Origin of the sequence: Mycobacterium ostraviense, assembly GCF_002705925.1 — a bacterium.
Classification (GTDB): Bacteria; Actinomycetota; Actinomycetes; order Mycobacteriales; family Mycobacteriaceae; genus Mycobacterium; species Mycobacterium ostraviense.
Map to the genome: position 1 here is coordinate 1,232,495 of NZ_NKRE01000001.1, position 56,301 is coordinate 1,288,795.

Genomic DNA, 56,301 nt, shown 5'->3' on the forward strand with positions numbered 1-56,301 from the left:
ACACCCTTGCCGTCGACGAATTGGCGCCGCACCAGATGGCCTGGTCCCTTCGGTGCGACCATTGCGACGGTGACGTCGGCGGGCGGCTTGATCAGGTTGAAGTGAATGTTGAGTCCGTGACCGAAGAACAACGCGTCACCGGGCTTCAAGTTGGGCTCGATGTCGCCTGCGAAGATCTCCGCCTGGGCGGTGTCAGGGGCCAACAGCATGATCACATCGGCCCACTTGGCAACCTCGGCCGGCGTGTTGACCTCTAGGCCCTGCTCTTCGACCTTGGCCCGCGACTTGGAGCCCTCCTTCAGTCCGACGCGCACTTGCACGCCAGAGTCGCGCAGGCTCAAAGAGTGCGCATGGCCTTGGCTGCCATAGCCAATGACGCCAACCTTGCGGCCCTGGATGATCGACAGGTCTGCGTCGTCGTCATAGAACATCTCTAATGCCACTGTTGCGTTTCTCCTTGTTGGTTACTTGACAGTGCCGATACACCGCGGGCCGCGGGACAACGACACCATTCCGGATTGGGCGATTTCGCGGATACCGAAGGGCTCCAATACTCGCAGCAGCGCCTCGAGCTTGCCGCGGTTACCGGTGGCCTCCACGGTCAATGATTCCGGAGATACGTCAATCACGTTGGCGCGGAAGAGGTTTACTGCTTCGATCACTTGGCTACGGGTACCGGCGTCGGCGCGGACCTTGATCAGCGCCAATTCCCGCGACACCGAATGATCGTCGTCCTGCTCGATGATCTTGATGACGTTGATGAGCTTGTTCAGCTGCTTGGTGACCTGTTCCAGTGGGGTCTCCTCGCAGGCGACCACGATGGTCATCCGCGACATGTCCTTCTGATCGGTCGCTCCCACCGCCAACGATTCAATGTTGAAACCGCGCCGGGAGAATAGCGCCGCGACGCGCGCCAGCACGCCGGGTTTGTCTTCGACCAGGACCGACAGCGTGTGCGTCTTAGGCGACCCGTTCACCATCAGGCGTGCCCTTCACTTTCGTCATCAAACAGGGGACGGATGCCGCGGGCGGCCTGAATCTCGTCGTTGCTGGTGCCGGCGGCCACCATCGGCCACACCTGCGCGTCGGCGCCGACGATGAAGTCGATCACCACCGGGCAGTCGTTGATCGCCCGAGCCTGGTTGATCACGTCGACAACGTCTTCCGCACGCTCGCAACGCAATCCGACGCAACCCAACGCCTCGGCCAGCTTGACGAAGTCGGGGATTCGGTGCGAGTGGGTGGCCAGGTCGGTCTGCGAGTAGCGCTCCTCGTAGAACAGGCTCTGCCACTGCCGCACCATGCCCAGGTTGCCGTTATTGATCAACGCCACCTTGATCGGTATGCCCTCGATCGCGCAGGTGGCCAGTTCCTGGTTGGTCATCTGGAAACAACCGTCGCCGTCGATCGCCCACACTTCGGTGTCGGGCAACGCGATCTTGGCTCCCATGGCAGCCGGAATGGCAAAGCCCATGGTGCCCAGCCCACCCGAGTTCAGCCAGGTCCGCGGCTTCTCGTACTTGATGAACTGCGCCGCCCACATTTGGTGCTGGCCGACGCCGGCGACATAGACGGCGTCCGGGCCGGCGATCTCGCCCAGCTTCTCGATCACGTACTCCGGACTGAGGCTGCCATCGCTTTGCGGACCGTAGCTCAGCGGATAGGTCTTTCGAACGCCTTCGAGATACGCCCACCAGTCGGTCAGCTCGAGGTCGCCGGGAATATCGTGGTGGCGCAGCATCGCGATGAGCTCGGCGATGACGGCCTTGACGCAGGCCACGATGGGGACATCGGCGTGCCGGTTCTTGCCGATCTCGGCCGGGTCGATGTCGGCGTGGATGACCTTGGCTTCCGGGGCGAAGGAGTCCAGCTTTCCGGTTACCCGGTCGTCGAAACGGGTGCCCAGCGCGATCAGCAAGTCACTACGCTGCAGTGCTGCCACGGCGGCCACCGTGCCGTGCATGCCGGGCATGCCCAGGTTCTGGCGATGGCTGTCGGGGAACGCTCCGCGAGCCATCAGTGTGGTGACCACCGGGATGCCGGTCAGTTCGGCCAGTTCGCGGAGCTGCTCGGTCGCCTCGCCGCGGATGACGCCGCCGCCGACGTACAGTACCGGCTTGCGCGCGACGGCGATCAGCTTGGCGGCAGCACGGATTTGGCGGTTGTGCGGTTTGGTGTTGGGCTTGTAGCCGGGCAGATCCATCCGCGGCGGCCAGCTGAACGTGCACTGGCCCTGTAGCACGTCCTTGGGGATGTCGACGAGCACTGCTCCGGGCCGACCAGATGCCGCGATGTGGAACGCCTCGGCGATCACCCGGGGAATTTCGTCGCCGGTGCGGACCAGGAAGTTGTGCTTGGTGATCGGCATCGTGATACCGGAGATGTCGGCCTCCTGGAAGGCGTCGGTGCCGATCAGCCCGCGGCCGACCTGGCCGGTGATGGCGACCACCGGTATCGAGTCCATCTGTGCGTCGGCCAGCGGCGTCACCAGGTTGGTCGCACCCGGGCCCGACGTCGCCATGCACACCCCCACCCGGCCGGTGGCGTGCGCGTAGCCGCTGGCGGCGTGGCCGGCTCCCTGCTCGTGGCGGACCAGCACGTGGCGCAGCTTCTGGGAGTCGAACAGCGGGTCGTACACCGGCAATACGGCGCCGCCCGGAATCCCGAAGATGACGTCGACGTCGAGCTCTTCCAGGGACCGGATGACCGCTTGCGCCCCGGTGAGTTGCTGCGGCGCAACATGTCTGGGTTGGGGCACCGACGGTTTGGCGCCGTTTTCCCCGCCTTGCGATGTCGGTGAGTGTGGCTTCGTTGGTGCGCTCACTGTCGTGTTAATCCTTTATTGCGGTGGCGGTCTCGTTGGTGGGCAAGAAAAAACCCCCGCCAGCTCAGCTGCTGCACGAGGGTTGCGCGTTGGTGCTCGATCGACCTAGTCAGGCACCAACGCGCCGACCAAGTACTACAAGCATTGTGGGGAGCATTCCGGGCTCTCCGGCGGTATCCATAGCGTCTGACGGTAGCCTTCGCACAGCTCAACCGTCAAATCCGGTGCCGTCACGGGGCCGCGCGTGTGGGTGGGACCGCGCGGCCGCGGCATGGCGCGCGCACGGTGGAATGATACGAGGGTGGTTACTGGCTCACCGGTGGTGATCAAGGTGTCACCGATCGCGCACCTGGCCGTGGGATTTGCGACCCTGGGACTGCTCATACCCGTGCTGGCGTGGCCGCCGAGCGCGCCGCTGCTGCTCATCCCGGTGCTGTTGTCGGCATTGATCGTCAGGCTGCGCACCGTCGCCGACGACGACGGGGTGACGGTAAGGACGCTGCTGGGTAGTAGGACGGTGCGCTGGGACGACATCGACGGCCTGCGGTTCCACCGGGGTTCGTGGGCGCGGGCCCGACTCAAGGACGGTACCGAGCTGCGATTGCCCGCGGTCACGTTCTCGACCCTGCCGCAATTGACCGAGGCCAGCTCGGGGCGGGTTCCCAACCCCTACCGGTAAGGACGCTCAGGCCAGCGGGTTCACCCCGTTGAGGAACACCCACACGGCGATCCCGGCGGCAATGCCGGCCAGTAACGCCACGAATGACCCGATGAAGGGGCGTTGTGCCCAGCCGCGGCCCGCGTCGAGGCCGTAGCGGCCGGGGCCACTCAAGATGACGGCAACAGCCATCACCACCAGCGAGATCTGGTATTCGTTCCCGTCGGGCAGGAAGTAGGTGAAGTGCGAATGCGGCCGGGCCGAGACCATCGCGAGCAAACCATTGATCAGGAAAGCCAGTGCGCCCGCCGCCGCTAGCGGTGTGAACAGGCCCAGCACCAACAGCACTCCGGCGACGATCTCGCCGCCGGCACCCACATAGGCGAGGATGTCGGCGTGCTGATAGCCGACGTCGGACAGTGAGTTCTTGAATCCGGTGACTCCGGAGCCACCCCACCAGCCGAAGAGTTTTTGCAGTCCGTGGGCTATCAGGACCGCGCCCAGGCCGACGCGCAACACCAGCAGACCCAGATGCTGCGTGCCGCGCCGGCCAGCGGCGCGTACTCGCTCGTCGTCCTCGTCGATGTCGATCGCGGGTGCTGACGGCATCGGCCGCACGGACGGTTGTGGCTGGGCGTATGGAAGTGGCTCCTGTGCCTCGATCAGGTGGTATCCCGAGTTGACGACACCGGAATTGGCGGGGTCATAGGGCGGGATGACGGTGGTGGTACCGGTATTTCCAAAGTCGCCCGAATAACTGCCGGGGCTCAAATCGTCTTCGGGGTCGACCAGGCTTGCCGAAACGGGGCGTCCTGCGGCGGGCCCGGGGGAACCATCCGGCCGCTGCCAATGTGAATCATTCGAACTGGTCACTCGTGCCAGGGTAAGGGCATTTAGTCCTGAATTTGGGATTTGAGCGGCGCTTTCGCCTGTTGAGTCGGCACTTCGTGCGCGGCGAGCCCCGCCGGAGGCCCCAAAACGGGCTCCGGCAGACCAACCATGGTTGATTGAGGCTGCGATGCGGCGGTGGCAGGTGGCGGCGGCGCCGCCAAAGTCCGTAGCCTGTCGGTCATGCGGATACGGCGGTCGGTTCGGTGCGCGCTCACCGCGTTGTGTGCGGTGATGCTGGTCGCGAGCGGCTGCGCGCGGTTCAACGATGCCCAGTCGCAGCCTTTCACCACGAATCCCGAACTTCGGCCTCAGCCCAGCTCGACACCTCCCCCGCCGCCGCCGCTGCCTCCCACGCCGTTCCCGAAGGCATGTCCGGCACCGGGCGTCATGCAGGGCTGTCTGGAGAGCACCAGCGGCCTGATCATGGGTATCGACAGCAAGACCGCCCTGGTCGCCGAGCGCATCACCGGCGCGGTCAAGGAAATCTCGATCAGCGCCGAGCCCAAGGTAAAGATGGTCATCCCGGTCGACCCGGCCGGTGACGGCGGCTTGATGGATATCGTGCTGTCGCCCACTTACTCGCAGGACCGGCTGATGTATGCCTACGTCAGCACGCCTAGCGACAACCGCGTCATCCGGATAGCCGACGGCGACGTCCCGAAGGACATCCTGACCGGCATTCCCAAAGGTGCTACCGGCAACACCGGGGCGCTGATTTTCACCAGTCCCACCACGCTCGTCGTCATGACCGGCGATGCGGGCAACCCGGCGATGGCCGCCGATCCCAATTCGTTGGCCGGCAAGGTCCTGCGCATCGAACAGCCCACGACCATCGGACAGGCGCCGCCGACGACGGCGCTGACCGGGATCGGCTCGGGTGGCGGCATGTGCATCGATCCCGTCGACGGCTCGCTCTATGTCGTCGATCGCACGCCCGGGGCCGACCGGCTACAGCGCATCACCAAGAAGTCGGAGGTCTCGACGGTGTGGACCTGGCCGGACAAGCCCGGCGTGGCCGGGTGTGCGGCCATGGACGGCACCGTGCTGGTCAACCTGATCAATACCAAGCTGACGGTCGCGGTCCGGCTCGCGCCGTCGACCGGCGCCGTGACCGGCGAACCCGACGTCGTCCGTAAGGACACCCACGCACATGCCTGGGCACTGCGGATGTCGCCGGACGGCAACGTCTGGGGTGCCACGGTCAACAAGACCGCCGGTGATGCGGAGAAGCTCGACGATGTGGTGTTTCCGTTGTTCCCGCAGGGCGGCGGATTCCCACGCAACAACGACGACAAGACTTAGTCCAGACCTAGCCCGGTTGCGGGCCGGGCCCCCGCGGCGCCCTGGTTGGGACGTGACCACAACTGTCGCATCAGTCACATCAGCCACGGAGCCTTTGAGGGTACCGGTACGCGTCGCGCCCGGCTATCAGCGAAAAATCCAAACCGCCGCAACGTGTCGCCCACAGCGGTCGTGGGGCTGCGCTCTGGTGCGGGGAGATGTAAGTCGGGTGCTGGTGCGGTTGGGTCGGTGGCTGGCGGCGTCGAGAGTGCGCTGGCGGCGTCGAGAGTGCGCTGGCGGCGTCGAGAGTGCGCTGGCGGCGTCGAGAGTGCCGTTCAGGGCGGCCGATCGTGGATATTCCCGCCCTACGGACACACTCAAAGCCGTCACAGCACACTCGATACGGCGGCATAACAGCCGACTCGATGCGCACGTGAGACATCCCCCGAACGCCTGCCATCACAAAAGGTTTGAGCGAAGGTGCGGTATCGGCGTGCCGAAAACAGAGCCAAGGTGTGCGCAACAGGACATCGTTGACAGCAGCATTCGTGGTCAGCCTCAATTTCCGATCAGGTGGGCACATTGCGCATCGCCCCACTCAGAGACTCATGTGGCCAATGTGATTAACGCGGCAGACGATGTCACCGAGGTGATGGGGCGATCAGCAGGTGATCAAGGCACGTCGAGGGTGAATCGCACGCCGTACCGGCGGGTCACCTCGGTGGGTCCGTAGAACCGCCCTGTCGGTTCCTCGTGGCCGGGGTCGAGGTCGTCGATGTCGGAGAGGTACAGCAGTTCTTCGGAGCACTCGGGAGCCCAGACGCTCACCGGCTCCAGCAGGTAGCACACGTGATCTCCGACATCGCTGCGGCTCACCGTCCTGCCGACGAACCACGCCACCGCGTCATCGAGAATCGGCATCCCGAAGGGACCGGCGCGCCATGGGCAGCGAGCGAATTTGTCGGTGTCGTCCGCCGTTTGGCTGGCGAACAGTTCGGCCAGGGCTCGATGGTGCTGGGCCAACAAATGCACCGCCACATGGTCAGATCGGCCGGCCACTTCGGCGGTGCGGTTACTCCTGGGCATGCCGATCATGAAACTCGGGGGCTGCACGCTCGTTTGCGTGGCGAAGCCGACCAGACAACCCGAAGGGTGACCATCGGCCTGAGTGGTCACCACGAAAACCGGAGAATCCAGCATCGTCATCAGGTCATCGAACGATACATCGATCACCTCAACATCATGAATCGCCGCGACGTCTTTCGACACCTTTCGTAGCGAACTCGTAGAGATCGGTCGGCGAACCGGCAGCCGGGCTAACCCTGACCGCAGGCCGCCAACACCAACTCGCGCACCCGGGCCGCGTCGGCCTGCCCGCGGGTGGCCTTCATCACCGCGCCGACGATCGCACCCGCCGCAGCCACCTTGCCGCCCCGAATCTTTTCGGCCACATCGGGATTGGCGGCCAGTGCCTCGTCGACCGCGGCCTGGGTCAGTGAGTCGTCGCGAACCAGTTCCAAGCCGCGGTCGGTCATCACCTGCTCGGGTTCGCCTTCTCCGGCCAGCACGCCTTCCACCACCTCGCGGGCGAGCTTGTTGGACAGCTTGCCGTCCTCGACCAACCGCACGATGGCCGCGACCTGGGCCGGCGTGATGGCCAGTTCGTCCAGCCCGATACCGGCCTCGTTGGCCTTCTGCACCAGGAAGTTCCCCCACCACGAGCGCGCCTCCTTGCTGGAGGCTCCGTGTTTGACGGTCTCGGCGACCAATTCGACCGCGCCGGCGTTCACCAGATCCCGCATCACCTCGTCGGAAATACCCCATTCCTGCTGAATCCGCTTGCGGCTCAACCACGGTAACTCAGGAATGGTGTAGCGCAGTTGCTCGACCAGCTCGCGGCTGGGCGCGACGGGCTCCAGATCGGGCTCGGGGAAATACCGATAGTCCTCTGCGGTCTCCTTGGTGCGGCCGGGGCTGGTGTAGCCGGCCTCGTGGAAGTGCCTGGTCTCTTGGGTGATCTGGCCGCCGGCCACCAAGATCGCCGCCTGACGCTGCATCTCGTAGCGCACCGCGACCTCGATGCTTTTGAGCGAGTTGACGTTCTTGGTTTCGGTTCGGGTGCCGAATTCGGTTGTACCCCTGGGCTTTAGCGACACATTGGCGTCGCAGCGCATCGACCCCTGGTCCATCCGCACATCGGATACATCCAACGCCCGCAACAAGTCTCGCAAAGCGGTCACATAGGCGCGGGCGACCTGCGGCGCACGCGCTCCGGCTCCCTCAATGGGTTTCGTCACGATCTCGATCAGCGGCACGCCGGCACGGTTGTAGTCGATGAGCGACGTCGTCGCCCCGTGGATGCGGCCCGTCTCGCTGCCGATGTGGGTCAGCTTGCCGGTGTCTTCCTCCATGTGAGCACGCTCGATCTCGACTCGCCAGGTGGTGCCGTCTTCCAGCGGCGCTTCGAGGTAACCGTCGATGGCGATCGGCTCGTCATACTGGGAGATCTGGTAATTCTTCGGCATGTCCGGGTAGAAGTAGTTTTTCCGGGCAAAGCGGCACCAGGGAACGATCTCGCAGTTCAGCGCCAAGCCGATGCGGATCGCCGACTCGACCGCGGCCCGGTTGAGCACGGGCAGCGAACCGGGCAGTCCCAGGCAGACCGGGCATACCTGGGTATTGGGCTCGGCGCCGAACGCCGTGGCGCAGCCGCAGAACATCTTGGTCGCGGTGGACAGCTCAACGTGAACTTCCAGTCCGAGAACCGGATCGAAGCGGGCGACGACGTCGTCGAAGCCCAGCAGGTCAGCCCCTGAAGCCCGGGCGGCAGCAGTCATGGGCTCGATCCTAGTGCCGACCGGGAGACCCCCCGACCCGGACATCTGCCACTACACCCGCTTTGAGACCCGCTTTGGGAACATGTCCGCCAACGTGGCCGCCAGCTCCAGGTACGCGCGCCGGCTTTCCTTGCCCAACCGGTCCAGACCTATTTCTTTGCCCGCATGGATGTGCCGATCGAACGGCAGGACCACCGTGGCCGCCACGTCGGCCGACAACTGCTCGAGCTCCTTACCGGCCAAGGTACTCGGCCTGCCCGGTTCGGTGTGGTTGAGCGCTAACACCGCCGTCGCGAGCAGCTGGTGATACCCATTGTTACGCAACCATTCCAGCGTGATTCTGGTCTTCCGTATCGCGTCGATCGAGGTGCTGGTAACGACCACCAGGGCCCGCGATTCCGGCAACACCGCTTCCATCGCGCTGGACTCGAGCGCCTTGACGCAGTCCACCAGTACCACCGAGTAATGCTTGCGCAGAATGGAAAACACTTTGACGACGTCGGTGCGCTCCACTCGCCAATTGCTCTTTGCATATTCGGGCAGGCCGAGCACTTCCAGCCCGCAGCTGTTCATATAGGTATGCGCCCGCACGTCCGGATATCTTGTGACCGAGTCGTCCATGAGCAGGTCCGCCATATTTAGCCGGCTACGGCGGCCATGCCGATCGGACAAATCGCCGCCGTCGATGTCGACCGCGACCACCCGGTCGTTGCGCACCTGCGCGAAAGTCGAGCCGAGCGCCTCGACCGCCGCGGTCTTGCCGACCCCACCTTTGAGGTTGAGCACCGCGATGGGAAACGCGCTGCCGACCGGGGCGCGGACGCGCTCGCGCAGCTCACGTTCGTATGCTGGGCCTTTGCCGGGGCCAAAGTCTCTGCGGCTGATGCGCCAGATCAGGTCTCGCCAGCTGAAGCCGCCCGTCTCGTCGGTGCGCTGTTCGTCGAGAACATCAAGTGCCATCCCACCCGGGACCCGTTCACGAGGAGGCGGCGGGGCGACCGGTGTCGCTGCGGGGGTCCGACCGGTCGACCACGGAGCAGCGGGGGCCGAACGGTAGGCAGGTGTATTGCGGCGGTTGACCCGCGGGACCGTGGTGGACGCCCAATCGGCCGGAGGGCGCCGGCAGGGCGGGGCGGTGTTGAGCGCCGATCGCGGTGCCGGTGGGGCGGCCTGAGGCAGGTCTCCGCGAGCGGGATCGCGGTTGCTCATACCCCACGGTATAACCCGGCTGATTTGCGCGAAAACCGCAAATGGGCAGGATTTCGGAAATGCAAGCAACAGTCAACAACAATTAGCCCGGCGTTCAGCCGGTGCTACCCGATGTTGGACGAACGTCGAGCAATCCGCACGAAACGTCGACGTCAGCCGAAGAACGCGGCGGCGTCGTCGTAGCGGCTCTGCGGCACCAGCTTGAGTTGGCGAACCGCGTCCGCCAGGGGAACACGGCCGATGTCTTGTCCGCGCAGCGACACCATCTGGCCGTACTCGCCGGCATGTGCGGCGTCGGCGGCGTTGACCCCGAACCGGGTGGCAAGAACCCGGTCGTAGGCCGTCGGTGTCCCACCTCGCTGGACATGGCCCAGCACGGTCACCCGGACATCCTTGTTGATCCGCTTCTCCACCTCGGCACCCAACTGCGCGGCCACCCCGGTGAAACGCTCATGGCCGAACTCGTCAATGCCGCCCTCGCGCAACTGGATGGAGCCGGCGACGGGTTTGGCGCCCTCGGCGACCACGCAGATGAAGTGCGAGTCGCCGCGCTGGAAGCGCTGTTTGACCAGCCGGCACACCTCCTCGACGTCGAAGGGCTGCTCGGGGATCAGCGTCATATGAGCGCCGGAGGCCAGACCCGAGTTCAGCGCGATCCAGCCGGCGTGACGGCCCATCACCTCCACCAGCATCACCCGCTGATGGGATTCGGCGGTGCTGTGCAGCCGGTCGATGGCTTCGGTCGCCACCGTCAACGCCGTGTCGTGCCCGAAAGTCACGTCGGTGCAGTCGATGTCGTTGTCGATGGTCTTCGGCACACCGACCACCGGAACGTTCTCCTCCGACAGCCAGTGTGCGGCGGTCAACGTGCCTTCCCCGCCGATCGGGATCAGCACGTCGATGCCGTTGTCGTCCAGGGTCTGCATGATCTGGTTCAGGCCGGCGCGCAGTTTGTCCGGGTGCACGCGCGCGGTGCCCAGCATCGTTCCGCCTTTGGCCAGCAGCCGGTCGTTGCGATCGTCGTTGCGCAACTGCATGCGCCGGTTCTCCAGCAACCCGCGCCACCCGTCCTGGAACCCGACCACCGACGAGCCGTACCGGGCATCGCAGGTGCGCACCACGGCCCGGATGACGGCGTTGAGGCCGGGGCAGTCGCCGCCTCCCGTGAGAAGTCCAATCCGCATGCCATCATCTTGCACCGCGGGCCCGGCCCGTGGCGCCGAGCAGTCGCAGAATCGCGCCAGAAGCGGGCGAACTGTGCGATTCCGCGTCTCCTCGCGCCTAGATGGCGCCTACACCGGCGAGGGCAGCGGGCCGCGGGCAGCCTCGTAGGCAGCCCCCACCCGGTACAGCCGGTCGTCGGCCAAGGCGGGCGCCATGATCTGCAGCCCGACCGGCAACCCGTCGTCCGGGGACAGCCCCGACGGCACCGACATGCCACAATGTCCCGCCAAATTCAGCGGCAATGTGCACAGGTCGAACAGGTACATCGCCAGCGGGTCGTCGACCTTCTCCCCCAACGGAAATGCGGTTGTCGGGGTCGCGGGCGAGACCAGCACGTCGACCGATCGGTAGGCCTCGTCGAGATCGCGGGCGATCAGCGTGCGCACCTTCTGGGCCTGGTTGTAGTAGGCGTCGTAGTAACCGGCCGACAACGCGTAGGTGCCGATCATGATGCGCCGCTTGACTTCCGGGCCGAAACCGGCCGCCCGGGTCATGGCCATCACCTCTTCGGCGCTGTGGCTGCCGTCGTCGCCGACCCGCAGCCCGTAGCGCATCGCGTCGAAGCGGGCCAGGTTGCTCGACACCTCCGACGGCAGGATCAGGTAGTAAGCGGCCAGCGCGTGGTCGAAATGCGGGCAGTCGACTTCGCTGACCTCGGCGCCCAAAGCGGTCAGCTGCTCGACCGCGGCCTGGAACGACGCCAGCACCCCCGGCTGGTAGCCCTCACCGCGGAGCTGCTTGACCACCCCGATGCGCACTCCGCTCAAGTCGCCTCTAGCCCCGGCCTTCGCGGCCCCGACCACGTCGGGCACCGCGGCATCGACGGAAGTGGAGTCGCGCGGGTCGTGGCCGGCGATCACCTGGTGCAGCAACGCGGTGTCCAGGACGGTGCGTGCGCAGGGGCCGCCCTGGTCCAGCGACGACGCGCAGGCCACCAGCCCGTAGCGCGACACCGTGCCGTAGGTGGGTTTGACACCGACGGTCGCGGTCAGTGCGGCCGGCTGCCGGATCGAGCCACCGGTGTCGGACCCGATGGCCAGCGGCGCCTGGAATGCGGCCAGCGCCGCCGCGCTGCCACCACCCGAGCCGCCGGGCACCCGGTCGACGTTCCACGGGTTGCGGGTCGGGCCGTAGGCGGAGTTCTCGGTCGAGCTGCCCATCGCGAACTCATCCATGTTGGTCTTGCCCAGGATCGGGATCCCGGCCGCGCGCAACCGCAGCGTCAAGGTGGCGTCATAGGGAGCCCGCCAGCCCTCCAGGATCTTCGAACCGCAGGTGGTGGGCATGTCGATGGTGGTGAAGACGTCCTTGAGCGCCAGCGGCACGCCGGCCAGCGGCGACGGCAACTGCTCGCCGGCGGCCACCTGCTTGTCAATGGCAGCGGCGGCGCTCAAAGCCTGGTCGGCGCCCACGTGGAGAAAGGCGTGGTAGCGGTCGTCGGTTGCCGCGATCTGGTCCAGGCAGGCCGAAGTGAGTTCGGTGGACGACAGCTCCTGGGCGGCGATCTTGGCGCCCAGTGTGGCGGCGTCGGATCGAATGAGTTCGCTCACTCGGTGTCCCCCAGGATCTGCGGGACGGCGAAGCGGCCGTCGACGGCCTCCGGCGCCGCGGCCAGCGCCTGCTCCTGCGTCAGGCACGGCGCGATCTCGTCGGCGCGCATCACGTTGACGTCCTTGAGTGGATTGTCGGTGGCTTCGACGCCGGTGACGTCGACGGCCTGGATCTGGCTGACGTGCGCCAAGATGGCGTCGAGTTGACCGGCGAAGTGGTCGAGCTCATGGTCGGTCAGCGCCAGACGGGCCAGGCGGGCCAGGTGGGCCACCTCGTCGCGGGAGATCTGGGACACGAGCGAAAAGCCTAACCGTGAACGCGCGGCGGGGGCCGGGTTGGTCCGGCGAGCGCGTCCCTGCCGACGTGCCGCGCGCGCGTCGCTGTGTAACAGTGTTGGCCGTGCCGTCGTATCTGTTGCGCATCGAGCTGGTCGACCGTCCAGGCAGCCTGGGGTCGCTGGCGGTTGCGCTCGGGTCGGTGGGTGCCGACATCTTGTCGCTGGACGTCGTCGAGCGCAGCGCGGGGTACGCGATCGACGACTTGGTGGTCGAGATGCCGCCGGGCGCGATGCCGGATCGGCTGATTACCGCCGCCGAGTCGTTGACCGGCGTCCGGGTCGACAGTCTGCGCCCACACACCGGGTTGCTGGAAGCGCACCGCGAGCTGGAGCTGCTCGACCACGTCGCCGCGGCGCGCGACAATGCGTCCCGACTGCAAGTGCTTGCCAACGAGGCGCCCAGGGTGCTGCGGGTGAGCTGGTGCACCGTGTTGCACAGCTCGCAGGGCGCATTGCGCCGGCTTGCCGGCAGCCCGGGCGCCCCGGAAACCCGGGCTGATTCGGCGCCGTGGCTGCCGATCGAGCGCGCCGCACCGCTCGACGGTGGCGCCGACTGGGTGCCGCAGGCCTGGCGTGACATGGACACGACGATGGTGGCCGCACCGTTGGGCGACCCGCACATGGCGGTGGTGCTGGGGCGGCCCGGCCCGGAATTTCGGCCCTCGGAGGTGGCCCGACTGGGCTATCTGGCTGGGATCGTGGCCACCATGCTGCGCTGACCGTTCACCGGCGGCTTGTCAGCCGCGAGGCACGGGGTGGCCTCGCCGGCTGGTAAGCGACCGGGCGATCCGCACGGTGGCCCATAGCCCGTAGCGAGCCGCACGCCGGGACACCAGACCGGATACGGGTGCCAGGACCACGTGGCGCATCCCCGCGTCGCCGAAGGCCCGCAGCTTGGCCGCCACCTGCCGCGGAGTTCCCCACAGCAACGGCCCCTCGGTCATCACGGCGTCCGGCACGGCGGCGATGGCATGCTCGATGGCCCGGCGACCGTGGCGGTCGGGCACGAAGTCGACCAACGTATCGAAATGCGCCCCGAGCGGGTGCACGGACCCGGCCTGCCGCCACACATCGGCGGGCGCAGCCAGCCCAAGCAACCGGACGGCCTTTGTGTCGAGCATCGCCCGCGCCTCCGCCTCGGTCGCGCCGATCACCGCGAAGCGATGCAGCGCCGGCGTGATCGAGTCTGCGTCTCGCCCGGCCTCGGCGGCCGCCGCCCGCACCGCCGCCAGCTTGGCCGCGTACTCCTGGGGCGAGACCACCGAGACGGGGTACCACCCGTCGCCGTAGTGTCCCGTCAGCCGTAGCATTCGCGGACCGTGCCCGCCGACCCAGATCTGCGGCACCCGGCCGCGCGGCGCCTCCAGGTCCATGGTCGCCCGGTCGAGCCGAAAATGCTTGCCGGAGAACGTGATAGGCCCTCGCGCCGACAGGCATAGGCGGATCACCTGCAGAGCCTCCTCCAGTCGGGTGACCGGCTCGGAGAAGTCGAGTCCGTACGGGTCGATATTCATGCGCTCGCCCGCGCCGATGCCCAAAATGGGGGCGCGCCTGGTGAGATGAGACAGCGTCAGCATCGCCTGGGCGATGAGAACGGGGTGACGCCGAATCGCCTCGGTCACCCCGACGCCCAAGCGCAGTCGCCCGGCTCGCGACGCGAGATAGCCCAGCAGAACCTGGTAGTCAAAAAACTCGTGTGGGCTCTGATCTTGCGCCGCAAGCCAGGTGAGGTCTTTGTTCCAGATGGCGCGGGGCACGCCGCTCTGGAAGTGGTCGATGAGCATCACCGACTCCAGCCGCGCCACCCGCGCCGCGAGCAACAACGCCCGAGCGCCGCTCAATGGCGGCTGCGTCCCGATCTGCAGGCCCACCGAGATCGCCGAGTTTGTCATGATCCCTTGCGCCTCAGGTCAACCCGTGCGCCGCTCACTCCGGTACAGCTTCGGGAGGGCCTTCGGCCAATAGCTTGCGAAAGCCGTCTTCGTCGAGGATGGGCACGCCGAGTTCGACGGCCTTGTCGTATTTCGATCCCGGCGAGTCACCGGCGACGACGAACGACGTCTTCTTCGACACCGAACCGGCAGCTTTGCCGCCGCGCGCGACGATCGCCTCCTTGGCCTCGTCGCGGGAAAAGCCGGTGAGCGAGCCGGTGACCACGACGGTCAACCCGGCCAGCGTGCGCGGCACGCTCTCGTCGCGCTCGTCGGCCATCCGCACCCCGGCAGCCCGCCACTTATCGACGATCTCGCGATGCCAGTCGACGGTAAACCATTCCGCGACCGCGGCGGCAATGGTTGGTCCCACGCCCTCGACGGCGGCCAACTGCTCGGCGGACGCCGCAGCGATCGCATCGAGCGTGCCGAATTCGGTGGCCAGCGCGCGAGCCGCCGTCGGCCCGACATGGCGGATCGACAGCGCCACCAGCACTCGCCACAGCGGTGCGGCCTTGGCCTTGTCGAGGTTGGCCAGCAGCCGTTTGCCGTTGGCCGACAACCCGCCGGCCTTGGTGCGGAACAGCTCGGTACGCAACAGATCATTTTCGGTCAGCGCGAACAGGTCGCCCTCGCTGGTGATCACGCCGGCCTGCAACAGCGCGACGGCCGCCTCGTAGCCCAGCACCTCGATATCCAGCGCACTGCGGCTGGCGACGTAAAACACCCGCTCCCGCAGTTGCGCCGGGCAACGCTGGGAGTTGGGGCAGCGGATGTCGGCGTCGCCCTCCTTCTCCGGGGCCAGCGCGGTGCCGCACTCGGGACATGTTGTGGGCATGACGAATTCGCGTTCGGACCCGTCGCGCAGGTCGACCACTGGTCCCAGCACCTCGGGGATCACGTCGCCGGCCTTGCGGATCACCACCGTGTCGCCGATCAGCACCCCCTTGCGTTTGACCTCCGAAGCGTTGTGCAACGTGGCCTGCGCGACCGTTGACCCGGCGACCTTCACCGGTGTCATGAACGCGAACGGCGTGACCCGCCCGGTGCGACCGACGTTGACGCGAATGTCGAGTAGCTTGGTCTGCGCCTCCTCGGGTGGGTACTTGTAAGCGATCGCCCAGCGCGGGGCCCGCGACGTGGCACCCAGCCTGCGCTGCAGCGCCACCTCGTCGACTTTGACCACCACGCCGTCGATTTCGTGGTCCACCTCGTGGCGGTGCTCACCCCAGTAGTCGATGCGCTCCTGTACTCCGGCCATGTCGTTGACCAGCGTGGTGTGCTCGGACACCGGCAACCCCCAGGCTTGCAGCGCCAGGTATGCCTGGTGCAGGGTGGCCGGGCGGAATCCTTCGGTGTGGCCCAGCCCGTGACAGATCATCCGCAGCCGCCGCCGGGCTGTGACGGCCGGGTCCTTCTGGCGCAGCGAGCCAGCCGCGCTGTTGCGGGGGTTGGCGAACGGCGCCTTGCCCTCCTCGACCAGGCTGGCGTTGAGCGCCTGGAAATCGGCGACCCGGAAGAACACCTCGCCGCGGACTTCGAGGACGTCGGGTATCGGGTAGTCGTCGCCGGCGCGCAGCCGTTCCGGGACGTCGTCGATGGTGCGGGCGTTCAGCGTGACGTCCTCGCCGGTGCGGCCGTCACCCCGGGTGGAGGCGCGGGTCAGGCGGCCTCCTTGGTAAACCAGCGACAGTGCCACCCCGTCGATCTTGAGCTCAGTGAGGTAGCTGGCAGCGTCACCGATTTCGGTGTGGATGCGGGCGGCCCAGGCGCCGAGTTCCTCGGGACTGAAAGCGTTGTCGAGGCTGAGCATTCTTTCCAGGTGGTCAACCGGCTCGAACTCCGTCGCAAAGCCGGCGCCGCCGACCAGCTGCGTGGGCGAATCGGGTGTGCGCAGCTCCGGATACTGTTCCTCGAGCGCTTCCAGCCGGCGTAGCAACTCGTCGAACTCGGCGTCGGTGATGATCGGCGCATCGCGTACGTAGTAGCGGAACTGGTGTTCGCGGACCTCCTCGGCCAGCTCCTGCCACTGATGCAACACCTCGGGCGGCGTGGTGTCGGCTTCGGACGAACTCACCCTGGCAGGCTAGCTGAGCACCCTGACAGTCGAGCGCGGGTCAGATGGCGTCCGGGTCCTCGGCGAACGCCTCGGCGACCTTGCGGGCCAGCTCGATGGCGGCGCGGGCCCAGCCAGGCGTCGCACCCGCCAGGCCGCAGGCCGGGCTGACGCCGATGCGCTCCGCCAGCAATGACCGACCGAAACCGAGCCGATCGGTGACCGCGACGACCTCGGCGGCGACTTCCTCGACCGCCGGCCGCCGCTCGGGTGCGGTGGCGGGGACGATGCCCAGCACCACGGTGCGGCCCGACTCGACGAAGGCCGCGACGCCGTCTAGGTCCGCTGCGCGCAGCGTGCCGGCATCCACCGACACCGCACTAATGGCGCTGCGCGCCAACAGCTCCCACGGCAGCTCCGGCGCGCAGCTGTGCACCATGACGTCCGCGCCGGCCGCTGCGGCGCAGGTGTCGAGCAACGCGCCGGCCACCGCCTCGTCGAGGGGGGCCACCGGGCTCAGTGCGGTCACGCCGGTCAGCCGGCCGCCCAGGGCCGCCGGCAATGACGGCTCGTCGAACTGCACCACCACCGGTGTGTCCAGCCGGCGGGCCAGCATCGCCCGGTGCGCGGCGACGCCTTCGGCCAGCGAAGCCGCCAGGTCACGTACCGCGCCCGGGTCGGTGATCGCCCGGTGGCCGTTGGCCAGCTCCAGCCCTGCACTCAGCGTGATCGGCCCGGGCGCCTGCACCTTGACCACGCGCCCGCCGCCCCGCAGACCGGCGGTCTCCCAGGCCTCTTCGAGGGCATCCATGTCCTCGTTGAGCATGCTGACCGCTCGGCGGGTCACCGCGCCCGGCCGGGCGACGACGCGGTAGCCGCGCGGCACGGTGTCCACTGCCAAATCAAGCAGCAGGGCGCCGGCCCGGCCGAGCATATCGGCGCCCACTCCCCTGGCGGGCAACTCGACGAGATGTGCCAGCGCATCGGCCAGCTCGCCGACGACGACCTCGGCGGCCGGCCGCGCCGCCGTGCCGGGCCAGGATCCAATGCCGGTGGCCCTTGCGAACGGCGGCGCGAAAGGCGGCGCGAAATCACTCACTTGTCAACCGTATTCGAGGGCTGTTTAGCGGCCGGGCGCACGGGTAGGTTGCAACCACAGAAGGGTGGCTGATGGCGAGACGGATCCGGCCGCTGCTGTGGTGCTGCGCGATGGCGCTGACGGCGGCGTGCACACGCGTGGTGGACGGTGAGGTGCTGCCCCCGTACGGCGCTTACCCGCTGGATGTGCTCAACGTCGACTCGGTGCTGTTGGACCAGTCGAGGATGCGCGCGATCACCGGCGCCGGTGACGACCTGACGATGGTGCCGTCGACGGACGGCAAACACCCGGTCGACATCGACGCCCTCGCAGACACTCTGCCCCGGGAATGCCGGTTCATCTATGCCGAGACGGCAATCTTCGGGCCCGACATCGCAGGGTTCCACAAGATCACCTTCCAGGACCCACCCGAAGGTGCCCTGATCTCCGAGGGCGCCGCGGTGTATCGGGCGCCCGACATCGCCCGGCATGCCTTCGAGTCGCTGGTGGCGGCCGTGGGAAGTTGCGCAACTAGTTCCAGCGGCTCGCTGCTGGTCAGCACATGGCATGTCGACGGCGACTCGCTGCACATCCGGCCCGGCGACTGTGGCCGCGACTACCGCGTGCTCTCGGTGGCCCTGCTGGAAGTCACCTTCTGCGGTTTCCCGGAATCGGTGCCCGACATCGTGATGACGAACATGGCCGCCAACGTGCCGCACTAAGTCACTGCGGGCTTGGGCAGGCCGACCCTGCCTGCGACGGTGGCGCTGCCGAGCACCTCGTCACCGCCGGGATCCGGCCGGTAGAGCACCACCGTCTGGCCGCGGGCCACCCCGCGCAGCGGCGCATGCAATCGCACCATCAACTCACCGCCAACCAATCGTGCTGTCGCACTTGCGGTTTCACCGTGAGCACGCACCTGCACCGCGCACTCGACCGGACCCGTCGGTGCGGCTCCGGCGGTGAACACCGGTGCTCGTCCGGTCAGCGCGTGCACGTCGAGATCGGACACGTCACCCACGCGAACAGTGGCGGTGTCGGCGTCGATGGCGGTGACGTAGCGTGGGCGGCCATCGGGACCGGGTCCCGGGATACCGAGGCCTTTGCGCTGGCCGATGGTGAACCCGTGCACACCGTCATGGGTGGCCAGCACGGCGCCGTCCGCATCGACGACGACGCCCCGGCGAACGCCGATGCGCGCACCGAGGAACGCCCGGGTGTCGCCGGAGGGAATGAAGCAGATGTCGTGGCTGTCGGGTTTGTCGGCAACCGCCAGGCCACGGCGGGCCGCCTCCGCCCGGATCTGCGACTTGGGAGTGTCCCCGATCGGGAACAGCGCATGACGCAGCTGCCGCGCGGTCAGTACGGCCAGCACGTAGGACTGGTCCTTGTCCCGGTCGACGGCGCGCCGCAGCCGCCCATCTGACAGCCGGGCATAGTGGCCGGTGGCCACCGCGTCGAAACCCAGCGCCAGCGCCCGGGTCAACAGTGCCGAGAACTTGATCCGCTGATTGCATCGGACGCAGGGGTTGGGTGTTTCGCCGCGAGCGTAGGACGACACGAAGTCGTCGATCACGTCTTCGCTGAACTTCTCGGCGAAATCCCAGACATAGAAGGGTATTCCGAGTACATCGGCGACCCGGCGCGCGTCCGAGGCGTCCTCCTTGGAGCAGCAGCCCCGCGATCCGGCGCGCAGCGTTCCAGGCGCCGTCGACAGCGCCAGGTGCACACCGACCACGTCGTGTCCGGCATCGACCATGCGGGCGGTGGCGACCGAAGAGTCGACGCCGCCGCTCATCGCGGCGAGAACTTTCACCACGAGGCTCCCGCGGCTGCCAGGGCGGCGCCGCGAGCGCGGGCCACCGCCGCGGGCAGCACCCGCAATGCCGCATCGACATCCGCGTCGACACTGGTGTGCCCCAAGGAAAGACGCAACGACCCGCGGGCGCTGGCAGGGTCGGCGCCCATCGCGATCAACACGTGCGACGGCTGGGCCACGCCGGCGGTGCAGGCCGAACCGGTCGAACACTCAATCCCGTTGGCGTCCAACAACATCAGCAACGCATCGCCCTCACAGCCGCGGAACGTGAAGTGCGCGTTGCCCGGAAGCCGCAACGGGTCGCGAGCACCGTTGAGACACACGTCGTCGATTTCGGCGAGCACCCCCTCGACCAGGCGGTCGCGCAGCAGCCGCAGCCGCGCGCCGTTGGCCTCCAGCCCGTCCACGGCGAGCTGCGCCGCGGTCGCCATTCCCACCGCACCGGCGACGTCGGGAGTACCGGAGCGGATATCGCGTTCCTGACCGCCGCCGTGCAGCAACGGCACACAGGTGACGTCGCGGCGCAGCAACAGCGCGCCGACGCCGGGCGGACCGCCGAACTTGTGCGCCGCCACACTCATCGCCGACAACGTGCTCGCGCCGAAGTCGACCGGTACCTGTCCCACCGCCTGAATCGCGTCACTGTGCATGGGCACGCCGAACTCGGCGGCGACGGCGGCCAGTTCGGCGGTCGGCATGATGGTGCCGACCTCGTTGTTGGCCCACATCACCGACACCAGCGCGACGTCGTCATGGCTCTGCAACGTCTCGCGCAGCGCGGTGGCCGAGACCGAGCCGTCGGCAGCGGTGGGCAGCCAGCTCACCTGCGCACCCTCGTGCTCGACGAGCCAGTCCACCGCGTCGAGTACGGCGTGGTGTTCCACCTGCGAGGTGACGATGCGCCGACGGCCGGGCTGCTCGTCACGGCGGGCCCAATAGATCCCCTTGACGGCCAGGTTGTCGCTCTCGGTACCGCCGGCGGTGAAGATCACCTCCGAGGGGCGGGCGCCGAGCTCGTCCGCGATCAGCTCCCGGGATTCCTCGATGCGCCGGCGCGCCGTGCGACCCGTGGTGTGCAGCGACGACGCGTTGCCGACGGTGCCGAGCGCGGCCGTCATCGCCTCGATGGCGGCGGGGTGCATCGGGGTGGTGGCGGCGTGATCCAGGTAGACCATGACTCGGCCCACGATACCGGCCGGGCCCGAAGACCCGGAATTTCTGGGCGGCCGGCAACGGTGGGGGCCGCGCACGGCGACCAGGACTGCGCGCACCCCTCAATCGGCGTCGGGCAGTCCGAGCAACCGGGCGGCGTTGCGCCAGAGCCACTGTTCGAGGGTGCTCGGATCCAACGGCAGTGCCCGCATTTCGTCGCAGAGTTGGCGATGCGGAAGGTTCAGCAGAAACGCGCCGGTGCCATAGAGCACCTTATGGCGGATCGTGTTCTGCCCGAATCGCATCAGGGCCTCCCAGCCGGCCCCCGGTGCGGCGAAGTACTTGGGCCGGTGCGCGGCGAGTTCGAGGTACACATTGGGATGTTTCCAGGCGATCAGGCATGCCTCGAGCACCCATGGGTAGCCGCCGTGGCTCATCACGATGGTCAGTTCCGGAAAGCGGCACGCGACATCGTCGATGTGTCGGGGATGCCCGAGGTCACTGGGCCGGGTCCGGGTCCAGTTGGCCGAAGTGTGGATGCTCAGCGGCACTCCGAGTTCGACACACTTGGCGTAGTACGGGAAGTATGCGGGGTCCGATGCCGGTCGACCGATCATGAAAGGCCGCAGGCTGAGTCCGCGAAATCCACGATCGGTGATCCAGTGCTCGAATTGGTCGAGAGCCGCGGCGCCGCCCATGATGTCGGCGCCGGCGAACGGGATGAACCGATCCGGGTGTCGGGCGGCGAGCGCGGCAACTGACTCGTTGTGCACGAACGTCACGCCGCAGGTGGAGCGTTCGTCGAAGCCGGTGATGAGACTCTGGCGGATGCCGGCGGCATCGAGCTGGGCACGGATGTCATCGTCGCTTCGCCGAAGCGATTCCGCGTAAGCGTTGAACTGCTCGGCGCTGACCGGCGTCTTGGTGAACACTTCGAGGTACCGGAGTTGCTCGGCCGGGAAGCCGGCACATAGGTCGTCGATGATCTCGGCAGCCGGCACGATCGGCGCCCACATGTCAATGACTTTGCCAGCCAACGTCTTCCCCTTCCGTGACAACAGTTGGGTGGCGAACGGTGCGCTTCGCCAAAACTTACCCCGTTGCCGCGGTTGTCGGCGTGTCATCGCAACCGGTTAAGGCGTTGCGCTCAAGGCCTCAAGCCACCAGCGCCGGCCGGTGCCCCGGGAGCTGCGCCCCCGCATGCACCGCATACCGGCACCGTGCGGCCAAGGTTCGGCGATCGGTACCCGGCAGTTGCAGGAACCCGACATGCACCCGGGTCACCGTGCGGCGCACGGCGAGCACCCGGCACACCGACCGTGCCAACGTGTCCTGGCCCACGTAGGCGGGAGTGGTCGACACGCTGCCGTCGACGCGGTAATACGTGAGCCACAGGGGCTGTACCGGGCGCGCGGCGTCGACGGCGGCCTGAAACATCGCCGGGTAGAAGCTCCCCGACGCCCGTCCACACCAGGTGGTGCCCTCGGGGAAGGCCACGACAGTCTGACCGGCGCGCAGCCTGCGGGCGACGGTGTCGACCACCTCGGGCAGCCGGCGTAGGCTGGCCCGCTCGATCGGGATGATCTTCAGCAGGCGGGCCAGCATCCCGATCGCGGGTCCGCTGAACATGTCGGCACGGGCGACGAACGACCCGGGCAACACCGCACCGATAGCGAAGACGTCCAGCCACGACATGTGATTGCTGACCACCAGAACGCCGCGCAGGTTGCGAATCGGGTTGCCCGACACGGTGATCCGGACGCCAAAACAGCGCAGCACCAACCGGCAGTAGGCGCGTTGCAGGTGGGTGCGACCGGGCAGCGGCACACCCAGCAGGGGCAGGCCCGGCGCCAACAGCAGCGCCAGTGTGAGGCGCAGCGCCACCCGCAGCCGCGCACAACCGGCGGTGTCGCCATGGCCCACGCAGCTGACATCGCATGATGCGCGAGGCAGCCAGCAGTGCCCGGCACTGTTCATCAGCGCGCCCCGCCGGCCATCCCGCCAGCCATCTCTGAGGCCACCGCCACCGACCGCAGTCGCTTCAGGTAACGGGTATCGGCGTGACGTTTGTCCAGCAGCACGCAGAAATCGCCGACTCCGAAGGCCGGGTCGTGCGCGGGCTCGCCGCATACCCGGGCACCCAGCCGCAGGTAGCCACGCATCAGGGGCGGGACCGTCGGACGCCGCGGCGGGTCAATGTCGTCCAGGCCGTCGCCGCCGATACGCACCGGCCGGTAGGGGTACACCCGGTACTGCGCCGCGTGCCGGACCCGCACGAAGTCGCGCACGCCGCGGATCTGACTGCCGGGTGGGTGACCTGCTGGGCCCTCCGGGCCGTCGATGGGCACCGACACGCAGCCGGTCACGAAGTCGTAGTCGCATCGATCCAGGTAGGCCAGGATGCCCGCCCACATCAGCAGCACCACCGCGCCGTTGCGGTGACCGTCGCGCACCGCCGCGCGGCCCATCTCGACCAACGACGGCCGCAGCGGGTCGAAAGCGCGGACGTCGAATTCGGTGGCGGTATACAGACCTCCCGCGGCGATGGCACCCGCCGGCGGCAGCATCCGGTAGCAGCCCACCAGCTCACCGGTGTCGTCGTCGCGGACCAGCAGGTGGTCGCAGTACTCGTCGAACCGGTCGACGTCGCGGTGATCGATCGCCGACGGCACCACGAACCCGGGCGTGCTGCTGAAGACGTCGTATCGAAGTTGTTGCGCGGCCTCGATCAAAGCGTCGTCGGTGGTCAGCAACAGGGAATAGCGTGGTCGCGAGGATGATCCGGCCGCCGGATCGTTCGATTTGCCGCTGGGTATGAGGACAGAAGCGATGCTCATGCCACCAACGTGACGCAGCCGGTCAGCTAATCGGCATCGGCGCTGTGACGGGCCGGTGCACGTCAGGTGACAACATGTTGCAGCACCGAATCCTTGCCGAATTTTGAAAATTGATCCAGTATCTTGTGCCATGGCTCACGTTCCCGGATACGCAAAGCGCCACCGGACGCGTGCCTCGATTCTGGATGCCGCGCTGGCCGAGGCCAGTGAACGTGGACTGCACCGGGCATCGGTCACCGGAATCGCCGCGCGGGCCAACACCGCGGTCGGAAACCTGCACTACCACTTCGGTTCGCGCGCCGAGCTGTTGCGGGCGACGATGCGCAAGCTCATGTCGGATTTCTTCGCGCGGCTGGCCGCCTTCGAAGAGGAACCCGCGCAGCACGGCGGTGATTTCTTCGAACGTCACCGCACCGGCCTGCTGGCCTATGTCGACTACGTGCGCAGCAACCCCGGGCACATCCGGTTGGTCGACGAGATCAGGTTTCTCGAGCCCGAGTTGTATCGCCAAGGCATCAACGCCTGGGTCGAGCTGATTTCGGCGCGGCTGCGCGACGGCATCGCGGCCGGCTCGGTACGGGCGATGAACGACGTCGAGATCGCCGCGCAGGCACACTTTTTGGTCGGCGCCCACCGGTTCCTCGAGGACCTGGTCACCGACGCGGGCCGGGAGGCAGAGGTCGTCGACGCCTACTTGCGATTGGTACGCCGCGGGCTGGCCGCCGAACCCCAAGACACCCAAGACAGTGGAGAGGTCGATCATGACTGAGTTCGCCGGGAACGGATTCGACCCCGATGCGCTGCGCGCCAAATACCAACAGGAACGCGACAAGCGCCTGCGACCGGACGGGATACGCCAATATGTGGAAGTCGCCGGCGCATTCGCCCGCTTCGGCGACGACCCGTGGGCTGACCCAGGCTTTTCCCGCGATCCGATCACCGAAACGACCGACGTGGCGATCATCGGTGCCGGTTTCGGCGGACTGCTCATCGGTGCGCGGTGCCGGCAACTCGGCGTGGACGATATTCGGCTCATCGACAAGGCGGCCGACGTCGGCGGCACCTGGTACTGGAATCGCTACCCCGGCATCGCTTGTGACGTCGAGTCCTACATCTACCTGCCGCTGCTCGAGGAGCTCGGCTACGTCCCGACCGAGAAGTACGCCAAGGGAGCCGAAATCTTCGCCCACTGCCGGCACATCGCCGAGCACTACGACCTCTACCGCAACGCGCGGCTGAACACCGAGGTCACCGAGATCCGTTGGGACCCAAGCGACTCCCGCTGGGTGATCGCTACCAACCGCCATGACACGATCCGTGCCCGGTTCGTGGCGATGGCAAACGGGTATCTGCAGAAGCCGAAGCTACCCGGCATCGACGGCATAACAACGTTCGGCGGCCACGCTTTTCACACCAGCCGTTGGGATTACACCTACACCGGTAAGAATCTCGAGAGGCTCTCCGACAAGCGGGTGGGCATCATCGGCACCGGCGCGACGGCGATCCAGTGCGTGCCCCGGCTGGCTGAGGCCGCGCAGCGGCTGTTCGTCTTCCAACGCACCCCGTCAACGGTGGACGTGCGGGCCAATCGGCCGACCGACGCGGACTGGGCGGACTCGTTGCAGCCGGGCTGGCAGCGGCGTCGCATCGAGAACTTCCAAATCCTTACCGCCGGAGGCGAATGCGACGAGGACCTGGTCGACGACGCGTGGACCAGCCTGACCAAGAAGCTGCCCATCGTGCGCCACAATGCGTCCGCGGTGCCCGGTCAGGCATCGCCGTTGGAGCTGGCCGATTTCGCGAAGATGGAAGAGATCCGGGCACGCATCGACGGGATCGTGGCCGATCCCGCCACCGCCGAGGCGCTCAAGCCCTGGTACGGGTATTTCTGCAAGCGGCCCTGCTTCCACGACGAGTACCTGCAAGCTTTCAACCGCGACAACGTCACCCTGGTCGATACCCACGGGAAGGGTGTCGAACAGATCACCGAGCACGGTGTCGTCGTCGAGGGCGTCGAATACCCGCTCGACTGTTTGATTTTCGCCACCGGGTTCGAGGTCGGAACCGAATATTCCCAGCGGACCGGCTTCGAGGTGATCGGTCGTGACGGCCTGACGCTGACCGCCAAGTGGGCCGACGGCATCCGCACCTTCCACGGCCTGCACGTTCATGGCTTTCCGAACTGCTTCATCGAAAGCATTGCCCAGTCCGGCTTTACCGTGAACTTTCCCTACCTGATCGACACCCAGTCCCGGCAGGTGGCCTGGGTGATCGCGTGGGCGCTGCGGCACGGTGTGACCGAGGTGGAGGCGACCGCCGAGGCCGAACAAGCCTGGGTGGACGCCGTCGTGCAGCGCTCGACCGTGATAGCCGGACGGCGGGAGGCGTGCACTCCGGGCTATTACAACCGCGAGGGCCAGGTGAGCGCCAGATTGCGGCAGGATAGCTTTTTCTTCGGCAGCCCAACCGAATACGCCGACATCCTCGCGGCGTGGCGGGACGCAGGCACCCTCGACGGCCTCGCCAAGCGGACCTCGGCGCCCCTCGACCAGGAAGTCGCGTCATGATCGGCGGCACCTTCGACGCCTCGCGCTACCGGTGGAAGAAGGTGACCGGACGCCCGGGGTCGAAATACAAGATCCAGCACGACTACACCATCCTGGGCTACGACCGTGACGCCGGCACCCTCGACATGGTGGTGCGCTGGCAAGGCGACGGCGGGCATTGCCCGATCCATCGCCACGCGGCCACCACAAGCATCATCGTGCTGGCCGGCGAGCAACATCTGTGGGATGTCGAATCAGACGGTTCGATCGGCAATCATCGCCTCCGGCGTGCCGGTGACTATGCGCTGACCGGCAACGACCAAAAGCCGCATCTGGAGCGCGGCGGCGACGACGGCGGCCTGGTCTACTTCGGGGCTCGCCCCGACTCTCCCGACGCGTTGCTCTACGAGATCTACGATGCCGGCATGAATGTCGTCGCCCGGATCACCATCGACTCCTTGGTCGCCGATTTCAACGCCGACCCGGTTCCGGCCTGACCGCCGTGGGCCTGCAGATCGACCAGGAAGTGCTCGCCGAGCTGGCGTTGCTGAATACGGGCGGGACCAAATCCGAGCCGACGCCGGTGGGCGATGTGGCGACCCGGAGAGCCAACAGCAAGCGCACAGTTGACCAGCTCATGGCCACCCGCCCGCCCATCACCGGGGTAGCCCTGCAGCACCATGCGGTGGACACCGACGACGGTGCCACGATGACGTTGCACTGGTACCACGCGACGACGGAGCAACCACCCGGTAGCGCGGTGCTCTATTTGCACGGCGGCGGAATGATTTTCGGCATGCGCGAACTGGGCGGCCTCTACGACTGGCTCGCGCGACGCTACGTCGCCGACTCCGGTGTGCCCATGTTGCTCGTCGACTACCGCACCGCACCGGAGTCTGCGCACCCGGTCCCGCTGCACGACTGCTTTGCCGCCTTGGAGTGGCTGCACGGCCACACCGGCGAACTGGGCGTCGATCCGGCCCGGGTGGCCGTGATGGGCGACAGCGCCGGCGGCGGGCTGGCCGCCGCGGTGTGCCTGATGGCTCGCGATCGCGGTGGCCCCGCAATCGCCCAACAGCTGTTGGTCTATCCGATGCTCGACGATCGCACCGCGCTACCGGACCCTGAACTGGTGCCGTTCTTGACCTGGACCTACGACGACAACATCACCGGCTGGCAGGCCCTGCTGGGCCAGAGCGCCGGCGCCGACGGCATCAGTTCTTATGCGGCTCCGGCGCGGGCCAGCGATGTTTCGCGGCTGCCGGCCACCTACATCGACGTGGGTGACCTCGACATCTTCCGGGACGAAGACGTCGCCTACGCGCGCCGTCTGGCCGCCGCCGGTGTCCCGGCCGAGTTGCATGTGCATCCCGGTTGTCCGCACGCATTCGAGGGGATGGCTCCCAATGCCGCGGTTTCCCGGCGGGTGATCGCCGACCGCGTGCGCAGGCTGCAGACCATCTGAGGCACTTTGCGATCGCCCGCCCGGAATGCGTTGATTAGCTTGGTGATTGGGCGATGCGCGGTCAGCGACCGACGGGACAACCGTGCGCGCGGACGCCGTAGTCGACCTGCCAGTGCTTGATGCCGTTCAACCATCCGGATCGCAGTCGCTCGGGCTGAGAAATCGGCTTCAAGTCGGGCATGTGGTCGGCGATCGCGTTGAAGATCAAGCTGATCGTCATCCGGGCCAGGTTGGCCCCCACGCAGTAGTGTGCGCCGGTGCCGCCGAATCCGACGTGCGGGTTGGGATCTCGCAAGATGTCGAAGATGTCCGGGTGGTCGAAGACGTCGTCGTCAAAATTGGCCGACCGGTAGAACATCACCACCCGCTGGCCCTTTCGGATCTGCACACCGGAAACCTCGGTGTCTGCCAACGCCGTACGCTGAAACGCGGTCACCGGGGTAGCCCAGCGCACGATCTCGTCGGCCGCGCTCTCGGGACGTTCCCGCTGGAAAAGCTCCCACTGGTCCGGGTGTTCGGTGAACGCCATCATGCCCTGGGTGATGGAGTTGCGAGTGGTCTCGTTGCCCGCCACCGCCAGCATGAGGACGAAAAACCCGAACTCGTCGTCGGAAAGTTTCTCGCCGTCGATGTCGGCGCGGATCAGCGTGGTGACGATGTCGTCGCCGGGGTTCTTCGACTTCACGTCGGCCATGTGCATGGCATAGGCCAGCACCTGCATCGACGACGCCTCGGCGTCGATATCTGCGTATTCGGGGTCCTCGCTGCCCGTCATTTCGTTGGACCAGCGAAACAGTTTGGCTCGATCTTCTTGCGGCACCCCGAGCAGGCCGGCGATCGCCTGCAGCGGCAGTTCGCACGACACCTGCTCGACGAAATCACCGGAGCCTTGTGCCGCAGCGCTTTTGACGATGTGGTGCGCGCGCCGGTCGAGCTCGTCACGCAGCCGTCCGACGGCTCGTGGGGTGAAGCCCCGCGAGATGATCTTACGGAGCCGAGTGTGGTGCGGGGCGTCGGTGTTGAGCAGCACCGCCCGCTGCATGTCGATGTTCTCCCGGGGAATGTCGTCGGGGAACCGAGGGATCGCGGTGTTGACGTAGGTGGAGAAGACGTCGCTGCGCAGCGAAATCTCTTTGACGTCTTTGTGTTTGGTGACAACCCAGAAGCCGCCGTCGTTGAAGCCGCCCCTGCCGATCGGTTGGTCATTCCACCAGATAGGCGCGAGGCGGCGTAGTTCGGCGAGCTCCTCGACGGGCAACCGCTCGGCGTAGATGTCGGGGTCGGTGAAGTCGAAGCCGACAGGCAGGCTCGGGCAGGTCATCGGCCGGCCTCCTGCGGCCGGCGCGCGCACCCGCGTGTGGTTCCGCTCGCGACACAACCGTCGCGACGACAATCCCGAGCGGTCTTCCGCCGTCGGGCAAGCGTGCCCGCGCCGCACATTCGATTCCTCCCCAATCAGCCGGCGCAGCAAGCCGGCCGCCGTGTCAACTAATCGATCAGTTGATTGGATCCACTATGGGCACCGCGGGCGGCCGCAGTCAAGAGCTGCGGCCGCGCCGGGGCACCGGTGATTCAGGTACCGGAAATGCCCGGTCCGCGGGACCGTGAAACACGGTGGGAGAAAACCGCCCGCCGCGATCGCAACGACCTGGCGGGCGGCTCGCGGCTGCTAACCCTTGCGGGCCTTGATCGCCTCGGTCAGCTGCGGGGCGACCTTGAACAAGTCGCCGACCACGCCGTAGTCGGCGATCTCGAAGATCGGCGCCTCCTCGTCCTTGTTGACCGCGACGATGGTTTTGGAGGTCTGCATACCCGCGCGGTGCTGGATCGCTCCGGAGATGCCCAGCGCGATGTAGAGCTGCGGCGACACCGTCTTGCCCGTCTGACCGACCTGGAACTGGCCCGGGTAGTAGCCGGAGTCGACGGCGGCACGCGAGGCGCCGACGGCGCCACCAAGCGAGTCGGCCAGCGCCTCGACGACGCCGAAGTTCTCGGCGCTGCCGACACCGCGGCCACCCGACACCACGATGGTGGCCTCGGTCAACTCCGGCCGGTCGCCGGCCACCGCGGGCTGGCGGGAGGTGATCTTGGTCGCGTTCTCGGCGGGAGCCGGCACCTCCACGCTGACCTGCTCACCCGCGCCGCTGGCCGGCTGCGCTTCGATGGCGCCGGCGCGCACCGAGATCACCGGGGTGTCGCCGGTGGCCTGCGCCTCGACGGTGAACGCGCCACCGAAGATGGAGTGCACGGTTTTGCCACCCTCTTTGACGTCCACCACGTCGACGAGCAGGCCGGACCCGATCCGGGCGGCGAGCCGGCCCGCGATCTCCTTGCCGTCGGCGGTGGCGGCCACCAGCACGGCGGCCGGGGCCGAGGACTCGGCTAGCGCCGCGAGAACGTCGACATACGGGGTGATCAGGTATTGGTCGACGACATCTGACTCGGCGACGTAGATCTTGGCGGCACCGGCCGCCTTCAGTCCGTCGACCAGCGGCGCGGCGGTGCCCGGGGCACCGACCACGACGGCCGCCGGCTCACCCAGCGCCCGGGCGGCGGTGATCAATTCGGAGGTGACTTTCTTCAGCGCACCTTCAGCGTGCTCAACGAGCACCAGTACTTCAGCCATGGGTTATATCGCTCTCGTCTCGGAATAGCGCTGGTTCAGATGATTTTCTGGCCCACCAGGTACTGCAGGATCTGGTTGCCGCCCTCGCCCTCGTCGGTGACCTTCTCACCGGCCGTTTTCGGCGGCTTGGGTGTTGAGGACAACACCGCCGTCCCGGCATTGGCCAGCCCCACCTCGTCGGCCTCGACACCGATCTCGGCCAAGGTCAGCACGGCGACCTCTTTCTTCTTGGCGGCCATGATGCCTTTGAAGGACGGGAAGCGTGGCTCGTTGATCTTCTCGTTGACACTGACCACCGCGGGCAGGGTGGCCTCGAGGGTGAACACACCGTCGTCGGTTTCGCGCTCACCGATGACTTTGCCGCCCTCGACCGACAGCTTGCGCAGGTGGGTGAGCTGCGGCAGGCCCAGATACTCGGCGATGATGGCCGGCACCGCGCCGCCCACGCCGTCGGTGGACTCGTTGCCGGCAATCACCAGCTCGGTGCCTTCGATGGTGCCCAGGGCACGCGCCAGCGCCCACCCGGTCTGGATGACATCGGAGCCGTGCATCCCGTCGTCCTTGAGATGCACGGCCTTGTCGGCACCCATCGACAACGCCTTGCGAATCGCCTCGGTGGCACGCTCGGGGCCCGCGGTCAGCACCGTCACCGACCCTTCGACGCCGTCGGCGGCCTCCCGCTCCCGGATCTGCAGTGCCTCTTCCACAGCGCGCTCGTTGATCTCGTCCAGGACCGCGTCGGCGGCCTCACGGTCGAGCGTCCAGTCACCCTCGGTCAGCTTGCGCTCCGACCAGGTATCCGGGACCTGCTTGATCAGGACCACGATGTTTGTCATGAGTGTGGCTCGTCCTCCTCGAAGGCGTCCGGCAGCGCTCAGCCGCCGGACCTCGGTCACGCGGTTCGCAACCGCACCGGCATGTTACTAGACGGTAACTTTTTGCGGTCTGCCCTCACACCATAGCGGGTCGTATTTGCCGGATTGCCCGGTCACCCCGGCAAACGGGGGATCCTCAGCTCGTTGGTCGGTACACTTCACATCCCCGCCGGACCGCCCGTAACCGGTGCGCGGTTCGCGAATCAGGCGGTACGGGTTAGCCTGCCTTAACAATGAGCGCATTCGTCCCCGACCTTCCCCGAAACACCCCGACCGACTCCCCGCCGGCGGTCTCTCCGACGAGCCCGACGGTGCTCACCTTGACCGGTGAACGCACCATCCCCGACCTGGACGTCGAGAATTACTGGTTCCGCCGCCACGAGGTCGTCTATCAGCGGCTGGCGCCGCGCTGCGCGGGCCGTGACGTGCTGGAAGCCGGGTGCGGCGAGGGCTACGGCGCCGACCTGATCGCCAATGTGGCCCGCCAGGTGGTCGCCATCGACTACGACGAGGCCGCCGTGGCACATGTTCGCAGCCGCTATCCCCGGGTCGACGTGATGCAGGCCAACCTGGCCGCGCTACCGCTGCCCGACGCGTCGGTGGACGTCGTGGTCAACTTCCAGGTCATCGAGCATCTCTGGGATCAAGGCGGTTTCGTTCGCGAGTGCGCCCGGGTGCTGCGCCCGTCGGGCCTGCTGATGGTGTCCACCCCGAACCGGATCACCTTCTCCCCCGGCCGCGACACCCCGATCAATCCCTTCCACACCCGCGAGCTCAACGCCGACGAACTCACCGAACTGCTGGTCGACGCGGGCTTCACCGAGGTCGTCATGTACGGGTTGTTCCATGGGCCGCGGCTGCGCGAGATGGACGCCCGCCACGGCGGCTCGATCATCGACGCCCAGATCACGCGCGCCGTCGCCGATGCGCCGTGGCCTGCCGAGCTGGCGGCAGACGTCGCGGCGGTCACCACCGCGGACTTCGACATGGTGACCCACGACTACGGCCCTGACATTCAAGACAGCCTGGACCTGATCGCAATCGCGGTGCGGCCGTGACCGCACCCGCAAGCCGGGTGCCCGGATTGTTCACCCTGGTCTTGCACACCCACCTGCCATGGCTGGCCCACCACGGCCGGTGGCCGGTCGGTGAGGAGTGGCTCTACCAATCCTGGTCGGCCGCCTACCTGCCGTTGTTCCGGGTTCTGCGTGAGCTGGCCAGCGAAGACCGCCGCAGGCTGATCACCCTCGGCATGACGCCGGTGGTCAACGCCCAGCTCGACGACCCGTATTGCCTGGACGGGATGCACCACTGGCTGGCCAACTGGCGCTTGCGCGCCACCGAAGCCACCAGCGTGCGCTGCGCGCCGCGCTCGAAATCGGCCCACTATCAGTCGTGTGCGCCGGACGCGTTGCGGGCGTTCGGTATTCGCGAGTGCATCGACGCGGACCAAGCACTTGACGACTTCGCGGCGCTGTGGCGTCACGGCGGCAGCCCACTGCTGCGCGGCTTGATCGACGCCGGCGCGGTGGAGCTGCTCGGCGGCCCGCTGGCGCACCCCTTCCAGCCGTTGCTGAATCCCCGGCTGCGCGAGTTCGCGTTACGCGAAGGCCTGGCCGACGCGTGGTTGCGGATGGCGACGCGCCCGACCGGAATCTGGGCGCCCGAATGCGCCTACGCCCCCGGCCTGGAGCACGACTACGCCGCCGCGGGAGTCAGCCACTTCATGGTGGACGGCCCGTCGCTGCACGGGGACACCGCGCTGGGCCGGCCGGTCGGCGGCACCGACGTGGTCGCGTTCGGGCGCGACCTGCAGGTCAGCTACCGGGTGTGGTCGCCGAAATCCGGTTACCCCGGACACGCGGCCTACCGCGACTTCCACACCTACGACCATCTGACGGGTCTCAAGCCGGCCCGGGTCACCGGCCGCAATGTGCCATCGGACGCCAAGGCACCCTACGACCCCGAACGGGCCGACCGTGCGGTCGACGTTCATGTCGCCGACTTCGTGGACCTGGTACGCGGCCGGCTGACCGCCGAGTCGGAGCGGATCGGGCGGCCCGCCCACGTGGTCGCCGCCTTCGACACCGAGTTGTTCGGTCACTGGTGGTATGAGGGACCGACCTGGCTGGCGCGGGTGTTGCGGACGTTGCCGGCCGCCGGGGTGCGAGTCGGCACGCTGCGGGACGCGCTCGATGACGGGTTCGTCGGCGACCCGGTCGAATTACCGCCCAGCTCTTGGGGTTCCGGCAAAGATTGGCAAGTGTGGAACGGCGAGAAGGTGGCCGACCTGGTGCAGCTCAACTCCGAAGTCGTCGACACCGCTTTGACCACCGTTGACAAGGCATTGACGCAGACGGCGTCGCTGGACGGGCCGATTCCCCGCGATCATGTCGCCGATCAGATCCTGCGCGAGACACTGCTGACCGTGTCCAGCGACTGGCCGTTCATGGTGAGCAAGGATTCGGCGGCCGACTATGCGCGGTATCGCGCACATCTGCACGCTCATGCGACCCGCGAGATCGCCGGGGCGCTGGCGTCGGGACGGCGCGACCACGCGCAGCGGCTGGCCGATGGATGGAACCGCGCCGACGGGCTGTTCGGCGCTTTGGATGCCCGACGGCTGCCCCGATGACCGTCTCGCCGGGGCCGCCGGCCCGCCGAGACTGCGCTGGCCGCATCCATCCTGCGCCCAGCGCCTATTCGGGGGTCGAATCCGCGCTGTGGTTGCAGTTTCGGCGACGGAATGGGGGGCCGCTTCGATGAAAATCCTGATGGTGTCGTGGGAATACCCGCCGGTGGTCATCGGCGGGCTCGGCCGCCATGTGCACCATCTCTCCACCGCATTGGCCGCGGCCGGTCACGACGTCGTCGTGCTGTCCCGCCGGCCCGCCGGCACCGACCCCAGCACCCACCCGTCGTCCGATGTGGTCAGCGAAGGGGTGCGGGTGATCGCGGCCGCACAGGATCCGCACGAATTCAGCTTCGCCAGCGACATGATGGCCTGGACCCTGGCGATGGGTCATGCGATGATCCGGGCCGGCCTGTCGCTCAAGAGGCACGGCAGCGACCGGCCGTGGCGTCCCGACGTCGTGCACGCCCACGACTGGCTGGTGGCGCATCCGGCCATCGCCCTCGCCCAGTATTACGACGTGCCAATGGTTTCCACAATTCACGCGACCGAAGCCGGACGGCATTCCGGCTGGGTCGCCGGAACAATCAGTCGTCAGGTACACGCGGTCGAGTCGTGGCTGGTGCGCGAATCCGATTCGCTCATCACGTGTTCGGCGTCGATGCGCGACGAGATCACCGAGCTGTTCGGTCCGGGCCTGGCTGAAACCACGGTGATCCGCAACGGTATTGATGCGGGCCGCTGGCCATTCGCGGTCCGACGCGCGCGCACCGGGCCGCCCGAGCTGCTGTACGTCGGCCGGCTGGAATACGAGAAAGGCGTGCACGACGCCATCGCCGCGCTGCCGCGGATCAGGCGTGCCCACCCGGGTACCACCCTGACCATCGCCGGCGAAGGCACCCAACGGGATTGGCTGGTCGAGCAGGCCCGCAAACATCGGGTACTCAAGGCAACCAAGTTCGTCGGACATCTCGACCACGCCGAACTACTGGCGGTGTTACACCGGGCGGACGCGGCGTTATTCCCCAGCCACTATGAGCCGTTCGGGCTGGTGGCGCTGGAGGCAGCGGCAGCCGGCGCCCCGCTGGTGACGTCGAACATCGGCGGCCTGGGCGAAGCGGTGATCAACGGGGTGACCGGGATGTCGTGCCCGCCCCGCGACGTGGCGGCACTGGCCGCGGCGGTGTGCGCGGTGCTCGCCGACCCGGCCGCCGCGCAGCAGCGGGCCCGCGCCGCCCGCGACCGGCTCACGTCCGACTTCGATTGGCGGACAGTGGCCGACGAGACTGCTCAGGTGTATCTGGCGGCCAAACGCCGCGAACGGCAGCTACTGCCCCGGCTGCCCATCGTCGAGCACGCGTTGCCGGACCGCTAGTCGACGCTGTCCAGGCCGATCGCTGTGGCGCAATAGCGCCACAGCGAGTCGCGATCGCTGTCACTGGACCGGGTCCAGGGCAGGTAGTGCTCGGGTCGGGGTCGGCGATCGTGCCAAAAGATGCCGGTCGGTGGTGCGGGACTGGTCGCGGGCGGCCAAACGCCGCGAACGGCAGCTACTGCCCCGGCTGCCCATCGTCGAGCACGCGTTGCCGGACCGCTAGTCGACGCTGTCCAGGCCGATCGCTGTCACTGGACCGGGTCCAGGGCAGGTAGTGCTCGGGTCGGGGTCGGCGATCGTGCCAAAAGATGCCGGTCGGTGGTGCGGGACTGGTCGCGGCGAGCCACACGGCGGTGTCGGCGCCCTCTTCCAGGGTGCGCAGCAGCGGCCCGGTGACGGCGCGAAAACCCGGAAGTGACGACGCTACGCCCGGAGTATCGGCCCAACCCGGATGCATGGAATACACCCGGATGTGCCGGTCGGCCCAGCGGCGGGCCAGGATCGGGGTGAATGCCACCTGCATCCGTTTGGTGCGGGCATACGCGACGGCGCCACGGTAGCGACCGATGCGGTATTCGGGGTCCTCGACGGGCAGCGACTGGGTGTACATCCCGCCGGAGGACATCAGGATCACCCGCGGGTCGTCGGATGCGGCCAGCATCGGAGTCAACAGCTCGGTCAGCAGTATCGGACCCAAAACATGTGTGGCCAAAGTGATTTCGTGGCCATCGTCGGTCTCGCCGCGGGCGGCGGGCAGCAACCCGGCATTGTGGATCAGCACGTCCAGCCGCGACACCCGGGTGCGCAGGTCGGCAGCGAAGGCGCGAACGGCGCCCAGGTCGGAGACGTCGCACACCTCCACCCGCACGTCGGCACCCGATTCGGCGACGATCTCGTCGCGTGCCCGCTCGCCGCTCTCGCGGTCGCGAACGGTCAGCAGCACGGTCGCGTCCAGCCCGGCCAGGCCCGCGGCGATGGCCTTGCCCAGGCCGCGATTGGCGCCGGTGACCAGCGCGGTGCGGCCCCGCAGGGCACCCGGCGGCGGGTCGCCCGCCCAGCCAGATTGGCGAAGCCGATAGCCGATGCGGGTGTAACCGGGCACGACGGTCCGGTCGAGGGCCGTGTCGAGCAGCGGGCGCAGCCGGCCGAAAACGCTCATACGCCCCATACTTCCCTACCCGGCCTATCCGGCCTATCCGGCAGCGGCAGCCCGCCGGCGGCTCAGCCGGCATCTCTGCCGTCACGGCTGCGCGCGTAGGCACGAGCCCGCAGATCCGCCAGCCATCCCGGAAACAGCCGCAACCCGGGCGCGGTGTTGACCACCGGATCGAACGACACGTCGTTACCCGGCCCCGGACTGACGACACTGGTCAGCCTCAGGTGAGCCACCTTCTCGAAATTGGCTGTGCCGCAAGCCTGGTCGAGGGCCACTTCTACGCCAGCGTCGTTGATTCGTTCCCCGAAATTGCCGAGAGACAGGCCAAATCCATTGATATCGGTCAGTATTCGCGCTCGTAGCCACCAGTACTTTGCCCGGTAGCGCAACGGCATGAGGGTGGTCATGGGTTGGCCCGTCCACGATGTGACCGGCCGCAGCGCCAGCGCCCGGCTCAGGACACCAGATCCCGCGGAGACCAACAGGATGTCCCACGGCGTCGCATCGACCCGCGGGGGCGCGACCCGCAGAGCCAGCCCGATGAAGTCGGGCAGCGACCCCGGGGTGCCGCCTGCTTTCGACACCCTGGCCACGACGTCGGACGACGGGACCGGAAGTCCGTTGGACGGCGGCGCAACGCGTTCGATCGAACCTGACGCAATGACGCCGATAGGGTGGAAGATTCGACTACCGCGGATCGCGGATCCCCACTGAAAAGGCCGAGCGACGATGTCGGAAACAGTCATCCGCGCCGGGTTCCCCTTCTCGGCAGTGGCAAACCAGCACCGGGGCCGGCCGGTCATCGTTGCCGCGCAGCTGCTCTCGGGTCTGTCCGCGTTCGATTCCGTCGTTCACCGGCCGATCGTGTGTCCCAAGGGCGGCTGTATTGGGCCAGCCGACCGTGCGTCGACGTAGAGCTGCCGCATGACCGTCTGCCAGGACTGAGCCCATAGCGTTGAGCCGCGCACCCCGTCGATCAGTCCGACAATGACGGCGCCGTTGTCCTCGGTCAGCGCATACACCGGCCCGCCCAGGTCGCGTTGGTCTGCAGTCATGTCGGCAATGGCAAACCCGTCGTTGCCGACCGAGCTGACCCGGCCGCAGATTTGCCCGGAGAGTATTCCGGCATGGCACACCGGCAGCCCCGGTTGCACGCTGAATCCCGGGGTGGACTGCAATTGACGCCCGCTGGGCAGCAGGTCCGTGGCGATCACCTCGGGGGCCAGTGTAATGACCTCGTATTCGACGCCCGCTGCCGAGTCGGCTGCCGCGGGTTCGTTGACGGTGCCGCGCCGGGCGAGCATCACGGTACCGACCACGTTGTTTTTGCCGTCGGTAACGGTGGACCCCTCGTCGCAGCGGCCGGCGCTCACCGCGATCCGCAGCCGCGTTTCAACGAACCCCACCGTGCACACCATGGCGCCCTGGTGAATTTCCATGCCCGGAAATACCGTGACACCGGGTTTGGCCGCAGCCGGCGCCGGTGCACCGAACGCCATCAACGCGATCGCTATAACTACCGCGGAATGGCGAAATCCGTACAACACGGTTTCCATTTAGCCGCTACCATTCGTCGCCTCCACAAGGGGAACTTCCGCAGCCGTCAATTCCGGCTGTACAAGTCACCCAGTGGACTCAGATTACCCCTGTTCCGGCGCGGTCAAACCCGAATAGCGCAGAAAACAAGTGGGCAGTGGCGAGCACATTTTCCGGCGGCTGACTGGTCGCCGGGCTATCGGCGACGGGCCTGTGGTGGAAGGTCAACAAGCGAAGCGGTGTTACCCGCATGTAGCCGAAAAGCGAAGACTCACCCTCCTTCCCCCGCCTCAGTTGCCGGGCCGAAATCTGTTGTGCCGCTGCATTAAATCGCTGTTCTGAGCTTCGCGTCGGGTCCGCCTGCGGCCGCCGCGCCGCGGCTGCCGGCGTTAGGCTTTTCGACGAGGTTGAGTTCACAGCTGACCACCGCGGGGGCGGTGTCCCAAAGGCTGTAGCTCCCGCGCCCACCACACACACGATGGGCTCCACGAATATGACTGCTTTAGGGGCTATCAGCCCACCAGAACAACCCCGCTGCCGCTATGTGGTCGACTGCGCCGGGGCGCGACTGTGCGTTTACGCGCGCAGCCTTGCTACCATTGTGCGCATTGACGGAGAGGTCGACGTTTCGAACGCCGAGCGCATTGCCCACGAAATTCGGCGCTTCGCGCGGGTGAAGGCGCCGTTGATACTCGACCTGAGCCATCTCGATTTCCTCAGCGTTGACGGTTTTCGGGCTCTTCTGGTGCTCAACCACGAACACCACAAAGCCGGCCTGCACTGCAGCGTGATCGCGGGTCCTGCGATGCGACCGCTATTGCGCATTGTCATCAATCACGGTCTGCCTGTTGCCAATTCGGTTGCCGAGGCTCTGCAGTTGATCGAGGACGTCGTCAGCTCGCGCCGTCAGTTCCTTGCCGGACTAGCCAAACAACGCGAACCGCAGCGCCGCACCCCGCTCGCGCAAGTCTCCGGAGATGGTCGCTAAGACCTGCCCGCAGCGGTCACCGCCTCGTCACCGGAACGGCAACTTCGTTGCGGCGCAAGCATGGAACAGTCCACGGTGGGTCATAAAACCACGCCACCGGAGCACCGGCCGGCGCGTACTCGGTGCCGTCGAGCAGACGGAGTAATTCGTCGGTGTGGGAGGCGACGGCGCCGGGTCCGCGGTCACCGCTGAAACGCAGCACGGCGTACTCCTGCGCCCGCACAGCGACGAGTTCGACGGATTCGTCGTCTGGCGTGGGTAGGGTATCCAGCGTCCACTTGGCCGGCATGAAAAACCGGATCACCCAGGTGCCGTCGCCGCCCGCTTGCTGTGCTACCGGGGCCGTCATGGCGATGCGCTTTGCCGCGCTGACTGCTCCGCCGGCCCGCTGCTGACTGACCGGAGCCGTCATCGCGATTTTCGAATTTGCGTGATTCGCACCGAAAATGTAGCCGGCCAGTGCACGGAATCCGCGATTGCGGGCGCCTTCCTCGGTATCGGCGACGACCACTTCGGCCGCGATTCGTGGGCCGTAACGGCGGATCTGTAGTCCGCCGTGGAGCTGCTCCACGGTATGCGGCGGTTTCTCGGTCCCGACCCGCACCCCGACGACCGAGCCGGCCGCCTCGACGACCTGGGTCAGCAGTGGCGCGACACATCCCAGCATCTGCGGACCTACCTTTCGTGTGCTTCACGGCCTAACGGCGCGGACCAGCCCGACGTGTCGGCTCTGAAAATATCGAATGGCAGTCTCTTTTTCCGCAGCAATCCTATTTTTCAGCGAAAACCGCCGCGCACCGCGCCGGAGCCGGTGTAGACCGCGATGCCACGGCCAGTAGCCTCGGTACGAACAGCTGTGGCGCGAAGGCGCAAGACGGGAGCCGTGCAATGAAACCGCAGAACCGGGGACGGCACTTTCCCTATCGCTACGATCCGCGGCTGGCTGCGATGTGGCTACCGTTTCGGTGGCCGGGAAGCCAGGGCGTGACGCTGACGGACGACGGCCGTTTTCTGGCTCGCTACGGGCCGTTTCGTGTCGAAGCGCCGTTGTCGAGCGTCCGCGACGCGCATATCACCGGCCCTTATCGATGGTGGACCGCGGTCGGCCCCCGGCTGTCGATGGTCGATGACGGACTCACCTTCGGCACGAACGCGCGCACCGGGGTGTGCGTCCACTTCGAACCGCCAGTTCACCGGGTGCTGGGACTCCGCGACCACTCGGCCTTGACGGTGACCGTCGCAGACCCCGAAGGACTAGTGGCCGCGCTCAAGGGCATTCAGTAGCCGCAGGGTCGACCGCGGCGGGCCGGGCCGCGGCGGAAAGGCTTTCGGACCGACGCTGACGAGACGTCCGCCGCCACATCGTCCATGCCGCAACGGATACCACGATTGCCGTCGTGATCGCAGCCGCCGGCAGAACCAGCTGCGCCAACCACAGTCGCCGTTGCACCCGCAGCACCGTGCGCTCTGCGCGCCGGACGCGCCGGGCTGCCTCTCTCGCGTTCACCCCACCCACATACCCGATAGCAGGCGCGCGAAACTCCCGCCGGATACCGCGCGTTCACCGGCGGGCCGGCCGGTTGCGGTCTTTCCGGGTCGCGCCGGAGACGACCCTGCCGCACCCGTCTGCGGAGCTCAGCCGGCATTCGCCGGTCTCGGCGGGCGGCCTTGGGGTCCGCGAAGGTTTCCTTTCCAGGCTTAACGGGAAATTGAGGTCGAGGGCGGGGTAATGCCCCCGAATCGAGGAATCAGCGGGAGGCAGAAATGGCAAGCAGAAGTGGACCCCTGGAAGCCGTCAGCGGCATAGTCGAGGGCGTCAAGGGCGCGATCAAGCAAGTCATCGGTTTGGTGACCGGCAATGATCGACTCGCGCAGGAAGCAAAGGCCCAGCAGGACAAGGCCGACGCCCAACGCCAGGCCGCTAAGAAGGAGGCCGCGGCCGAATCGGCCCGGGCCGGCGCAAAGGCCGCAAAAGAACGACAGCAGGCCAACCAATAGGTAGTCGACGCGGTGGGCCCGACCGGAATTCCGGCCGGGCCCACCGTCAGTTATCGCCTACTTGTATTGGCGTACAAGGTATTCGAACATCTTTCTGCGGTCGCCGCCGCGCGGCCGGACGCAGATCGGCATGGTGGTTGGTTTGCTTAATACTTAATTAACTGAAATGCTTGCGGCGTGGTGTGGGACGGCCTCGCGGCTGCGGTGACCGGCAGGCGGTCATGGCTGATCACGCTGGCCGTTGTCCTGTTCGGCGTCGGCTTCATGGTGTTGATCGGCCCCAATGCCGCGGCGGGTCAGGCACCGCAATCGGTGCCGAGCAACTCCGCGTCGGCCAAAGTCGAGGCGCTGTCGGCACAGTTCCCCGGCGGCGACCGCGCTCCGTTGCTGGTGGTCCTCACCCGCGCCGACGGGGCCGTCCTGGACAGCGCCGATCTCAAAGCCGCCGAACAAGGCCGAGATCGGATGCAGGCGGCTGCCCAACCGGGCGCGCCGCCGGCACCGCTACCCGTGCAGGTGTCGGCCGACGGCAAAGCGGCCATCGGGGTGATCTCGATCAGCACCGGTCTTTCCGGGTTGGAACTCACCGACGCGGTCACGTCGCTGCGCGCCGCCGCGCACCGCGGGCTGCCGGCGGATCTCGATGCCCACGTGACCGGAGGCCCGGCGTTCGGCGCCGACATCGCCAACGCGTTCTCCGGTGCCAATGTCACGCTGCTGGCTGTCACGGGAACCGTGGTCGCGCTGCTGTTGATCGCGACCTACCGATCACCAGTGTTGTGGCTGCTGCCGCTGCTAGTGATCGGGTTCGCCGACCGACTTGCCGCGGCGGCCGGAACCGCGGTCGCCTCGGTGACCGGGCTCAGCTTCGACGGGGCTACCTCGGGGATCACCAGCGTGCTGGTCTTCGGCGCCGGCACCAACTATGCGCTGTTGTTGATTTCGCGTTACCGCCAGGAACTTCGGCGACACGCAGAACACCGTGGCGCCCTGCGCCGCGCGGTGCGCATGTCCGCGCCGGCGATCGTCGCCAGCAACGCCACCGTGGTGCTGGCGCTGCTCACGCTGCTTTTTGCCGCAACCCCCAGCACCCGCAGCCTGGGTGCGCTGGCGGCCTGCGGACTGCTCGTCGCCGCGGTGTCGGTGCTGGTGGTGCTGCCGCCGCTGCTGGCGTTGAGCGGCCGGCGACTGTTTTGGCCCTTCATCCCGGACCCGGATGCCGGCGCGACCCTCGAATCCGGACTGTGGCATAGCGTCGCCGAACGGGTCGCCCGCCGTCCCGCCCTGGTCGCCGCGACCACGATCGCACTGCTGGCCCTGCTGGCCACCGGATTGCTCGGCATCCGCACCGGTTTGTCGCAGACCGAGCAGTTCCGGGTCAAGGCCGATTCGGTGACCGGGTTCGACATCGTGGACCGGCATTTTCCGGCCGGACTGGCCAGCCCGACGATCGTCGTGGCCCCCGCCGCACAGGTGCGGCAGGTGCAGCAGGCGATCAGCGCCACACCCGGAGTGGTATCGGCGACCGAGTCGGGTAGGTCGACGACCGGTTTGGCGAAATGGTCGGTGGTGATCGAGGCACCGCCGTCATCCAAGAAGGCGTTCAGTATCGTTGCAGCACTGCGCAATTCGACCGCTGCAGCATCCCCCGGTGCGTTGGTGGGCGGCGCCGACGCCCAAGCCCTCGACGTCGGCAACGCGGCGGCGCAGGACCGGAGGGTGCTGATTCCGGCGATCCTGATGGTCATCCTGCTCGTTCTGTACGCGCTCTTGCGAGCCGCATTGGCACCGCCTACCCTGCTGGCCGCAACCATTCTCGGCGCGCTGGCGGCACTGGGACTGGGTGGCTGGGCCAGCATCCACGTCTTCGGATTCCCGGCGCTGGACAACAGCACTCCGTTGTTCGCTTTCCTGTTCCTGGCCGCGCTCGGGGTCGACTACACCATCTTCTTGGTCACCCGCGCCCGAGAGGAGGCCGCACACCACGGCGCCCGCGATGGAATGATCCGCGCGGTATCGGCCACCGGCGGCGTCATCACCAGTGCGGGAATCGTTTTGGCCGCTGTTTTCTGTGTCTTGGGCGTGCTGCCGCTCATTGCGCTGACCCAGATAGGGATCATCGTGGGCCTGGGAATCCTGCTGGACACCTTCGTCGTGCGCACGCTGGTGATCCCGGCTTTGTTCACCCTGATCGGTAATCGAATCTGGTGGCCCACGTTCCCGAATCATGTTGTTCATCAACATGATTCAGCAACTTACCGAATGGAGATCGGATGAACAAGTCGACACTGACCGCTACCGGGCTGGCCGTCACGGCGGCGGCGGGTGCCGGAAGCATGGCCAGCCCTGGATCCACCGCCGGGTGGTACGCAGGGCTTCGCAAACCCGCGTACCAGCCGCCAAGCATCGCCTTCCCGATGGTCTGGACCACTCTCTACGGCGACATCGCCATCAGTTCCGCGGTGGCCCTCGACCGGTTGCGCGCAGCGGGACACCACGACAAGGCGCGCCGCTATGTCGCCGCGCTGGGCATCAACTTGGTGCTCAACGGCGGATGGAGTTGGCTGTTCTTCCGGTTCCATAAACTCGGTGCGTCCGTGGTCGGCGCCGCGGTCTTGGCGACCAGCAGCGCCGACCTGGTGCGCCGGAGCGCCGAAGCCGATCGACGCGCCGGGCTGGCGATGCTCCCCTACGCATTGTGGACCGCCTTCGCCACCGTGCTGGCCACCCACCTCTGGCGGCTCAACCGCTGACCGCCCGATGACGCGGGCGCTCTTGTGGTTTCGTCGCGACCTGCGGTTGCGCGACCATCCGGCGCTGGCCGCTGCCGCCGCCGACGACGAGGTGCTCGCCTGCTTCGTCCTCGATCCGCGTCTAGAGGCATCGTCCGGCCGGCGCCGCCTGCAGTATTTGGGCGATTCGCTGCGGCAACTGCGCGACGATCTGGGCGGCCGGCTGCTGGTGACCCGCGGGCGTCCCGAAGAACGAATTCCCTTAATTGCCAAGGAAATCGCGGCATCGACGGTACATATCTCCGAGGATTTCGCGCCATTCGGCCGGCGCCGCGACGAGCGGGTGCGCACGGCGCTGGACTCGGTTCCGTTGGTGGCGACGGGATCGCCGTACCTGGTGGCACCCGGAGGCGTCGCCAAAGACGACGGGACGCCATATCGGGTGTTCACCCCGTTCTTCCGCCGGTGGAGCGAGGTGGGTTGGCCGTCGCCGGCGCGTACCGGCCGCGACTGTGCGCGTTGGCTGGATCCGGCACAAGTGGCCGTCGAACACTGCGAAATCCCCGATCCTGGTGCGCCACTTGACCTGGCTGCGGGCGAGGCCGCGGCCCTTCGGGAATGGGGAGCTTTCCTCGACGACGGGCTGGGACGTTACGCCCAGGATCGCGACCGGCCCGACCTCGAGGGCACCAGCCGGATGTCGGCGCACCTGAAGTTCGGCACCATTCACCCGCGGACCATGGTCGCCGGTCTGGGCTTCAGCGGTGACGGTGCCCGAAGTTACCTGCGCGAGCTGGCTTTTCGCGACTTTTATGCCACGGTTCTGTATGACTGCCCGGCCAGCGCCTGGCGCAACTGGAATAGCGACTATGACCGCATCCGGACCGATACGGACAGTCGGGCAGAACACCTCTTCGAGGCCTGGAAGGCCGGCGCAACCGGGTTTCCGCTGATCGACGCGGGGATGCGGCAACTTCGCCAGACCGGGTTCATGCACAACCGGGTCCGGATGATCGCGGCATCGTTCCTGGTCAAGGACCTGCATCTGCCCTGGCAGTGGGGGGCGGCCTGGTTCCTGGATCAGCTCACCGACGGCGACATCGCCAGCAACCAGCACGGGTGGCAGTGGTGCGCAGGATGCGGTACTGACGCCGCGCCGTATTTCCGGGTGTTCAACCCGACCACGCAGGGCCAGAAGTTCGATCCCTCAGGCGATTACATACGCCGCTGGGTGCCTGAGCTGAGCGCCGCCGCCGACGTCCACCTCCGGACAGGCAAGCGCCCGTCCGGGTATCCGCCGCCGATCGTGGACCACGGCACCGAGCGCGCCGAGGCGCTGCGCCGCTACCGTGGCATCAGCTGACCGGCGCGCACCATTTCCCGGATTCGCTTTCGGAGAAGCTGTTTGGCATGTAATTATCAGCCGATTCACAGTTGTCCCAGTGTTCCGAAGCCAGGGAGGCGATATGGCTTGCTCGATCGGTCGCACGTTGCTGATCTCAGGCGCTGCCGTGGGGCTGATGGCCAGTGCCGGAGCCTGCTCGTGTTCGATCGGATCGTCGTCGCATTCGGTGAGCAAGAGCGACGTCGCCGACCAGATCAGAGCCAAGATGACCGACGCCGCCGGTAACAAGCCCGAATCCGTGACCTGCCCGGGTGACCTGCCGGCAAAGGTCGGCGCCCAGCTGAACTGCGAGATGAGAGTCAAAGACTCGACTTACAACGTCAACGTCACCGTGACCAGTGTCGAAGGCAAGGACGTCAAGTTCGACATGGTGGAGACAGTCGACAAGAACCAGGTCGCCTCCATCATCAGCAACAAGCTGACCCAGCAGGTGGGCCGACGGCCTGATTCAGTGACCTGCCCCGACAACCTGAAGGGGGTAGAGGGCGCCACACTTCGTTGCCAACTCACCGACGGCAGCGACAAGTACGGCGTCAACGTGACCGTCGCCAGCGTCGACGCCGGCGATGTGAACTTCGACTTCAAGGTCGACGACCACCCCGAATAGGTCGGCTTAGTCAGGGTTTCCGGAGCGCTGATTCACCCAGGCTCCGGGACCCGGGAGCACCCGCCGAGCTGTTCACACTGCCAGCAGACCCAGGAGTATCGATGGGTGGTTCTACATGGCGCACAACAGCACCGTGAGGTCTGAACCGCTGCGGGGGCGGCGGGCGCTGGGGATCTTTGCTCACCCCGATGACGAAATACTTTGTGCCGGCGGGACTTTCGCCAAGTGCGCGAGTGCTGGTGGCCGATGTCCGGGCGCGCACCGTTCGCAGTGCCCAATCGACCCGACGATGGACCCCATCCTGCGAGAGAGGTTCGGCGTTGAATGCTCCATCCAGGTCCTGCCCGGACCAGAACTCGACGTCGCTATTCGACGTGTGACGCGGGCGAGACTTGCACACGGCGCAGCCGACGATCATGTCGACGGATCAAGGCCTCAAGCCGAGCATGACCACCAGGTACTCGCCGCACGGCATGCCCATCAACGCCCGCTCATGCGCCAGAAGGTCTCTGGCGTCGTCGCTATAGCCCCCCGCAGCCGCAGCTCTTGTCCGCGGGTTCTCAGCGGGCCGCCTTCTTGCGCTCGATGTCGGCCAGGGCAGCGGCCAGTTCTGCCCGCTGAGCCGCCGACGCATCCCAGGCCACCTGCCGATTCTTGACCACCTTGGCCGGAGCGCCGACGGCGATCGAATAGTCGGGGACCACGCCGCGGACCACAGCGTGCGACCCCAGCACGCAGCCGCGTCCGACGGAAGTGCCCCGCAGCACCGTCACCTTCACACCGACCCAGGTGTCGGGCCCGATGCGGACCGGCGACTTGACGATGCCCTGGTCCTTGATCGGGACCGTGATTTCGTCCATGCGGTGGTCGAAATCACAGATGTAGCACCAGTCCGCCATCAGCACCGAGGCCCCGATCTCGATGTCGAGATAGCAGTTGATGACGTTGTCTCGGCCGAGCACCACCTTGTCGCCGAAACGCAGCGAGCCCTCGTGGGCGCGGATGGTGTTCTTGTCCCCGATGTGCACCCAGCGGCCGATCTCGAGTTGGGCCAGCTCCGGTGTCGCATGAATCTCCACACCCTTACCGAGGAACACCATGCCCCGGGTGATGATGTGCGGGTTGGCCAGCTTGAACTTCAGCAGCCGCCAGTAGCGCACCAGATACCACGGGGTATAGGCACGATTGGCGAGTACCCATCTCAGCGATGCCAGTGTGAGGAACTTGGCCTGGCGTGGGTCTCGCAGTTGCGCACCACGCCAACGGCGATGCAGCGGCGCACCCCACATGGTCGTCATGGCGGGAAGCCTAGCCTGACGACTCGGAGGCTATCGAGCGGGACGCATAGCGTCCCGAGAAGGAGTCAGGCAATCAGGCACACGCGAGCCGCCACGCGTTACCCTCACCTGTACCCGATGGCTGCCATGCCGAAGGGCGGGATTTGCTTGCCGGCGACCGACGTTGCGGAAAGGTTGGGGAACCCTGCGAAAGGACTGCGAAAGGTCGAGGTGCTTGCGCGACGTCTCCTGACAGCCATGTTCGCCGCCGTGCTCACGGTCGGGCTCACCGGTTGCGGCAACACGGATTCCTGGGTGGATGCGGCGCCGGCACTGGGCTGGCCCGCGCAATACGGCGATGCCGCCAACAGCAGCTACACCACCATGAGCGGCGCCAGCAAGCTCAAGCTGGAGTGGACCCGCTCGGTCAAGGGCAGCCTGGCGGCCGGCCCGGCGCTGAGTGCGCGCGGCTACCTGGCGATCAACGCGCAGTCCTCGACCGGTTGTTCGCTGATGGAGTGGGAGAACAACAACAACGGCCGCCAGCGCTGGTGTGTCCGGCTGGTGCAGGGTGGCGGCTTCGCCGGCCCGTTATTGGACGGCTTCGACAACCTCTACGTCGGACAGCCTGGAGCGATGGTGGCCTTTCCGGTTACCCAGTGGACGCGCTGGCGTCAACCGGTGATCGGGATGCCGACCACTCCCCGATTCGTCGGCCACGGCCACCTGCTCGTCGCAACCCATCTCGGGCAGGTACTGGTTTTCGATACCCACCGGGGCAGGGTGGTCGGCAGCCCGGTGGATCTGGTCGAGGGTGTCGACCCGGCCGATCCGATGCGCGGATTGGCCGACTGCGCGCCGGCACGGATGGGCTGTCCGGTGGCAGACGCCCCGGCTTTCTCAGCGGTCAACGGCACGGTAGTGCTGGGTGTCTGGCAGCCGGGGGCGCCGGCGGCGGGGCTGGTGGGCCTGAAATTGCGGGACCAACAGTTGGTCCGTGAGTGGGCCAGTGATGCGGTCACAGACGGGGTGCTCGCCAGTCCGGTGCTGTCCGCCGACGGAGCGACGGTCTACGTCAACGGCCGCGACCAACACCTGTGGGCCCTGCACGCCGCCGACGGCAAGGTCAAATGGTCGGTGCCGCTGGGATTTCTGGCGCAGACTCCACCCACGGTCACCCCGGAGGGCCTGATCGTGTCCGGCGGCGGTCCCGACACCCAGCTGATGGTCTTCCGCGACGCCGGTGACCATGCCGACCAGGCCTGGCGACGCGACGACGTCACGCCGTTGTCCACGTCCAGCCTGGGCGGCGGCGAGGTCGGCTACACCATGGTTGCCGGTCCACCCCACGACGGCGGGCCGGGTTTGTCGTTATTGGTTTTCAATCCGGCCAACGGTCATACGGTCAACAGCTACCCACTGCCGGCGGCCACCGGATATCCGGTCGGGGTGTCAATCGGGTACGACCGCCGCGTGGTAACCGCCACCAGCGACGGCCAGGTCTACAGCTTCGCGCCGGCTTAGCGGCCATACTTGATCGATGTCTACCGATGATGCGGCCACGGCGAATGCGGCTGTGTCCAGTCGCCGCAGCCCCGCCCACCGGGCGCTGGATGTCACCATCGCGATCCTCCTGCTGGCGGTGCACGCCTTGCTGTTCGTGGCGACGATGCTGGTGCTGGGCATGCTCGTGATGGGCACCGACCCGTGCGGTGGGCAGCCGTGCGGTGATCCGGCCTGGGTCGACCGCGCCATCAGGCTGGGATTGTGGGCCGGCATCGCGATCTTCGTCGCCGACCTGGTGGTCACCGTGTCGCGTCTCGCGCGGCGCACCGTGGCCTTCTTCGTGCCGATCGTCGGGTGCGTGGCGCAGCTGGCGTTGGGCGGCGCCGCGGCAGCGATGGAATCGCTGGCCGGCCCGGTGTAAGCCTTAGGTGGCCTTAGATGAAGCCTTAAATGGCCTTAGATGGTTAACGCCGGGATGGCACTGCGCGGCACCTGGACTTGAGTTGCTCCGGCATACGACGGCAATAGCTCGCCCTGGGCGAAGTAGAAAATCACGTCGTCGTCAGTGATGGCGAAGTTCTGGTAGTGGCTCGGATCGAGCCCGTTCGAGGGCAGTATCACCACTCCGAGCCCGGTCTGGTGGGCCAGGTCCCGTTGCACGATCGGAAAGATGGCGTCCAGCGGCGTGGTCCCGGGCGCAAACAGCGTGTCGAAGGTGATGGGTTGTTTGGCCCCGAGGTTGTAATTGAAGGCCTTGTACCAGGTGAACGGATGTGCGCCACCGAGATCCTGGAAGAACTTGAGCACCACGCTGCGGGTGTTGTGTGGTGGCTGGCCGGCGCTGTGTTGTTCGGACGTTGCGTCCATCTGGTACGGCCGGTCGCGGCGTGGCGACCCCTGCGCCACGTTGACGAATCCGTCGCGGTTCTGCGTGATGTAGTCGGTCAGTGCCTGCTGGTCGGGGTAGTCGACGGGGTAGGTGATGTCCAGCGTGTAGCTGGAGCCTGTCGCATGGATGTGGCACATCTGCGCTGCCTCGACCGAACCGCCGAGGCTGGCGCAGGACGGCGGCGCGGCGGCCGCCGGGCAAGCCAACAGGACCGCAGCAGCCAGCGCTGCGGCCGCTATCAGATGACGCATCGTCGAATGTTCCTCGCAGACCTTCGGGCAGTGGTGCCGCCAAGGGTGATCGCCGCCAGCGTACCCGGCCACTACCGAGACGGGGAGCATACGAAGGCGGTCCCACGGCCGGCAGCCGCCGAACCGATCCGGGTGATGACCACCGACAGTGGTCGGCTGCCACGCAACCGCAGCCGTCGCCGCAGCGCGTCGGGATCCACCTGCACGCCGCGGACCAGGATCTCCAGCGCCCCGCAATCCAGCGCAGACAGTGCCTGGCGCAACCGGCGCTCGTCGAACGCCAGCTGCTCGAGCACCTCGAAACCGCGCACCCCCGCCGGCAGCCGGTCACCGGACAGGTAGGCGATGTCGGGGTCGAGCTGCCACAGCCCGTGCCGGGCGCCGTAGTGGCGGACCAGGCCAGCCCGGACGACGGCCCCGTCGGGATCGACGATCCACCGCCCGGCGGGTCGCACCGCGCAATCGTCGGGCTCGGTATCGGTGACCTGTTCGCTGCTGTCGAGGATGCTGGCCCGACGCCGCACGCCCGGCGCAGCCAATCCGCCCGACCACAGGCACGCCTCCCGGACCGAGCCACGGTAGGCCGTCACCTCGATTTCACCCTCGAATCCGAGCCGCCTTAGCTGATCGAAATCGATTCCGGGAGCGCACTTTACGACGAGCTCGCGGCCACGGTAGGTCGCCAGCAGCGGGCCCAGCGCCGGTTGATAGTCGACCGGGCGCAAGCGCCGGCGCCCACCACGGCGACGCGCCGGGTCGACGACGACGACCGCATCCCGGGTCACCGGGTGCAGGGCGTCAGCCCGGCACAGGTCGGCATCGGGGCCCAGGTTGTGGCGCGCCATCGCCAACCGGATTGGGTCGATGTCGCCGCCCACCGCCCGTGCCGACGTTCGGCGCAGCGCGGCCAGCTCGGTGCCAACGGAACACGTCGCGTCGTGCACCACCAAACCCGCCAGCCGCCGGGCGCGATGCAGCGCCACCGCCGCGACCGTGGCCTGCTGCAGCGCCTCATCGGTGAACAGCCAACTCGAGACATCGCCCAGATCGGCCAGTTTGTCTTTGGCGCGCCGCCGTAACAGCGTGGTCTCCACCAGAATGGGCGCCCGCTCGCCGAACCGGGCGCGCACCGCGGTGGTGTCGGCTACCCGGGTGGCGGCGCTGAACTCGAACTCGGCGACCGCGGCCAGCGCGGCAGCACCCGGCTCCGAGCGCAGGTAACCGACGTCGTCAGAAGTGAACGCGAGGCCGACACTCAGGACGGCTTGACCCCGGTGACCATCACGTTGTAGAACCAGTCCTTCGGCGCCACGTGCCGCCATACGTTGGCGTCCAGCCAGCTCAGCGTCTTCCAGCCGGTGAACGCGAACTTCGCCCAGCCCCAGCCCAGGCGACCGGGGGGCAGCGAGGCCTCGAACGTCCGGACCGGCCAGCCGAACATCGCGGCGGTGAACTCCTCGCTGACGGTCTGGACCTGTACCGCGCCGGCGCCGCTGGCCATCCGCTCGAGGTCGGCCGGGGTGAACGTGTGCAGGTCGACAATGGCCTCCAGCGCCGCGGCGCGTGAGGATTCGTCGAGTTCGGCCTGCGGCCGTCGCCAGCTGCCCAACCCGGGCAGCCTGGTGACGTTGGTCGCGACGCGCCAGGTCAGAGTGGACAGCGCACGAGCGTATCCGTTGCCGATGGTGGTCGGCTCGCCCGCGAAGACGAAGCGGCCGCCCGGCTTCAATACCCGGGTCACTTCGCGCAGCGACAGCTCCACATCGGGGATGTGGTGCAGCACCGCATGCCCGACCACCAGGTCGAAGGTGTTGTCGTCGTATGGGATGCCCTCGGCGTCAGCCACCCGGCCGTCGATCTCCAGCCCCAGGGACTGCCCGTTACGGACGGCGACCTTGACCATGCCGGGCGAGAGGTCGGTGACCGACCCACGCCGGGCGACCCCCGCCTGGATCAGGTTGAGTAGAAAGAACCCGGTGCCGCAGCCCAGTTCCAGCGCCCGGTCGTAAGGCAGTTCGCTCAGCACCTCTTCGGGCACGATCGCGTCGAACCGGCCCCGGGCGTACTCGACACAGCGCTGGTCGTAGGAGATCGACCATTTCTCGTCGTAGTTCTCGGCTTCCCAGTCGTGGTAGAGGACCTGGGCGAGCTTGCTGTCATGTCGGGCGGCTTCCACCTGTTCGGCGGTGGCGTGCGGGTTGGGCACGACGTTGGTCGAACTGCTCGTCATACAGGGAAGCCTAACGACCCTGCCGGTTACCCGCGCCGCCCAGGCCCGTGCCTTTCAGCGAACACCTCGACGTAACGACGCCGCTCGGCAGCGGCTCGCTGGGCCGGTTCCAGTTCGAGGACGTCGTTGATGACGGCCTTGGCGGCGGCCAGCGCCAGCGGCGGGCCGTCGACGAAGCGACGCGCCCACCCGACGGCGGCGTCGTAGACGTCGTCGGGCGCCACCATGTCGTCGATCAGCCCCAGCGCCAAGGCCTCTTCGGCGTCGAAGAAACGTCCGCTGAACACCAGCTCCTTGGCCCTGCTGGGACCGGTCACCTGGGTCAGGCGCGCCATTCCGCCGCCGCCGGGGATCAGTCCGGCCAAAATCTCCGTCGCCCCGAACTTCACGTTGTCGCCACTGACCCGCCAGTCGGCGGCCAGCGCCAGGGTGAGACCGGCGCCCAGCGCGTATCCGGTGATCGCGGCCACCGTCGGCTTCGGGATCGCGGCCACGGCGTCGATGGCCTGGCGCCGTGCCCGCGCGGCGGTATCGGCTTCCGCAGCGGTCAGTGTCCGCATTTCGGGCATGTCGTCGCCGGCGGAGAAGATCTCGTGGCCGCCGAACAGGATCACGGCTGCGACGTCATCGCGGCGGCCCAAATCGTCTGCCGCGCCGATAATTTCCCGGTACACCTGGCGGGTCATCGCGTTGGTCGGCGGTCGCGACACCACCAACGTGGCCAGTCCCTCGGTGGCGACGACGCCGACGAACTCCCTCACAGCGGCCACGCGGTGAATCCGCCGGAGCGTCGCGCCTGGTTGTAGCGGTCGGAATCGAAGAACTCGATCTCCCAGTTGTTCCCGTGCAATGCGAGGTTGGGTTGCACCGGCACGATCGTGCGCTCCACGGCCAACACGTCGGCGACCGTGCGGCCTGCCAACGCATCGAGTTGGGTCCAGGTGGGCGGCAGCAGGATGTTTCGCCCGGCGGCGAAGTCATCGATGGCGTCTTGGGGCCGCGTCCAGTCGGCCCGGTCGGACTCGGTGTTCTCACCGTCGGCACGCTGCCCTTCCGGCAGCGCTCCGACAAAGAAATAGGTGTCGTAACGACGGGTGAGCTCGGCCTCTGGGGTGACCCAGTTCGCCCAGGGCCGCAGCAGGTCGGAGCGCAGCACCAGATCTTCGCGGCCCAGGAAGTCGCCGAAGGACAGCGTGCGATCGGTCAGGGCCGCGCGGTACTCGCCGTACACGGAGGCGTCGCGCACGATGCTGTCCGGGTCGTCGGCCGGTCCGGCGAACAGCACCCCCGATTCCTCGAAAGTTTCGCGGGCCGCGGCGCACACCAACGCCTCGGCAAGGCCGGGTTCGATGCCGAAGCGCTGCGCCCACCACAGCGGCGGCGGGCCGGCCCACGCGATATCGGCATTGCGGTCCCGGTCGTCGACGCCGCCGCCGGGAAACACCATCACCCCGGCCGCGAAATCCATGGCGGAGTGCCGCCGCATCAGGAAAACGGACAAGCCGGCCCCGGAACCGGGCTCGGCGTCGCGGACCAGCATCACGGTCGCTGCGGGCCTTGGTACCAGGGGCACCTGCTCCGAAGGTGAGTTCATGGCTGCCTCCGATGGGCTGGGCGGGTGCGGACCCGCCGGGCGAAGTATCGCCCGTCGACGACGTCCACGGCGATCTGCTGACCGAACGCGGAGGACAGGTTTTCGGCGTTCAACACGTCGGGCACCAGGCCGGACGCGACGACCTGGCCCTCGGCCAGCAACAGGCAGTGGCTGAACCCGGGCGGGACTTCCTCCACGTGGTGGGTGACCAGCACCAGCGCGGGCGCGTCCGGGTCCGCGGCCAGGTCGGCCAGCCGCGCCACCAACTCCTCGCGGCCGCCCAAGTCCAGGCCCGCGGCGGGTTCGTCGAGCAGCAGCAGCTCCGGATCTGTCATCAGGGCACGGGCGATCAGCACCCGCTTGCGCTCGCCTTCTGACAGCGTGCCGTAGGTGCGATCGGCAAGGTGTTCGGCACCCAGGCTTTCGAGCATGTCGACGGCACGCCGGTAGTCGAGGTCCTCGTAGCGCTCCCGCCACCGCCCGAACACGGCGTATCCGGCCGAGACGACGAGATCGCGCACCACTTCGTCGGTGGGCACCCGCTGCGCCAGGGCCGACGAGCTCAGCCCGATCCGGGCGCGCAGCTCCGACACATCGACTCGGCCGAGCCGTTCACCGAGCACGAACGCGACCCCGCTCGACGGGTGCTCGGCTGCCGCGGCGATGCGCAGCAGCGACGTCTTGCCGGCCCCGTTGGGGCCGATGATCACCCAGCGTTCATCGAGTTCGACGGCCCAATCCAGCGGCCCCACCAGGGTGCGCCCGTTGCGGCGCAGCGAGACATTCCTGAAGTCGACCAACAGGTCTGGATAGGCTGCCTCGGGGCCGGATTCGGGCACCCGCCAATCGTGCCGCACCGCCCTCGTGCGGTAGCTGTCGGGTCGCCCTGCCCGGCGAGCAGTCGCGGAATCGCATCGAAATCGCTGATTTCGTGCGATTCTATGTCTGCTCGGCCAGACTGCTCGGCAGCTAGAGATCGTTGCCCGCATAGGAGAGGTTGAAGCTCTTGTTGGCAAGCGGAAAGTCCGGGACGATCGTGTCGGCCATGGCGACCGGCAACGCGGGCCAGTTGAACCACGAAGGGTCGACGATCTTGCATCGGGTGATCCGCCCCGCCTCGTCGACTTCCACCCGGTGTACCACTGTGCCGCGCCACCCTTCGACAATCCCCACCCCGGAGTTACCGACTGTGGCCGTCAATGGCGTGTTGGACCGCAACGGGCCGCGGTGATCCTCGATCAGCGTGCAGACCAGCGCGACCGATGCGGCGAATTCGTCACGCCGAATTGTGTAGCGGGCCAGGACGTCACCGCCGGTGCCGGGTACCGCGGTGACCGGCAGTGTGGTGGTGGGGTGATCGAGGCGCGAATCGGTGGCGATGCCGCTGGCCCGGGCGACATACCCGAGACACCCGACGGCATGCGCGTCGTCACGCGTCAGCACAGCGGTATCGGCGAACCGGTCATAGATCACCGTGTTGCGCAGTGTGAGCTCGCTGATTTCGGCGACCTCGCGGGCCAGCACCCGCAATTCGTCAGGTTCCGGAAGCTGTTGCAGCACCACGCCGCCGGGCCGGATCGCGCCACGCAGCAGGCGATGTCCGGTGACCCTGCGGTTGATCCGCAACAGGCGTTCGCGAACGTGCTGGGCATGGGCGTTGGCCAAGCCAAAGCCGACGTCGTTGGCCAAGGCACCCAAATCGGTGACGTGATTGTAGAGCCGTTCCAGTTCGACCAGCAGGGCCCGCAGCCGGTGCACCGGCTCGGGCGCGTCGAATCCCACTGCGTCCTCGACGGCCAGGCAGTACGCCAGGGAGTGGGCAGCCGCGCTGTCACCGCTGATCCGCTCGGCAAGTTCGACCGACCCCATGGCGCCCAGTGCTGTTCGACCCTCGAAGAGTTTTTCGATACCGCGATGCACGAACCACAATCGAGCCTTGAGCCGCAACACCGATTCGCCGATGACCGAGAACCGGAAATGCCCCGGCTCGATCAGGCCGGCGTGCACCGGCCCGACCGGTATTTCGTAGACGCCCGGCCCGTCGACAGTGAGGAACGGAAACCGGCCGGCGGCCGGAAACGGCGGCGGCTGACCGGCGTTACGGCGCATCGGATACCACTGCTGGGGCCAGTGCCCATGCCGCACCAGCCGCCGCGGCTGCGGATGCCCTTGCGGCACAACCCCGTACAGGTCCATCATTTCCCGCTCGAAGCGACCCGCGGGGATCGACAGATGCGCCAGGGACGGAACCGACGGAGTTGCCGCGTCGGTGGTCAAGGTTAGCTCCATGCGGCGGTCCGGCTGTCCCGCCAGCAGCAGGTAGACGATCCTCAGGATGTCGCCGTCGTCATGTGCGGCCACCAGGGCCAGACGATAGCCGGCCGCCAGCAACTCGCTCACCGCCGGGGCGAGCTCGTCACCGGATACCTTTCGCCGCACCATGTTTCGTTCCATCAACCCGCCCCGAACTGGCCGGCGGCCGCATTGAACAACCCGGCGAGCGGGCCCGCCGTAACACCCAGCGCGATCGATGCCATGACGCCGGTCGCCAGCGCGGAAGCCACCGTGGCGGGCACGGCGATTCGCGGCGCTCCGGCGCTCGGCACCCCGAGCAGGATCCGCTGAGCGTTGCCCGCCAAAGCGGCAAAAGCTACCACCATCAACAGCAGCGCTACGCCGAGCACCCAGGACAGCCCGGCATTGGCGAGCGATCGAGCGATCGACACTTCGCTGGCGAACATGGCGAAAGGCGGCAACCCAAGTAAGACAACGATGCCGACGACGAACGACCACCCGACCAACCGGGACCGCGACAGCACCGCGGTGATGTCGCCGATCGCCGTCGAGTCGTGCGCGGCCTGCAACTGTCCGCCGGCCAAGAACAGCACCGTCTTGCCGATGCCGTGCGCAAGCACATGCAGCAGCAAG

54 protein-coding genes and 1 pseudogene (2 of these 55 only partly in view) are annotated in these 56,301 nt (G+C 67.3%); 20 read left to right on the forward strand and 35 right to left on the reverse strand.

From position 1 onward, the window contains the following. The 3 genes in view from ilvC to CDN38_RS05395 are tightly spaced (at most 33 nt apart) and all read right to left on the reverse strand, a layout consistent with a single transcriptional unit that may run on beyond the window. Nucleotides 1-431, reverse strand: partial view of a ketol-acid reductoisomerase gene (gene ilvC, locus CDN38_RS05385; protein ID WP_099319329.1) — the beginning only. It extends 571 nt beyond the left edge of the window; the window shows 431 of its 1,002 coding nt (coding positions 1-431); the start codon lies at nucleotides 429-431; its stop codon lies off the left edge, out of view. Between the two features lie 33 nt (nucleotides 432-464). Next, a complete protein-coding gene (gene ilvN, locus CDN38_RS05390) occupies nucleotides 465-980 on the reverse strand; it encodes an acetolactate synthase small subunit (protein WP_075511999.1) in 516 nt (171 codons plus the stop codon). After that, nucleotides 980-2,824 carry an acetolactate synthase large subunit gene (locus tag CDN38_RS05395; protein WP_075511998.1) on the reverse strand — a complete coding sequence of 615 codons (1,845 nt, stop codon included), beginning with the start codon at nucleotides 2,822-2,824 and terminating at the stop codon, nucleotides 980-982. The genes ilvN and CDN38_RS05395 overlap by 1 nt, the downstream gene beginning before the upstream one ends. 271 nt (nucleotides 2,825-3,095) lie before the next feature. Between CDN38_RS05395 and CDN38_RS05400 the strand changes: the two genes are divergently transcribed. Further along, entirely contained in the window at nucleotides 3,096-3,503 is a 408-nt protein-coding gene (locus tag CDN38_RS05400; RefSeq protein WP_075512008.1) for a PH domain-containing protein, read from the forward strand. A 6-nt stretch (nucleotides 3,504-3,509) separates the two neighbouring features. On the opposite strand, the gene CDN38_RS05405 is transcribed toward CDN38_RS05400, so the two are convergent. Continuing rightward, entirely contained in the window at nucleotides 3,510-4,355 is an 846-nt protein-coding gene (locus tag CDN38_RS05405) for a DoxX family protein (RefSeq protein ID WP_075511997.1), read from the reverse strand. A gap of 198 nt (nucleotides 4,356-4,553) precedes the next feature. Between CDN38_RS05405 and CDN38_RS05410 the strand changes: the two genes are divergently transcribed. Next, the gene (locus CDN38_RS05410) at nucleotides 4,554-5,675 is read left to right on the forward strand and encodes a PQQ-dependent sugar dehydrogenase (RefSeq protein WP_051490760.1); all 1,122 of its coding nucleotides are present in this window, start codon (nucleotides 4,554-4,556) and stop codon (nucleotides 5,673-5,675) included. Between the two features lie 651 nt (nucleotides 5,676-6,326). Here the strand turns inward: CDN38_RS05410 and CDN38_RS05415 are convergent. The 6 genes from CDN38_RS05415 to gatC form a co-directional block, all read right to left on the reverse strand. After that, nucleotides 6,327-6,923 (reverse strand): flavin reductase family protein, encoded by a 597-nt coding sequence (locus tag CDN38_RS05415; RefSeq protein ID WP_233026765.1) that lies wholly within the window; start codon nucleotides 6,921-6,923, stop codon nucleotides 6,327-6,329. A gap of 47 nt (nucleotides 6,924-6,970) precedes the next feature. Beyond that, nucleotides 6,971-8,491 (reverse strand): Asp-tRNA(Asn)/Glu-tRNA(Gln) amidotransferase subunit GatB, encoded by a 1,521-nt coding sequence (gatB, locus tag CDN38_RS05420; protein WP_075511995.1) that lies wholly within the window; start codon nucleotides 8,489-8,491, stop codon nucleotides 6,971-6,973. Between the two features lie 51 nt (nucleotides 8,492-8,542). Next, nucleotides 8,543-9,451, reverse strand: coding sequence for a MinD/ParA family ATP-binding protein (locus CDN38_RS05425; protein ID WP_075511994.1), 909 nt, complete (start codon nucleotides 9,449-9,451; stop codon nucleotides 8,543-8,545). A 401-nt stretch (nucleotides 9,452-9,852) separates the two neighbouring features. Then, entirely contained in the window at nucleotides 9,853-10,884 is a 1,032-nt protein-coding gene (locus CDN38_RS05430) for an ATP-dependent 6-phosphofructokinase (protein ID WP_036411949.1), read from the reverse strand. Nucleotides 10,885-10,992: 108 nt separating this feature from the next. Continuing rightward, nucleotides 10,993-12,474: an Asp-tRNA(Asn)/Glu-tRNA(Gln) amidotransferase subunit GatA gene (gene gatA, locus CDN38_RS05435; RefSeq protein WP_075511993.1), complete on the reverse strand. Its 1,482-nt coding sequence runs from the start codon at nucleotides 12,472-12,474 to the stop codon at nucleotides 10,993-10,995. Beyond that, entirely contained in the window at nucleotides 12,471-12,770 is a 300-nt protein-coding gene (gatC, locus tag CDN38_RS05440) for an Asp-tRNA(Asn)/Glu-tRNA(Gln) amidotransferase subunit GatC (RefSeq protein ID WP_075511992.1), read from the reverse strand. Before gatC ends, gatA begins: the two co-directional genes overlap by 4 nt. A gap of 104 nt (nucleotides 12,771-12,874) precedes the next feature. On the opposite strand from gatC, the gene CDN38_RS05445 reads away from it, so the two are divergent. Beyond that, the gene (locus CDN38_RS05445; RefSeq protein ID WP_099319331.1) at nucleotides 12,875-13,531 is read left to right on the forward strand and encodes an ACT domain-containing protein; all 657 of its coding nucleotides are present in this window, start codon (nucleotides 12,875-12,877) and stop codon (nucleotides 13,529-13,531) included. Between the two features lie 18 nt (nucleotides 13,532-13,549). Here CDN38_RS05445 and CDN38_RS05450 read toward each other — a convergent pair whose 3' ends face one another. The 3 genes from CDN38_RS05450 to CDN38_RS05460 are packed head-to-tail and all read right to left on the reverse strand — an operon-like array spanning nucleotide 13,550 to nucleotide 17,898. Beyond that, nucleotides 13,550-14,704 (reverse strand): LLM class flavin-dependent oxidoreductase, encoded by a 1,155-nt coding sequence (locus CDN38_RS05450; protein ID WP_075511990.1) that lies wholly within the window; start codon nucleotides 14,702-14,704, stop codon nucleotides 13,550-13,552. 34 nt (nucleotides 14,705-14,738) lie between these two features. Continuing rightward, on the reverse strand, nucleotides 14,739-16,820 hold the full coding sequence (gene ligA, locus CDN38_RS05455) for an NAD-dependent DNA ligase LigA (RefSeq protein ID WP_075511989.1): 2,082 nt from the start codon (nucleotides 16,818-16,820) through the stop codon (nucleotides 14,739-14,741). Between the two features lie 40 nt (nucleotides 16,821-16,860). Further along, nucleotides 16,861-17,898 carry a uroporphyrinogen decarboxylase/cobalamine-independent methonine synthase family protein gene (locus tag CDN38_RS05460; protein WP_075511988.1) on the reverse strand — a complete coding sequence of 346 codons (1,038 nt, stop codon included), beginning with the start codon at nucleotides 17,896-17,898 and terminating at the stop codon, nucleotides 16,861-16,863. Nucleotides 17,899-17,969: 71 nt separating this feature from the next. On the opposite strand from CDN38_RS05460, the gene CDN38_RS05465 reads away from it, so the two are divergent. Further along, complete coding sequence (locus tag CDN38_RS05465; protein WP_075511987.1) at nucleotides 17,970-18,599, forward strand: sensor domain-containing protein; 630 nt, start codon at nucleotides 17,970-17,972, stop codon at nucleotides 18,597-18,599. On the opposite strand, the gene mnmA is transcribed toward CDN38_RS05465, so the two are convergent. From mnmA to CDN38_RS05490, 5 genes are all read right to left on the reverse strand, one after another. After that, on the reverse strand, nucleotides 18,596-19,693 hold the full coding sequence (mnmA, locus tag CDN38_RS05470; protein ID WP_075512007.1) for a tRNA 2-thiouridine(34) synthase MnmA: 1,098 nt from the start codon (nucleotides 19,691-19,693) through the stop codon (nucleotides 18,596-18,598). The genes CDN38_RS05465 and mnmA overlap by 4 nt on opposite strands. Further along, a complete protein-coding gene (locus CDN38_RS05475; RefSeq protein WP_099318838.1) occupies nucleotides 19,690-20,871 on the reverse strand; it encodes a cysteine desulfurase family protein in 1,182 nt (393 codons plus the stop codon). The genes mnmA and CDN38_RS05475 overlap by 4 nt, the downstream gene beginning before the upstream one ends. Before the next feature lie 99 nt (nucleotides 20,872-20,970). Beyond that, nucleotides 20,971-21,864, reverse strand: a complete 894-nt coding sequence (locus CDN38_RS05480; protein ID WP_075511985.1) for an amidohydrolase family protein — start codon at nucleotides 21,862-21,864, stop codon at nucleotides 20,971-20,973. Between the two features lie 139 nt (nucleotides 21,865-22,003). Further along, nucleotides 22,004-22,825 (reverse strand): lysophospholipid acyltransferase family protein, encoded by an 822-nt coding sequence (locus CDN38_RS05485; protein WP_075511984.1) that lies wholly within the window; start codon nucleotides 22,823-22,825, stop codon nucleotides 22,004-22,006. Then, complete coding sequence (locus CDN38_RS05490) at nucleotides 22,825-23,685, reverse strand: GNAT family N-acetyltransferase (RefSeq protein ID WP_075511983.1); 861 nt, start codon at nucleotides 23,683-23,685, stop codon at nucleotides 22,825-22,827. Before CDN38_RS05490 ends, CDN38_RS05485 begins: the two co-directional genes overlap by 1 nt. Nucleotides 23,686-23,815: 130 nt before the next feature. Between CDN38_RS05490 and CDN38_RS05495 the strand changes: the two genes are divergently transcribed. Genes CDN38_RS05495 through CDN38_RS05510 form a run of 4 tightly spaced genes read left to right on the forward strand, consistent with a single transcriptional unit; the run spans nucleotide 23,816 to nucleotide 27,696 of the window. Further along, on the forward strand, nucleotides 23,816-24,454 hold the full coding sequence (locus CDN38_RS05495; protein ID WP_075511982.1) for a TetR/AcrR family transcriptional regulator: 639 nt from the start codon (nucleotides 23,816-23,818) through the stop codon (nucleotides 24,452-24,454). Next, on the forward strand, nucleotides 24,447-26,252 hold the full coding sequence (locus CDN38_RS05500; protein ID WP_075511981.1) for a flavin-containing monooxygenase: 1,806 nt from the start codon (nucleotides 24,447-24,449) through the stop codon (nucleotides 26,250-26,252). The genes CDN38_RS05495 and CDN38_RS05500 overlap by 8 nt, the downstream gene beginning before the upstream one ends. Then, entirely contained in the window at nucleotides 26,249-26,728 is a 480-nt protein-coding gene (locus CDN38_RS05505) for a hypothetical protein (RefSeq protein WP_075511980.1), read from the forward strand. The genes CDN38_RS05500 and CDN38_RS05505 overlap by 4 nt, the downstream gene beginning before the upstream one ends. Nucleotides 26,729-26,733: 5 nt before the next feature. Further along, the gene (locus CDN38_RS05510) at nucleotides 26,734-27,696 is read left to right on the forward strand and encodes an alpha/beta hydrolase (protein ID WP_075511979.1); all 963 of its coding nucleotides are present in this window, start codon (nucleotides 26,734-26,736) and stop codon (nucleotides 27,694-27,696) included. 61 nt (nucleotides 27,697-27,757) lie between these two features. Here the strand turns inward: CDN38_RS05510 and CDN38_RS05515 are convergent, their stop codons facing one another. From CDN38_RS05515 to CDN38_RS05525, 3 genes are all read right to left on the reverse strand, one after another. Next, on the reverse strand, nucleotides 27,758-29,017 hold the full coding sequence (locus tag CDN38_RS05515; protein ID WP_075511978.1) for a cytochrome P450: 1,260 nt from the start codon (nucleotides 29,015-29,017) through the stop codon (nucleotides 27,758-27,760). Nucleotides 29,018-29,365: 348 nt separating this feature from the next. Further along, nucleotides 29,366-30,322, reverse strand: a complete 957-nt coding sequence (locus CDN38_RS05520; RefSeq protein WP_075511977.1) for an electron transfer flavoprotein subunit alpha/FixB family protein — start codon at nucleotides 30,320-30,322, stop codon at nucleotides 29,366-29,368. A gap of 35 nt (nucleotides 30,323-30,357) precedes the next feature. Then, complete coding sequence (locus CDN38_RS05525) at nucleotides 30,358-31,158, reverse strand: electron transfer flavoprotein subunit beta/FixA family protein (protein ID WP_075511976.1); 801 nt, start codon at nucleotides 31,156-31,158, stop codon at nucleotides 30,358-30,360. Between the two features lie 272 nt (nucleotides 31,159-31,430). On the opposite strand from CDN38_RS05525, the gene CDN38_RS05530 reads away from it, so the two are divergent. The 3 genes from CDN38_RS05530 to CDN38_RS05540 all read left to right on the forward strand — a co-directional run bounded on the left by CDN38_RS05530 (nucleotide 31,431) and on the right by CDN38_RS05540 (nucleotide 35,204). After that, nucleotides 31,431-32,255: a class I SAM-dependent methyltransferase gene (locus CDN38_RS05530; protein ID WP_075511975.1), complete on the forward strand. Its 825-nt coding sequence runs from the start codon at nucleotides 31,431-31,433 to the stop codon at nucleotides 32,253-32,255. Continuing rightward, nucleotides 32,252-33,832, forward strand: coding sequence for a 1,4-alpha-glucan branching protein domain-containing protein (locus CDN38_RS05535; RefSeq protein WP_075511974.1), 1,581 nt, complete (start codon nucleotides 32,252-32,254; stop codon nucleotides 33,830-33,832). Before CDN38_RS05530 ends, CDN38_RS05535 begins: the two co-directional genes overlap by 4 nt. 127 nt (nucleotides 33,833-33,959) lie before the next feature. Continuing rightward, on the forward strand, nucleotides 33,960-35,204 hold the full coding sequence (locus CDN38_RS05540; RefSeq protein ID WP_099318839.1) for a glycosyltransferase family 4 protein: 1,245 nt from the start codon (nucleotides 33,960-33,962) through the stop codon (nucleotides 35,202-35,204). Nucleotides 35,205-35,379: 175 nt separating this feature from the next. Here the strand turns inward: CDN38_RS05540 and CDN38_RS05550 are convergent, their stop codons facing one another. The 3 genes from CDN38_RS05550 to CDN38_RS05560 all read right to left on the reverse strand — a co-directional run bounded on the left by CDN38_RS05550 (nucleotide 35,380) and on the right by CDN38_RS05560 (nucleotide 37,916). Beyond that, a complete protein-coding gene (locus CDN38_RS05550; RefSeq protein ID WP_082276974.1) occupies nucleotides 35,380-36,363 on the reverse strand; it encodes an SDR family NAD(P)-dependent oxidoreductase in 984 nt (327 codons plus the stop codon). A 62-nt stretch (nucleotides 36,364-36,425) separates the two neighbouring features. After that, nucleotides 36,426-37,106 (reverse strand): catalase family protein, encoded by a 681-nt coding sequence (locus CDN38_RS05555; protein ID WP_075509466.1) that lies wholly within the window; start codon nucleotides 37,104-37,106, stop codon nucleotides 36,426-36,428. A 105-nt stretch (nucleotides 37,107-37,211) separates the two neighbouring features. After that, nucleotides 37,212-37,916 carry an Rv1815 family serine proteinase gene (locus tag CDN38_RS05560; RefSeq protein ID WP_075509457.1) on the reverse strand — a complete coding sequence of 235 codons (705 nt, stop codon included), beginning with the start codon at nucleotides 37,914-37,916 and terminating at the stop codon, nucleotides 37,212-37,214. Nucleotides 37,917-38,374: 458 nt separating this feature from the next. Between CDN38_RS05560 and CDN38_RS05565 the strand changes: the two genes are divergently transcribed. Then, complete coding sequence (locus tag CDN38_RS05565; protein ID WP_233026767.1) at nucleotides 38,375-38,884, forward strand: STAS domain-containing protein; 510 nt, start codon at nucleotides 38,375-38,377, stop codon at nucleotides 38,882-38,884. Nucleotides 38,885-38,900: 16 nt separating this feature from the next. On the opposite strand, the gene CDN38_RS05570 is transcribed toward CDN38_RS05565, so the two are convergent. Beyond that, entirely contained in the window at nucleotides 38,901-39,551 is a 651-nt protein-coding gene (locus CDN38_RS05570) for an SOUL family heme-binding protein (protein WP_075509455.1), read from the reverse strand. A gap of 221 nt (nucleotides 39,552-39,772) precedes the next feature. On the opposite strand from CDN38_RS05570, the gene CDN38_RS05575 reads away from it, so the two are divergent. The 6 genes from CDN38_RS05575 (at nucleotide 39,773) to CDN38_RS05600 (ending at nucleotide 45,626) form a co-directional block, all read left to right on the forward strand. Beyond that, nucleotides 39,773-40,168, forward strand: a complete 396-nt coding sequence (locus tag CDN38_RS05575; protein ID WP_075509454.1) for a hypothetical protein — start codon at nucleotides 39,773-39,775, stop codon at nucleotides 40,166-40,168. A 480-nt stretch (nucleotides 40,169-40,648) separates the two neighbouring features. Beyond that, entirely contained in the window at nucleotides 40,649-40,882 is a 234-nt protein-coding gene (gene mbp1 / locus CDN38_RS05580) for a microaggregate-binding protein 1 (protein WP_075509453.1), read from the forward strand. A 177-nt stretch (nucleotides 40,883-41,059) separates the two neighbouring features. Next, entirely contained in the window at nucleotides 41,060-43,159 is a 2,100-nt protein-coding gene (locus tag CDN38_RS05585; protein ID WP_075509452.1) for an MMPL family transporter, read from the forward strand. Further along, a complete protein-coding gene (locus CDN38_RS05590) occupies nucleotides 43,156-43,635 on the forward strand; it encodes a TspO/MBR family protein (RefSeq protein ID WP_075509451.1) in 480 nt (159 codons plus the stop codon). The genes CDN38_RS05585 and CDN38_RS05590 overlap by 4 nt, the downstream gene beginning before the upstream one ends. 7 nt (nucleotides 43,636-43,642) lie before the next feature. Next, entirely contained in the window at nucleotides 43,643-44,977 is a 1,335-nt protein-coding gene (locus tag CDN38_RS05595; RefSeq protein WP_075509450.1) for a cryptochrome/photolyase family protein, read from the forward strand. Between the two features lie 103 nt (nucleotides 44,978-45,080). Further along, nucleotides 45,081-45,626 carry an anti-apoptotic protein gene (locus CDN38_RS05600; RefSeq protein WP_075509449.1) on the forward strand — a complete coding sequence of 182 codons (546 nt, stop codon included), beginning with the start codon at nucleotides 45,081-45,083 and terminating at the stop codon, nucleotides 45,624-45,626. 445 nt (nucleotides 45,627-46,071) lie between these two features. On the opposite strand, the pseudogene CDN38_RS30400 reads toward CDN38_RS05600, so the two are convergent. Both CDN38_RS30400 and CDN38_RS05610 read right to left on the reverse strand, forming a co-directional pair. Beyond that, nucleotides 46,072-46,155 (reverse strand): annotated as a pseudogene (locus CDN38_RS30400) (hypothetical protein); the annotation flags it as partial. Between the two features lie 31 nt (nucleotides 46,156-46,186). After that, entirely contained in the window at nucleotides 46,187-46,924 is a 738-nt protein-coding gene (locus CDN38_RS05610) for an acyltransferase (protein ID WP_075509448.1), read from the reverse strand. Nucleotides 46,925-47,161: 237 nt separating this feature from the next. Here CDN38_RS05610 and CDN38_RS05615 point away from each other — a divergent pair, with 237 nt between their 5' ends. Beyond that, a complete protein-coding gene (locus tag CDN38_RS05615; RefSeq protein ID WP_099318840.1) occupies nucleotides 47,162-48,427 on the forward strand; it encodes an outer membrane protein assembly factor BamB family protein in 1,266 nt (421 codons plus the stop codon). A gap of 16 nt (nucleotides 48,428-48,443) precedes the next feature. Continuing rightward, the gene (locus CDN38_RS05620; protein ID WP_075509446.1) at nucleotides 48,444-48,830 is read left to right on the forward strand and encodes a hypothetical protein; all 387 of its coding nucleotides are present in this window, start codon (nucleotides 48,444-48,446) and stop codon (nucleotides 48,828-48,830) included. Nucleotides 48,831-48,865: 35 nt separating this feature from the next. Here the strand turns inward: CDN38_RS05620 and CDN38_RS05625 are convergent, their stop codons facing one another. From CDN38_RS05625 to CDN38_RS05660, 8 genes are all read right to left on the reverse strand, one after another. Further along, on the reverse strand, nucleotides 48,866-49,549 hold the full coding sequence (locus tag CDN38_RS05625; protein WP_075509445.1) for an esterase: 684 nt from the start codon (nucleotides 49,547-49,549) through the stop codon (nucleotides 48,866-48,868). Between the two features lie 71 nt (nucleotides 49,550-49,620). Continuing rightward, nucleotides 49,621-50,871: a THUMP-like domain-containing protein gene (locus CDN38_RS05630; RefSeq protein WP_180276289.1), complete on the reverse strand. Its 1,251-nt coding sequence runs from the start codon at nucleotides 50,869-50,871 to the stop codon at nucleotides 49,621-49,623. Beyond that, entirely contained in the window at nucleotides 50,805-51,779 is a 975-nt protein-coding gene (locus CDN38_RS05635; protein WP_099318841.1) for a class I SAM-dependent methyltransferase, read from the reverse strand. The genes CDN38_RS05630 and CDN38_RS05635 overlap by 67 nt, the downstream gene beginning before the upstream one ends. 26 nt (nucleotides 51,780-51,805) lie before the next feature. After that, nucleotides 51,806-52,540, reverse strand: a complete 735-nt coding sequence (locus CDN38_RS05640; protein WP_099319333.1) for an enoyl-CoA hydratase — start codon at nucleotides 52,538-52,540, stop codon at nucleotides 51,806-51,808. Beyond that, the gene (locus CDN38_RS05645; RefSeq protein WP_099318842.1) at nucleotides 52,537-53,373 is read right to left on the reverse strand and encodes an NUDIX hydrolase; all 837 of its coding nucleotides are present in this window, start codon (nucleotides 53,371-53,373) and stop codon (nucleotides 52,537-52,539) included. The genes CDN38_RS05640 and CDN38_RS05645 overlap by 4 nt, the downstream gene beginning before the upstream one ends. Continuing rightward, the gene (locus CDN38_RS05650; protein ID WP_099318843.1) at nucleotides 53,370-54,230 is read right to left on the reverse strand and encodes an ABC transporter ATP-binding protein; all 861 of its coding nucleotides are present in this window, start codon (nucleotides 54,228-54,230) and stop codon (nucleotides 53,370-53,372) included. The genes CDN38_RS05645 and CDN38_RS05650 overlap by 4 nt, the downstream gene beginning before the upstream one ends. Nucleotides 54,231-54,342: 112 nt before the next feature. After that, the gene (locus CDN38_RS05655; protein ID WP_075509440.1) at nucleotides 54,343-55,827 is read right to left on the reverse strand and encodes a hydrogenase large subunit; all 1,485 of its coding nucleotides are present in this window, start codon (nucleotides 55,825-55,827) and stop codon (nucleotides 54,343-54,345) included. Continuing rightward, nucleotides 55,827-56,301: the 3' end of a proton-conducting transporter transmembrane domain-containing protein gene (locus CDN38_RS05660; RefSeq protein WP_099318844.1), read on the reverse strand. It continues 992 nt past the right edge of the window; the window shows 475 of its 1,467 coding nt (coding positions 993-1,467); its start codon lies beyond the right edge, outside the window; its stop codon occupies nucleotides 55,827-55,829. The genes CDN38_RS05655 and CDN38_RS05660 overlap by 1 nt, the downstream gene beginning before the upstream one ends.

Bases quoted from the DNA above. Each gene is read 5' to 3' on its own strand.
- CDN38_RS05595 (WP_075509450.1), top strand. From the start codon at position 43,643: ATGACGCGGGCGCTCTTGTGGTTTCGTCGCGACCTGCGGTTGCGCGAC.
- CDN38_RS05615 (WP_099318840.1), top strand. From the start codon at position 47,162: ATGTTCGCCGCCGTGCTCACGGTCGGGCTCACCGGTTGCGGCAACACG.
- CDN38_RS05550 (WP_082276974.1), bottom strand. From the start codon at position 36,363: ATGAGCGTTTTCGGCCGGCTGCGCCCGCTGCTCGACACGGCCCTCGAC.
- CDN38_RS05495 (WP_075511982.1), top strand. From the start codon at position 23,816: ATGGCTCACGTTCCCGGATACGCAAAGCGCCACCGGACGCGTGCCTCG.
- CDN38_RS05400 (WP_075512008.1), top strand. From the start codon at position 3,096: ATGGCGCGCGCACGGTGGAATGATACGAGGGTGGTTACTGGCTCACCG.
- CDN38_RS05410 (WP_051490760.1), top strand. From the start codon at position 4,554: ATGCGGATACGGCGGTCGGTTCGGTGCGCGCTCACCGCGTTGTGTGCG.
- CDN38_RS05525 (WP_075511976.1), bottom strand. From the start codon at position 31,158: ATGACAAACATCGTGGTCCTGATCAAGCAGGTCCCGGATACCTGGTCG.
- CDN38_RS05430 (WP_036411949.1), bottom strand. From the start codon at position 10,884: ATGCGGATTGGACTTCTCACGGGAGGCGGCGACTGCCCCGGCCTCAAC.
- CDN38_RS05500 (WP_075511981.1), top strand. From the start codon at position 24,447: ATGACTGAGTTCGCCGGGAACGGATTCGACCCCGATGCGCTGCGCGCC.
- CDN38_RS05570 (WP_075509455.1), bottom strand. From the start codon at position 39,551: ATGCTGGGATGTGTCGCGCCACTGCTGACCCAGGTCGTCGAGGCGGCC.
- CDN38_RS05530 (WP_075511975.1), top strand. From the start codon at position 31,431: ATGAGCGCATTCGTCCCCGACCTTCCCCGAAACACCCCGACCGACTCC.
- CDN38_RS05565 (WP_233026767.1), top strand. From the start codon at position 38,375: ATGGGCTCCACGAATATGACTGCTTTAGGGGCTATCAGCCCACCAGAA.
- CDN38_RS05555 (WP_075509466.1), bottom strand. From the start codon at position 37,106: ATGACTGTTTCCGACATCGTCGCTCGGCCTTTTCAGTGGGGATCCGCG.
- gatB (WP_075511995.1), bottom strand. From the start codon at position 8,491: ATGACTGCTGCCGCCCGGGCTTCAGGGGCTGACCTGCTGGGCTTCGAC.
- CDN38_RS05620 (WP_075509446.1), top strand. From the start codon at position 48,444: ATGTCTACCGATGATGCGGCCACGGCGAATGCGGCTGTGTCCAGTCGC.
- CDN38_RS05505 (WP_075511980.1), top strand. From the start codon at position 26,249: ATGATCGGCGGCACCTTCGACGCCTCGCGCTACCGGTGGAAGAAGGTG.
- CDN38_RS05635 (WP_099318841.1), bottom strand. From the start codon at position 51,779: ATGACGAGCAGTTCGACCAACGTCGTGCCCAACCCGCACGCCACCGCC.
- CDN38_RS05630 (WP_180276289.1), bottom strand. From the start codon at position 50,871: ATGGCGGCACGTGGCGCCGAAGGACTGGTTCTACAACGTGATGGTCAC.
- CDN38_RS05465 (WP_075511987.1), top strand. From the start codon at position 17,970: ATGGCGAGACGGATCCGGCCGCTGCTGTGGTGCTGCGCGATGGCGCTG.
- CDN38_RS05600 (WP_075509449.1), top strand. From the start codon at position 45,081: ATGGCTTGCTCGATCGGTCGCACGTTGCTGATCTCAGGCGCTGCCGTG.
- CDN38_RS05625 (WP_075509445.1), bottom strand. From the start codon at position 49,549: ATGCGTCATCTGATAGCGGCCGCAGCGCTGGCTGCTGCGGTCCTGTTG.
- CDN38_RS05575 (WP_075509454.1), top strand. From the start codon at position 39,773: ATGAAACCGCAGAACCGGGGACGGCACTTTCCCTATCGCTACGATCCG.
- CDN38_RS05655 (WP_075509440.1), bottom strand. From the start codon at position 55,827: ATGGAACGAAACATGGTGCGGCGAAAGGTATCCGGTGACGAGCTCGCC.
- CDN38_RS05590 (WP_075509451.1), top strand. From the start codon at position 43,156: ATGAACAAGTCGACACTGACCGCTACCGGGCTGGCCGTCACGGCGGCG.
- CDN38_RS05450 (WP_075511990.1), bottom strand. From the start codon at position 14,704: ATGACAAACTCGGCGATCTCGGTGGGCCTGCAGATCGGGACGCAGCCG.
- CDN38_RS05645 (WP_099318842.1), bottom strand. From the start codon at position 53,373: ATGAACTCACCTTCGGAGCAGGTGCCCCTGGTACCAAGGCCCGCAGCG.
- ilvN (WP_075511999.1), bottom strand. From the start codon at position 980: ATGGTGAACGGGTCGCCTAAGACGCACACGCTGTCGGTCCTGGTCGAA.
- CDN38_RS05490 (WP_075511983.1), bottom strand. From the start codon at position 23,685: ATGAGCATCGCTTCTGTCCTCATACCCAGCGGCAAATCGAACGATCCG.
- CDN38_RS05475 (WP_099318838.1), bottom strand. From the start codon at position 20,871: ATGGTCTACCTGGATCACGCCGCCACCACCCCGATGCACCCCGCCGCC.
- CDN38_RS05560 (WP_075509457.1), bottom strand. From the start codon at position 37,916: ATGGAAACCGTGTTGTACGGATTTCGCCATTCCGCGGTAGTTATAGCG.
- CDN38_RS05520 (WP_075511977.1), bottom strand. From the start codon at position 30,322: ATGGCTGAAGTACTGGTGCTCGTTGAGCACGCTGAAGGTGCGCTGAAG.
- CDN38_RS05485 (WP_075511984.1), bottom strand. From the start codon at position 22,825: ATGAACAGTGCCGGGCACTGCTGGCTGCCTCGCGCATCATGCGATGTC.
- CDN38_RS05610 (WP_075509448.1), bottom strand. From the start codon at position 46,924: ATGACGACCATGTGGGGTGCGCCGCTGCATCGCCGTTGGCGTGGTGCG.
- CDN38_RS05480 (WP_075511985.1), bottom strand. From the start codon at position 21,864: ATGTGGGCGCCGATCGTGCCGGCTGCCGAGATCATCGACGACCTATGT.
- CDN38_RS05515 (WP_075511978.1), bottom strand. From the start codon at position 29,017: ATGACCTGCCCGAGCCTGCCTGTCGGCTTCGACTTCACCGACCCCGAC.
- CDN38_RS05540 (WP_099318839.1), top strand. From the start codon at position 33,960: ATGAAAATCCTGATGGTGTCGTGGGAATACCCGCCGGTGGTCATCGGC.
- CDN38_RS05425 (WP_075511994.1), bottom strand. From the start codon at position 9,451: ATGGCACTTGATGTTCTCGACGAACAGCGCACCGACGAGACGGGCGGC.
- mbp1 (WP_075509453.1), top strand. From the start codon at position 40,649: ATGGCAAGCAGAAGTGGACCCCTGGAAGCCGTCAGCGGCATAGTCGAG.